Genomic DNA, 57,671 nt, shown 5'->3' with positions numbered 1-57,671 from the left:
TCCAGCCCCGAGGCCGCGAACCTCGCGGGCGTGTCGATCCGCCGCCGCATCCTCACCGCCTACCTCGTCAGCGGCGCGCTCGCCGGCCTCGCCGGGGTCCTGTGGCTGGCCCGGTTCGGCACCGTCGTCGCCGACGCCGCGCACGGCTGGGAGCTCAAGGTGGTCGCGGCCGTCGTCGTCGGCGGCGTCGCCATCACCGGCGGCGTCGGCACCGTGTACGGGGCGGCGCTCGGCGGGCTGCTGCTCACCACCATCGGCAGCGTGCTGGTGGTGCTCAAGGTCAACTCGTTCTGGCAGGACGCGATCACCGGTGTCCTGCTGCTGCTGGCCATCAGCGTCGACCGGCTGCTGGCGCTGCGCGTCACCCGGGCGCTCAGGCAGCGGTCCCTGGAGTCCACCGTGCACCGCGACGTGAACGGCGGCGGGACCGCCCCGGCATCGAACACGGCATCGAACACGGTTTCGAAGGAGGGCCGGTCATGAGCCGCCTCATGCGGTGGGAGACCGCGGTCACCGCGCTGCTGATCGTGGTGTTCGCCGGCGGCGCCGGGTTCTCGCCCGACTTCGCCAACAACGACAACCTGTCGTTCGCGCTGGACGACCTCAGCGAGATCGCGCTGATCGCGCTGCCGATGACGCTGCTGGTCGTGTGCGGGCAGGTGGACCTGTCGGTCGCCTCGATCCTCGGGCTCTGCAGCGCCCTCACCGGCAAGCTGTGGGACGGCGGCATGGCCATCGAGGCGATCATCCCGCTGGTGCTGGTCGTCGGGCTCGTCTGCGGCCTGGTCAACGGGCTGCTCGTCACCCGGCTCGGGCTGCCGTCCCTGGCCGTGACGATCGGCACGATGACCCTCTACCGGGGGCTGGCGTACGTGACGCTCGGCACCGGGGCGGTCTCGGAGTTCCCGTCCGCCTACACCGACCTCGCGACCTCGTCCATCCCGGGCACCCCGATCCCGTATCCGATCGCGCTGTTCGCCCTGCTCGCCGCCGCCACGGCCGTCGTCCTGCACGCCACCGGCATCGGACGGTCGCTGTTCGCGATCGGCGCGCAGGAGGACGCCGCCTACTTCGCCGGCATCCGGGTCAAGCGCCTCAAGCTGATCCTGTTCGTGGTGTCCGGCCTCGTCGCCGGGTTCGCCGGCGTCGTCTACACGCTCCGCTACGGCAGCGCGCGCGCCGACAACGGCCTCGGCCTGGAGCTCACCGTCATCGCGGGGGTGCTGCTCGGCGGCATCGACTTCGACGGCGGCAAGGGCACCCTCGGCGGTGTCATCGCGGCCGTGCTGCTCATCGGCCTGCTCCGCAACCTGCTGATGCTCAACGACGTCTCCACCGAGGTCCAGTCGATCGTCACGGGGCTGCTCCTCATCATCAGCGTCCTCACGCCGCGGCTGATCGCCGTGGTGCGCGAGGCACAAGGCCGGCGGCGGGGCGCGCGACCCGCGGTCCCCGCCGCCGCACCATGACCCCGCCATGGACCCCGCCATGACCGCCCGAGACCGTCCCCCCGCCGCGTCAACCCACCCCACAGCACGACCCGGATTCTCTGAAAGGCATCTGATGACCATTCGTCTGCGCGCCCCGCGCCGGCTGGCCGCCGTCGCCACGGCGAGCGCCCTGGCCCTCAGCCTGGCCGCCTGCGGCGGGACCACCAAGGACTCCTCGTCCGACTCCGGGGACGGCAAGGCCGCCGGGAACGCGTCCGCGAACCCGAACGCGCCGCTGAAGAAGGGCCTGAAGCTCGCGTTCCTGCCGAAGCAGGTCAACAACCCCTACGAGACGATCGTCGACAACGCCGGCATCGCGGCCACCAAGGAGTTCGGCGGCGCCGCCAAGGAGGTCGGCCCGTCCGACGCGTCGGCGTCCTCGCAGGTCTCCTACATCAACACGCTGATCCAGCAGCGGCACGACGCGATCCTCATCGCCGCCAACGACGAGAACGCGGTGTGCGGCCCGCTCAAGCAGGCGATGTCCAAGAACATCAAGATCGTCGCCTACGACTCCGACACCAACCCCGACTGCCGGGACGTGTTCATCAACCAGGCCAGCTCCGAGGAGATCGGCCGCAGCGAGGTCAAGCTGCTGTCGGAGCAGATCGGCGGCAAGGGCGAGATCGCGATCCTGTCGGCGACCGCGAACGCCACCAACCAGAACACCTGGATCAAGTTCATGCAGGACGAGCTGAAGAAGCCGGAGTACTCCGGCATGAAGCTCGTCAAGGTCGCCTACGGCGACGACGACGACCAGAAGTCGTTCCAGCAGACGCAGGGCCTGCTGCAGGCGTACCCGAACCTGAAGGGCATCATCTCGCCCACCACGGTCGGCATCGCCGCCGCGGCGCGCTACATCTCCGGCTCCAAGTACAAGGGCAAGGTCGCGCTGACCGGCCTCGGCACCCCGGACCAGATGCGCAAGTTCGTCAAGGACGGCACCGTCAAGCAGTTCGAGCTGTGGGACCCGAAGAACCTCGGCTACCTCGCGGCGTACGCGGCGGCGGCGCTGTCGTCCGGCCAGATCACCGGCGCGCAGGGCGAGAAGTTCAAGGCCGGCAAGCTCGGCGAGCGCACGATCGGCGCCAACGGCGAGGTGATCCTCGGCCCGCCGACGGTCTTCGACGCCAAGAACATCGACCAGTACCACTTCTAAGAATGAGCGAAGCGAACCGGGGGGCGTGGGGGGTCGCCCCCCCACAAGGAGACTGATCGCATGTCCGAAGGCAAGAAGCGCGTGTGCTTCCTGCTGAAGGTCAGGCAGGACCGCCTGGAGGAGTACAAGCTGCGCCACCAGGCGGTCTGGCCCGACATGCTGAGCGCTCTGCGCGAGACCGGCTGGCACAACTACTCGCTGTTCCTGCGGGAGGACGGCCTCCTCGTCGGCTACCTGGAGACCGACGACTTCGAGGCCGCCCAGGAGGCGATGGCCCGCACCGAGGTCAACGCCCGCTGGCAGGCCGAGATGGCGCAGTACTTCGAGGACCTCGACGGCCGCCCCGACGAGGGCATGCGACCGCTGACCGAGGTCTTCCATCTGGATTGAGAGAGGTAATCGTGACGGACACCAGCGCGGTGAAGGACGCCCTGCGCCGCCAGCAGATCGAGACTCCCTCGTGGGCGTACGGGAACTCGGGGACCCGGTTCAAGGTCTTCGCCCAGCGGGGCGTGCCGCGTACTCCGCAGGAGAAGATCGACGACGCCGCGCAGGTGCACCGGTTCACCGGCGTCGCGCCCAGCGTCGCCGTGCACATCCCCTGGGACAAGGTGGACGACTACGCCGCGCTCGCCGCGCACGCCAAGGAGAGGGGGGTGCGGATCGGGGCGGTGAACACCAACGTCTTCCAGGACGACGACTACATGCTCGGCAGCGTCACCAACCCCGATCCCGCCGTCCGCCGCAAGGCGCTCGACCACCTGCTCGAAGCGGTCGACATCATGGACCTGACGGGTTCCCGGGACCTGAAGCTGTGGTTCTCCGACGGGACGAACTACCCGGGCCAGGACGACATCCGGACCCGCCAGGACCGGATGGCCGAGGCCCTCGCCGCCGTGTACGAGCGGCTCGGCGACGACCAGCGGTTCCTGCTGGAGTACAAGCTGTTCGAGCCCGCGTTCTACGCGACCGACCTGCCGGACTGGGGCACCTCCTACGCGCACTGCCTGAAGCTCGGCCCGAAGGCGCAGGTCGTGGTGGACACCGGGCACCACGCGCCCGGCACCAACATCGAGTTCATCGTCGCCTTCCTGCTGCGCGAGGGGAAGCTCGGCGGGTTCGACTTCAACTCCCGCTTCTACGCCGACGACGACCTGATGGTGGGCGCGGCGGACCCGTTCCAGCTGTTCCGGATCATGTACGAGGTGGTGCGCGGCGGCGGCTACGACGCCGAGGCGGGCGTGGCGTTCATGCTCGACCAGTGCCACAACATCGAGCCGAAGATCCAGGGCCAGATCCGCTCGGTGATGAACGTCCAGGAGGCCACGGCCAAGGCGCTGCTGGTGGACGCCGGCGCGCTGCGGTCGGCGCAGGAGTCCGGTGAGGTCCTGGAGGCGAACGCGGTGTTCATGGACGCCTACAACACCGACGTCCGGCCGCTGCTCGCCGAGCTGCGCGAGGAGATGGGACTGCACCCGGACCCGGTCGCCGCCTACAAGGCGTCCGGCTACTACGAGCGGGTCGCCGAAGACCGCAAGGACGGCCAGGCCGCCGGCTGGGGCGCCTGACAGGTGAAGGAGACGAAACCGATGACTTCCACCCCACCCGAGGTGGAGCAGCTGCTGGAACGCGCCAACACTCTCGGCTCGGACCCGCGCAACACCAACTACGCGGGCGGCAACGCCTCCGCGAAGGGCACCGTCACCGACCCCGTGACGGCCCGCGACGTCGAGCTGATGTGGGTGAAGGGCTCCGGCGGCGACCTCGGCACCCTCACCGAGGCGGGCCTGGCCGTGCTGCGCCTGGACCGGATGCGCGCTCTCGCGGACGTCTACCCGGGCGTGGAGCGCGAGGACGAGATGGTCGCCGCGTTCGACTACTGCCTGCACGGCAAGGGCGGCGCCGCGCCGTCCATCGACACCGCGATGCACGGTCTCGTGGAGGCCGCGCACGTCGACCACCTGCACCCCGACTCCGGCATCGCGATCGCGACCGCCGCGGACGGCGAGGAGCTGACCCGGCGGATCTTCGGCGACCGGGTCGCGTGGGTGCCGTGGCGGCGCCCCGGCTTCCAGCTCGGCCTGGACATCGCCGAGATCAAGCGTGCGAACCCGCAGGCGATCGGCGTGATCCTCGGCGGGCACGGCATCACCGCGTGGGGCGACACGAGCGAGGAGTGCAAGGCCAACTCGCTCGACATCATCCGCACCGCGGAGTCCTACATCGCCGAGCACGGCAAGGCCGACCCGTTCGGCGAGGTGGTCCACCCGGCGCTGCCGGAGGACGAGCGGCACGCCCGCGCCGCCGCGCTCTTCCCGCTGATCCGGGGCCTGGCGTCCACGGACCGGCCGCAGGTCGGGCACTACACCGACGGCGAGGCCGTCCTCGACTTCGTCTCCCGCGCCGAGCACCCGCGCCTCGCCGCGCTCGGCACGTCCTGCCCGGACCACTTCCTGCGCACCAAGGTCGCGCCGATGGTCCTGGACCTGCCGCCGGACGCGCCGCTCGACGACGTCAAGGCCCGGCTGAAGGAGCTGCACGCCGCCTACCGCGAGGAGTACGCGGCCTACTACGACCGGCACGCCGTCCCCGGCTCGCCCGCCATGCGCGGCGCGGACCCGGCGATCGTGCTGGTCCCCGGCGTCGGCATGTTCTCCTTCGGCGCGAACAAGCAGACCGCGCGCGTCGCCGGCGAGTTCTACGTCAACGCGATCAACGTGATGCGGGGCGCGGAGGCGCTGTCCTCCTACGCGCCGATCGACGAGGCGGAGAAGTTCCGCATCGAGTACTGGGAGCTGGAGGAGGCCAAGCTCCGCCGGATGCCGAAGCCGAAGCCGCTCGCGACCCGCGTCGCGCTGGTCACCGGCGGCGGCTCGGGCATCGGCGCGGCCACCGCGCGCCGCCTGGCCGCCGAGGGCGCCTGCGTGGTCGTCGCCGACATGGACGTCGCGGCGGCGGAGAAGGTCGCCGCCGAGATCGGCGCCAAGGCGCTGCGCGAGGCGGACGTGGCGGTCGCGGTCGGCGCGGACGTGACGTCCGAGGAGGAGATCGCCGCGGCCGTCCGGGCGGCGGTCCTGGCGTTCGGCGGCGTCGACCTCGTCGTCAACAACGCCGGCCTGTCGATCTCCAAGCCGCTGCTGGAGACGACCTCGGCCGACTGGGACCTCCAGCACGACGTCATGGCGCGCGGCTCGTTCCTGGTGTCCAGGGAGACCGCCCGCGTGATGATCGAGCAGGAGATGGGCGGCGACATCGTCTACGTCTCCTCCAAGAACGGCGTGTTCGCCGGGCCGAACAACATCGCCTACGGCGCGACGAAGGCCGACCAGGCGCACCAGGTCCGGCTGCTGGCCGCCGAGCTCGGCGAGCACGGCGTCCGCGTCAACGGCATCAACCCCGACGGGGTGGTGCGCGGCTCCGGGATCTTCGCCGGCGGCTGGGGCGCCAAGCGCGCCGCCGTCTACGGCGTCGAGGAGGAGAGGCTCGGCGAGTACTACGCCCAGCGGACGCTACTGAAGCGCGAGGTGCTGCCCGAGCACGTCGCCGCCGCCGTCTTCGCCGTCACCGGAGGGGACCTGACCCACACCACCGGACTGCACATCCCCGTGGACGCCGGCGTCGCCGCCGCGTTCCTGCGCTGAGGAGGGACTTCCACCGGAAAGAGGGAAGAACGGCCGGCGGCCCGGACCGCGCGGCGCCGGCGCTCACATCGCCGTCGCCGCACCGTCCCCACCCGGGCCGCCGACCGTCCCTGTCGGGCCCGCTCGACCAAAGTGAACCCGAATAGGAGAACGATGCGCCCGGCCGGAAGGTTCGCGCGCTCCGACGTGTCGGTGATCACGTTTCCGGGCGCGCTCACGGCCCGTCCGCAGACAGGAGGAGAGGAATGGCAGACAACACGGCCCCGCCGACGGTGAAGGTCGGCCTCGTCGCCGGCGGTCTCGGCGCGTACTGGCCGCAGTTCCCGGACCTGCTGCCGCAGCTCAAGCGGTCCGCCGAGCGCGTCTCGGAGCGGATGCGCGGGCTCGGCGCCGAGGTCGTCGACGTCGGCTTCATCTCCGACGCGCAGGAGGGCGCGGCGGCCGCCGAGAAGCTGCGCGCCGCCGGCTGCGACATCATCGTCGGCTTCCTCACCACGTACATGACCGCGACGATGCTGGTCCCGGTCGCGCAGCGGGCGGACGCGCCGGTCCTGCTGATCAACCTGCAGCCGACCGAGTCGATGGACCACGCCACCTTCGACACCGGGCAGTGGCTCGCCTACTGCGGCGCCTGCCCGCTCCCGGAGATGGCCAACGCGTTCGCGCGCTGCGGCGTCCCGTTCCGGTCCGTCTCCGGGTACCTGGAGGACGAGCGGGCCTGGGCGAAGATCGGCCGCTGGGTGCGGGCCGCCGGGGTGCGGGCCGCGCTGCGCCGGGGCCGGCACGGGCTGATGGGCCACCTCTACCCGGGGATGCTGGACGTCTCCACCGACCTCACCCTCGTCAGCGCCAACTTCGGCGGGCACGTGGAGGTGCTGGAGTTCGACGACCTGCGCGTCCGGGTCGAGAAGGTCACCGACGCCGAGACGGCCGCGAAGAAGGCCGAGGCGGAGAAGATCTTCGAGCTGGACGCGTCCGTCGTCGTCGACGACCTCACCTGGGCGGCCCGGGTGGCGGTCGGCCTCGACCGCCTCGCCGAGGACTTCGAGCTCGACAGCCTCGCCTACTACCACCGGGGCCTGGACGGCGAGGTGCACGAGCGGCTCGGCGCCGGGATGATCCTCGGCGCGTCGCTGCTCACCGCGCGCGGGATCCCGGCGGCGGGCGAGTACGAGCTGCGCACGTCGCTGGCCATGCTGATCGCCGACCGGCTCGGCGCGGGCGGCTCGTTCACCGAGCTGCAGGCCCTGGACTTCCACCGCGGCCACGTCGAGATGGGCCACGACGGGCCCGCGCACCTGGCGATCAGCGCGCGCCGCCCGCTGCTGCGCGGCCTCGGCGTCTACCACGGCAAGCGCGGCTACGGCGTGTCCGTCGAGTTCGACGTCAAGCACGGCCCCGTCACCGCGTTCGGCGTCATCCAGCGCCGCGACGGCCGGTTCGCGTTCGCCGCCTCCGAGGGCGAGACCGTGGACGGCCCGCTGCTGCAGATCGGCAACACCACGTCCCGCGTCGACTTCGGCTGCGATCCGGGCGAATGGACCGACGCGTGGAGCTCCACCGGAATCTCCCACCACTGGGCCCTCGGCACCGGCCACCGCATCGCCGACCTGAAGGCCCTCGCCGACCTCTTGGAGATCGAACTGGTCGAAGTGAATCCCTGACGGAACAACTCTCTCTTGGCGTGATCGGGGGATCCGCTCCTAGGCGATGACGGGCGAAAGCCAACGGCCGACCCGCACGGCCGTGGGTTCTGCTCGGCATGCCCGGGAAACGGACGCCGTCCCACCCCACCCCGCACAGCTCCGAGAGGACGTCTCGTCCATGCGCAGAATCCCCCCGACCCGGGCCGTCGTACCGGTGCTCTCCTGCCTCTTGCTCACCGCCGTCACGGCCCTGCCCGCACGCGCGGACGCGGCGGGGCTCCGGGCCACCGGGCTGCGGACCGACGCGCTCGACGGCCCCGTCGGCGTCGGCGACGTCACGCCCACGCTGAGCTGGCGCCTGTCGGCGGCCGGGCGCGGCGCGGCCCAGACCGCCTACCAGGTGGTCGCGGCGACGTCCCGCGACGGGCTCGGCAACGCCGACCTGTGGGACTCGGGCAGGGTCGCCTCCGGCACGGCGAACGCCGTCTACCGGGGCACGGTGCTCACGTCCCGCCGCCAGGTGTGGTGGCGGGTCCGGGTCTGGGACGGCTCCGGGCGCGCGTCCGCCTGGAGCTCCCCGGCCCGGTTCGAGACGGGCCTGCTCGCCAAGGACGACTGGTCCGCCAAGTGGATCAGTGACGACCGGTGGCTGAACCGGGCGCCCACCCCGGTCACGGTCGCGCTGCCCGCCGACACCAAGACCCGTTACCTGCGGCTGGACGTCACGAAGCTGGGACTGCCGATCAAGGAGGGCAGCTCCCTGGTGTCCCGGCTCCAGCTCGCCGAGATCGAGGCGCTCGACCCGTCCGGGACGAACGTGGCGAAGGGCGCGGCCGTCACCGCCTCCGAGGTCCGCGAATACCCCGGCAAATGGATGCCGGAGTTCATCACCGACGGGTCGGTCACGACGCAGAAGGCGCCCTTCGGGTACACGGGGCCCACCTACGCCTCGCAGGACCCAGGGCATCACATCTGGCTCCAGCTCGACCTCGGCGCGGCCAAGGACATCTCGTCCGTCAAGCTGTACCCGCGCACGGACGTGATGACGAGCGACGGGAAGACACCGAACTTCCCCGTCGACTACGCGCTGCAGACGTCCGTATCGGCGGACGGCCCGTTCGCGACCGCCAAGACCGTCACCGGCCAGGAACCGCCGCCCGCCTACCAGACGGACCTGCCCCGGCTGCCGCTGCTCGCCCGCCAGTTCTCCCTGAAGAACACGGTGCGGTCGGCGCGGCTCTACATCACCGCGCTCGGCATCTACGACGCCACCATCAACGGCCGCCCGGTGAGCGACGCCGTCCTCGAACCGCCGAACACCGACTACCGCAAGCGCGCCGAGTACGCCGCCTACGACGTCACCGGGCTGCTGCGGCGCGGCGGCAACGCGATCGGTGTCCGGCTGGGCAACGGCACCTACAACGTCACCGCGACGAGCGACCGCTACACCAAGTACGTCGGCCAGCAGGGTTCACCGAAGCTGCTCGCCCAGCTTGAGGTCACGCTCGCCGACGGGACGACGACGCGGGTCGCGACCGACTCGTCCTGGCGGACCGACCTCGGCCCGACCACGTTCACCCACTGGTACGGCGGCGAGGACGAGGACGCCCGGCTCGCGCAGAAGGGCTGGGACGAGCCGTCCGCGAACCTGGACTCCTGGCGGCCGGCCGCCGAGGCGCCCGACCCCGGCATCGCGCTGACCTCGCGGATGTCGCCCGCGATCGTCCCCGTCGGACGCCGCGAGACGGTCAGGGTGACCCGGCCGAAGAAGGGCACCTACGTCTTCGACCTCGGCGAGAACGTCGCCGGGTGGCCGGAGATCCGCGTCCGCGGCTCGCGCGGCACGACGCTGACGCTCAAGCCGGGGGAGCGGCTCGGCGCGGACGGTCTCGTCGAGCAGGGCACCATGATCGCCGGTGGGGCGCAGAGCCCGCCGGTCGAGGACCACTACACGCTCGCCGGATCGGGCACCGAGACCTGGCATCCCCGGTTCGTCTACCACGGGTTCCGCTACCTCCAGGTGACCGGCCTGCCGTCCGAGCCGGGCAAGGACGCCGTGTCGGCCGTCATCCTGCGCGCGGGCAACGCCTCCGCCGGATCGTTCGAGAGCTCCGACCTGCTGCTGAACGGCATCCACCGCATCATCGACCGGTCGATCCAGGGCAACATGTTCAGCATCCTCACCGACTGCCCGGACCGGGAGAAGCTCGGCTGGCTGGAGGAGACCCAGCTGGTCCAGGGGTCGGTCACCCGCAACTACGACGTCGCGGCCTACTACCCGGCGCTGCTGCGGAACATGGCCGAGGCGCAGACCGCGGACGGGCTCGTCCCCGACATCGCGCCCGAGTACGTCCAGTTCTCCGGCGGCGTCCGCGACGACCCCAACTGGGGCAGCGCGATCATCATGGCCGCCTGGCAGCACTACCGAACCTACGGCGACACCGCCCCGCTGCGCGACTTCTACCCGAACATGCAGCGCTACCTGGACTACCTGACGTCCAAGGCGAAGGGGAACCTGCTCGACTACGGCCTCGGCGACTGGGCGGCCGTCGACAAGACCACGCCGCGCGGAGTGGCCGCCACCTACGGCTACCAGCGCAGCGCCGCCACGCTCGCCCAGATCGCGAAGCTGCTCGGCAAGGACGACGACGCCGCCCGCTACGGCAAGCTGGCGGGCGACATCGCCGGCGCCTTCAACGCCGAGTACCTGAACGAGGCAGGGCACACCTACGGGTCGGGCAGCCAGGCCGGGGACGCGTTCGCGCTGGACCTCGGCATCGTCCCGGACGACCAGGAGAAGGCCGTCCTCGACCACCTCGTCGCGTCCATCAAGGCCAAGGGGTACCACCTGACCGTCGGGGAGATCGCGCTCCCCGCCGTGTTCCGGACACTGTCGGCGGCCGGCCGCGACGACGTCATCCTCGCCGTCGCGCAGCAGGTCACCGACCCCAGCTACGGCTACCAGGTCGTGCACGGCGCGACCGCCCTCACCGAGTACTGGGACGGACCGACGGGCTACGGCTCGCAGAACCACTTCATGCTCGGCGCCATCGACGAATGGTTCGGCGCCGGCCTCGCCGGGATCGGGCAGTCGGGCGACTCGGTCGCCTTCGGGAAGCTCGTCGTCCGGCCCGCCGTCGTCGGCGACCTGACCCGCGCCTCGTCGGCGTACACGACGCCGCGCGGCACCGTGTCCAGCTCCTGGCGGCGGTCGGGGCACGACCTGCGGCTGGACGTCACCGTCCCGCCCGGCGCGCCCGCCCGTGTCGAGGTCCCGCTGCTCGGCGCGTCCGGCGCGACGGCCCCGGCCGGTGCCCGGTCGCTGGGCGTCCAGGACGGGCGGGCCGTGTACGAGGTCGGATCGGGTTCCTGGACGTTCACCGTCCACACGCCCGGCGCCGTGCAGCAGGACCGGACCCAGCTCGCCGTCGAGCCGCCGTTCGGCGTCGACATTCCGGTGCTCGACGGGAAGTCCGTGGCCGCCCGCTTCCGCGTCACCAACCTTGAGCGGCACGCCGTGACCGTCCCGGTGAAGGTCTCCGCGTCGGACGGCTTCACCGCCTCGGCAGGGGCGCGGGTCACGATCCCGGCCGGCGGCTCGACCGACGTCCCGGTCACGATCGGGCACACCGGCGGAGGGGCCGCCGGGACCGTCACGGTCACGGTCGACGACGAGACCGTCCAGGCCCCGCTGCACGTCACGTCCAACCTCGTCCGCACCGCGACGATGTCGGCGTCCAGCACCCACAGCGGCTCCTCGCCCGCCTGGACCAACGACGGCGGCACCGACTCGGGCGTCTGGCTGAACGGCGTCGGCGGCTGGAACGACGACACCGCCGGGGACTTCCCCGACACCCTCACCGCCACCTGGGCCGAACCGCAGCGCATCGGGCGCGTGAAGGTCTTCACACTGGACGACTCCGCCCACCCGGCCTCGAAGACCGGCATCCGGGACTTCGACGTCCAGGCCGAGGTGGACGGGAAGTGGACGACGGTCGCGATCGTCGCCGGCAGCACCGCCGGCACGGTCGAGAAGACCTTCGCGCCCGTCTCCGCGTCCGCGCTCCGGCTGGTCGTCAACGACTCCAACGACCACAACTACAGCCGCGTCATCGAGCTGGAGGGCTACTCCTCATGATCCGCTTCAGGGCTCTGCCGCCCGCGGCCGCGCGCCGGGCGTCAGCCCGGCTGCTCGCCGTGCCGGCGGCCGCGCTCGTGGCCCTGTCCGGGCTCGCGGTCGCCGGTGCCGGCGTGACCCCCGCCGAGGCCGCTCCGTCGTTCGGGCCGGTCGTCCCGGCCCTGACGAGCGGAACCTTCGCCGACCCCCCGGCCTCCGTGCGGCCCAAGTACCGCTGGTGGCAGCCGCTGGCCTACACCGACGACAAGGAACTGGCCGCCGAGCTCGAACAAATCAAGAATGCGGGAGGCGGCGGAGCGGAGGTCGCCCCGTTCAACGTGGAGGGCACCGGCAACAACACCCCGGAGTTCCTGAAGACCTACGGATGGGGCACCCCGCTGTGGGCGCAGAAGACCCGGACGATGCTGGCCGCGGCCAAGGCCACGGGGCTCGGCCTGGACTTCACCATCGGCCCGCGCTGGCCCGCGACCGTTCCCACGGTCGACGACGTCAACGATCCGAGCGCCCAGCAGCAGATCGTCTTCTCCTACGAGTTCCACAAGGGCGGCACCGGCAGGTCCGGTGAACTGCCCACCAACTTCAACGTCGCGCCGCCCGCCGGGGCGAAGAAGACGCTCATCGCCGCGCTCGTCGCCAAGTGCTCCGACGCGGGCTGCGCGTCCTCCAGCGCGCCGCGGATGCTGGACCGCGCGAGCGTCACCGACGTCACCCCGAAAGTCGACGCGCAGGGCGGCCTGACGGTCGACTTCCCCGGCGACGACGCGAGCACCTACGCGCTGATCGCCTTCTACCGGACGCCCAGCGGGCAGTCCCTGTCCGGCTACACCGCGACCGGCACCAACTACGCCCTCGACCCGTTCGGCAAGGCCGGGGCGAAGGCGACCACGGACTTCTACGACGAGCACTTCCTCACCCCCGACGTGCGGAAGCTGCTCGCCCGGATGGGCGAGAGCGACCTGTTCGAGGACTCCCTCGAACTGGGCTCCACCCAGAAATGGACGTCCGAGCTCGTCGGCCAGTGGACGAAGCTCCGCGGCTACTCCCCGGTCGAGGTGCTCCCCGCCCTCGCCGGCGCCGGCGACCAGGGAATCACCGACCGGCCGTTCTTCGACTTCGGCGGCGGCGTCGGCGCCCGGGTCCGCACCGACTACCGGCAGACCCTCAGCGACCTCTACATCCGCAACCGGCTCGACGTGCTGCGCGAGTGGGCCCACAAGCACCACATCAGCACCCGCGTCCAGCCCTACGGCATCCCGGTGGACGTTTCGGAGGCCGCCTCGCACATCGACGTGCCCGAGGGCGAGTCGCTGGCGTTCGGGCAGTCGGTCGGGGCGTACAGCAACGTGCAGGACTACCGGGTCGTCGCCACGGGCGCGCACGTGTCCGGGCGGCCGGTGGTGTCCGACGAGTGCTGTGCCTTCTCCGGCTCGGTGTGGGGCTCGACGGCCGGCGCCGGATCGGACGCCTCGAACCTGCAGGCGGTCTACCGGGGCTTCGCCGGCGGGGTGAACCAGGTCGTCTGGCACGGCTTCCCGTATCTGAGCAGAGGGCCCGCGGGCGCCGGCCCGCAGTCGGCCTGGCCCGGCATGACCTACGGCGGCAACACCTCCTACTCGGAGGCGTGGGGCGACAAGGGCGGCCCGAACTGGGCCGACTACCGCGCGGTCAACGACGACCTGGCCCGGATGCAGCTCGTGCTGCGGCAGGGCAAGCCCCGGTTCGACCTCGCCGTGTACTGGCAGGACTTCGGCATGAACGGCACCGGCACCACCGGGAGCGGGTCGAACAAGCTGATCCAGAGCTCCTCGGAGCTGGCGTCGGCCGGATACACCTATGAGTACCTCAGCCCTGCGCAGCTCCAGCGCAAGGACGCCTCCTACTCCCGCGGCGCCCTGTTCGGCGACGGCTCCGCCTACCACGCGGTACTGCTGAACGACCAGAAGACGATGCCGGTGGACGCCGCGGAGAAGCTTCTGCGGCTGGCGCGGCAGGGGCTGCCCGTCGTCATCGCCGGGAACGTACCGAGCACGGTGCCCGGAAACGGCGACGCCGCGCGTCAGGACGCACGGCTGAAGTCGGTGGTCTCCGAGCTGCTCCGGCAGCGCGGCGTGGTGCGGGTCGCGAGCGAGGCGGACGCACCGGACGCGCTGCGGCGCCTGCACGTCACGCCGGCCGCCACGCCGCACGACGGCTCGGGCGCGATCCTCGACGTGCGCCGTCAGGCGGGCTCCACCGACTACTACTACCTGTACAACCAGACGAACACCGCGACCGCGCAGTCGGTCACCCTTACCGGCGACGGCGTTCCCTACCGGCTGGACACCTGGACCGGCAAGATCACCCCGATCACGGACTACACGTCCGGCCATGGCACCGTCACCGTCCCCGTCCGGCTGGCCGGGAACGACGCCACGGTCATCGCGGTCACGCCGCGGCACGACGCCACCTTCACCGGCCACCCGCAAGGCCCCCGCGAACCGGCCGGGCAGGGGACGGCGGCCGTCCCGCAGCCGGTGAAGATCGACGAGTGGTCGCTTTCGGTGGACTCCTGGGGCCCCGGGGCCTCTGGCCGGCCCGGCGATACCGCGCACAAGACGCTCGGCCCGGTCTCGGTGAAGGCCGGCGCGGACGGCGCGCTGCCCGCCTGGTCGGGGATCACCACCGCCAACGGCCACCCCGTGGATCTCAAGGACGTCTCGGGTGCGGGCACCTACACGGCGCACGTCACCCTTGCCCCCGGCTGGAAGGGCATCGACACGGCCGAACTCGACCTCGGGACACCGGTGGACACCGTGCGTGTGAACGTCAACGGGCATGACCTCCCGGCACTGAACCAGGCTGACCTGCGGCACGTCCAGGTGGGCCGGTACCTGCGGCCGGGCGACAACGAGATCACGGTGCGGGTCGCCTCCACGCTGCTCAACGCGGTGCGCGTCGCGCCCGGCACCGGCGCCTCGTCGCGGACGCCGATGGACTACGGGCTGTTCGGGCCCGTCACCCTCACCCCGGCCGGCGGCGACCGGCCGGTGCTGACCGCCGGGGCCCTCGAACCGGAGCTGCCGCTGGCGGACGGCGGGTACAACCGGGCGAACGTACTGGTCACCAACGCCTCCGGCCGCGCGGCGAACGTGACGCTCACCGCGTCCGCCGCCGAGGGAATCGGCGCCGAGCCGGAGCGGGGCCGCGTCACGGTGCCCGCCGGCGGCTCGGTGACGGTGCCCGTCGGACTGCGCGACAAGGGCGTCTCGTCCGGCACGAGCACCCTGAAGGTGACGGCGCGCAGCGACGCCGGGCCGTCCGCCACGACGGCGGTGACCCTGCGGCACTCCGGTGACCTGGCCCTCAATCCGGGCGGGACGCCGTTCCCGCGCGTGGTCGCCGACGCCGGCCAGGACCGGTACCCGGCCAAGCTGGCCGTGGACGGATCGCCGAGCACGTTCTGGGTGTCGTGGGGACGCGCCGCCGGCCAGGGACCCGCACCCGCCGGCCCGGTGCGCTTCGGGCTCGACTTCGGCGCGCCCGTCGAGTTCGGCTCGGTCGTCGTGGGCGGGCGCTCCAGCTACGGGCCGCGCGACTACGGGGTCCAGGTCTCCTCGGACGGCCGGACCTGGCGCACCGTGGCCACCGCCTCCGACACGCCCAAGGAGGGCGGGACGACGACCTTTGCCAAGGTCAGCGCTCGCTACGTGCGCCTCGACATCACCAGGAGCTGGGACGGCATCAACGCCAACGTGCAGATGAGCGGGTTCTCGGTACGGCCGTAGGCCGGGAGGGCCGGGGCGGCGGTGCCCCCGCGGGCGCCGCCCGCCCCGGCCCTCCCGGCAGGTGACCGCAAGCCGCATCAACGAACTGGAGGTCGACCCTCGTGATTCGCCGTGACATGACACGTTCCGCCGGATTCCTCGCCGTCGCCGCACTGACCGCGGCGGCCGTCGCCGGGCCGCCGGGGACCGCCCAGGCCGCGCTGCGCGCCGGGCACGCACCGCAGTCCCCGGCCAGGCTGACCGTCGGGGATCAGGCTCGCCCGCTGAGCGTGGAGGGGGCGCCGTTGTTCGGCTGGACGCCCCGCGACCGCGACCCCGGCGAGGTGCAGAGCGCCTACGAGATCGTCGTGCGCGAGGCGTCCGGCAAGGCGGTCTGGGACAGCGGACGAGTCCGGTCGGGGAGCCAGGAGTACGTGAAGTACGCCGGGCCGTCGCTGTCGCCGGAGACGTCCTACACCTGGACGGTCCGGACCTGGGACGGCTCCGGAAAGCGCTCTCTGTGGGCGCGGCCCGCCGCGTTCGACACCGGGCTCGCCGACAAGGACTGGCAGGCCACCTGGATCCGGCGCACCACCGCGGAGGCCGACGACTACACGCTGGCCCGCAAGGACTTCACGGTCGGGGACTCGAAGGTCGTTCGTGCCCGCGTGCACATCGCGGCCGGTCAGCAGTACGCGCTGCACCTGAACGGGGAGACCGTCGACCACGGGCCCGCGTTCGAGTACGCCGACGACGGCTTCTACAAGACCGTCGATGTCACCTCCAGGCTGAAGGCCGGGCAGCCCGCCACGATCGGCGCGCTGTACCACTGGTACGGGTCGGGGCAGGGCCGGCCGAAGGGCGAGCCCGGGCTGCTGGTCCGGCTGGTGATCGACCACGCCGACGGGACGCGGCAGGTCGTGGTGACCGACGGATCGTGGAAGGTGACGCGCGGGCCTTGGAAGAAGGCACCGAAGCGCAACGGCGACGCCGGCGACTACGTCGAGGACATCGACGGGACCGCCGCGCAACTCGGGTGGGACAAGCCGGGCTTCGACGCCTCCTCCTGGCAGGACCCGCAGGTCGTCGGCGTCCATCCCGCGTCCGGGTTCAAGCACCTGCACGGGCAGGAGACCGCGCTCACGTACCGGACCGTCCGGCCGGTGAAGGTCACGCGGCTGGACTCCGGCGCGCTGGTCGCCGACTTCGGGAAGGTGATCCCGGCCGTACCGGTGGTGCGCTTCCGGGACGGCGTCGCCGGACGGCATGTCGACATGCACGCCTCCTACGTCCTCAACGACGACGGGACGGTCTCCCGCTCCAAGGACGACAACCAGGACACCGACCTCAGCTACGGCTACACCCAGCGCGACGGCGACCAGACCTTCCGGCCCCTCACCTATGTCGGGTTCCGCTACCTGGAGATCGCCCCGGGCTCCGGCGCCGAGGCGGACGACATCTCCGCCGTCCTCCAGCACAACGAGGTGACGCGCGAGGGCGCTCTCCGCACGTCGAACGCGGGGGTGAACGCGGCCTACGACCTGATGGCGCGGTCGGCGCTGTACGGGTCGCAGTCCCAGTTCCTCGACACGCCCACCCGCGAGAAGGGGCAGTTCCTCGGCGACTCGGTCGACACGTCGCTCGCGATGATGGGCGCCTACGGGGAGCGGCGCCTGACCCGGCAGGCGATCCGCGAGTTCATCGCCTCGCAGGCGCGGTACTGGCCGGACGGCCGCCTCAACGCCGTCTACCCGAACGGAGACGGCAAGCGCGACATCCCCGATTACACCGAGATGTTCCCCGGCTGGGTCTGGGACTACTACGAGCAGTCCGGCGACGCGTCCACGCTCGCGGAGGCGTACCCGGTGATGAGCGCGGTCGCCGGGTACGTCCGCCGCTACATCGTGTCCGGGACGGGCCTGGTCACCGACCTTGAGGGCGGCTCCGGGCAGTACAAGTACGGCATCATCGACTGGCCCGCGACCATGCGTTACGGGCACGACATGGACACCGCCGCCCGCACCGTCATCAACGTCCTCGGCGTGGACGTCCTGAACGCCACCGCCCGCGCCGCCGAGACCCTCGGCAAGACCGGTGACGCGGCGGCGCTGCGCGCGGACGCCGGGACGCTCACCGGCAACATCAACGCCAGGCTCCGGCGGCCGGACGGCGTCTACACCGACGGCCTGAAGAGCGACGGCGGCCAGAGCGCGCACGCTTCGCAGATCGCCAACGCCTACGCGCTCGCCTACGGCGTCGCCCCGGCCGGCACCCGCGCCACGGTCGAGTCCTACATCGCCGGGCTCGGCATGCAGATGGGGCCGATGACCGCGCACCGGCTCCTTGAGGCGCTTTCCAGCCGCCCCGAGGACGTCGTCACCCGCCTCACCGACACCAAGGGGCCGGGCTGGGGCAACATCCTCGCCCGCGGAGGCACGTTCACGTGGGAGTCGTGGGATGCGCCCGAGACCGGGCAAAGCTTCTCCCACCCGTGGGGCGCGACGTCGCTCGTGGACGTGCAGCGGACCCTCCTCGGTGTCACCGTGACCGCCCCGGCCTCGGCCGCCGTCCGGATCAGGCCACCGCTGACCGGCCTGGACCGCGCCTCCGGGAGGGTGCCGCTCCAGCGCGGCGACATCGGGGTCTCCTGGAACCGGGCCGGCCACGGCTTCTCCCTTTCCGTGGACGTCCCGGTGAACGTCCACGCCGAGATCCACGTCCCCGCCCGCTCGGCCGGCGACGTGCGCGTCTCCGGGTCCGCCCGCTTGACCGGCATGAGGGACGGCTACGCCGTGTTCGAAGCCGGCTCCGGGCACCTCACGTTCCGCTCGGACCACTGAGGTGGCTGCGATGAGCGAGGGAATGAGCCGCCGCCGCTTCCTCGGGGCGTCGGCGGCGGGGGTGACGGGCGCGGTCGTCCTCGGTTCGGCCGGGGGCCCGGTGTCCGCGGCGCCTCCGGCCGCGCGGACACCGTCCGGGCTGCTGACCTCCCTGATGCCGGACGGGCTCGGAGTCACCGCCAGGCCAAGGCTGAGCTGGCAGGTCGCGGACCTCGGTCCGGGGACGCGGCAGACGCACTACCAGGTGCGGTTCGCCACGACCCCGGCCCGTCTGGAGAGCGGCCCATACGTCTGGGACAGCGGGAAGGTCGCGTCGGCCGCATCCGTCGCCGTGCCGTACGGCGGTCCGGCGCTGTCGCCGCAGAAGGCGTACTGGTGGGACCGCGTCACCTTCACCGGCCCAGACGGCAAGGCGGTCATCGACGAGGACTTCGCCCGTGACCGTGGCACGTTCAGCGCGGGCACGGTCGCCGACGGCACCCTGACGCTCGGCAAGGGCCAGTCGACGCTGTCCTCGGCGGGCTCGGCCGACGACGACTGGGCGCTGCTACGCACCGAGTTCACCCCGGAGCGCAAGCGGGTCGCCGCGGCCGTGCTCCACGTCGCCGCCCAATCCCCGATGCCCGTCCGCCTACCCGGCGAAGATCTGGTTGACATCCTCCCTCTCGTGAATGAGGGGGATTCCAACAGCGACCGTCTACCCCGTGAGGGGCAGGTCGTGTTGAGGTTCACGGTTCGCGGGCCTGCCCAACGGCGGGCCTCCCCGTGCAGCAACCGCATGCCCTGCGGCCCCATCACGAATATTCATCGCCGCATTCACGTCGGCGTTGACCCGGAATCCGCAGGCCACGCACGAGAAGACCGCTTGGCTCTCACGGTTCTCCCCGGCGACATGCCCGCAGGCGTTACAGGTCCGCGACGTGTTACGCGGATCGATCTTCACGACCCGTCCGGGCGCCTTGTGCTCCAACCGGGTCACCAGAGCACCCCAGCTCGCGGCCAGGATGCCCCGGTTAAGTGCCGCCTTTTGCCTCACGCAGCGGCCCGGCGCCTCCACTGTGCCCCGCGCCGACCGTGTCATACCCCCGATATTGAGATCCTCAACGGCGATCACATCGAATCGGCGGGCCAGATCGGTGGAGGTCTTCTCGACCCAGTCCTTGCGCCGGTCGGTCTCGCGGGCCCGCAGCCGGGCGATCGCGGCCTTGACCCGGGCGCGCCGCTGGGAACCTGGCTGGGCGCGGGCGAGTTTACGCAGCAACCGCGCCAGCCGGGCCCGCTCCGTCTCCCGCAGCCCGGGGGCGTGAAGGAGGTCATCGGTCGACAGGGCCGCGCTGACAGCCACACCCCGGTCCACCCCCACGGGCTCGCCCGTGCCTGGCGCGGGAATGGGGTTGGGGATCGCGGCGAACGCGACATGCCAGCGTCCCGCCCGGTCCCGGGTGACGCGGTAGGACTTGGCGGCGTCGGGGAAGGGCCGGGACCAGCGGAACCGCACCCACCCCACCTTGGGGATCTTCACCTGCCCGACCCGGCGGGAGACGCGCCGCACGTCGCCGGGTTTGACCGCCACGATCCGGAACCCCTCGTGGCGTCCGGCCTTGCGCCAGGTCGGCCGGCGGTGGGTACCGGCGAAGAAGTGGCCCATGGCCTGGGTGAAGTCCTTGAGCGCCTGTTGCTGGACCGTCACCGACCCGGCGCGCAGCCAGGCGAACTCCGCCCGCGCCTGTGTCAACTGGCGGCAGTGCTCGGCGAAGCCCGGTGCCGACTCGCGCCCCGGCCGCCAGCAAGCATGCTGCTCGACCGCCAGGTTCCACACGAACCGGGCGTGCCCGCAATGCTCCAGCAGTGCTTGCTCCTGAGCGGGTGTCGGCTGCAGACGGTAGCGGGGCATGCTCAGCAAGCTACCGACACTCGCCGACAGAATCCGGAAAGCAGCGCGCAGCACGCGACCGCGTTCCCCGTCGCTCTCGGCGTCGCGGGGCCCGGCACGGTTCCCGATTCCGTCGTCCGCGCCCTGGGCAGGACCCTCGCGGACGGCGGTATGAAGGTCAGCGTCTATGGCGCGCAGTTCCTCCTGGACGCCCTGTTCGCCACCGGTCAGGCCGAGGCGGCGATCGGCCTGATGACGGCCACCGGCACGAACTCCTGGCTGCACATGCTGGACGATCTCGGCGCGACCATCGTCACCGAGGCGTGGGACCCGTCCCTCAAGCCGAACATGACGTTCTCGCACGCCTGGGGCTCGGCGCCCGCGAACGTCATCCCGCGCCATGTCCTCGGCGTACGGATCACCGCGCCGGGCGCCGCCGAGATCGAGATCCGGCCCCGTCCCGGGGACCTCGCCGAGATCTCCGGGCGCGTGCCCACCATCCGCGGCCGGGTCCTCGTCGCGCTGAACCGCGACGACGGTTACCGGCTGGACGTGGACGTGCCGCCCGGCACGTCCGCGCGCATCGTGGTCGAGCTCGGTGACGACGACCCGAGCGCCTTCCACGTCACCGGACCCCACGCCCGCGCCGCCCGCGCCACGGGCCAGGACGCCACCGGCCGGCTCCTCACCATCGGCCCGGTCGGCTCCGGCCGCACAGTGATCAGGAGAAGACAGTGAACGACGACCGTAACGGGCAGGGGTTCACGCGCAGGCGCGTGCTGCAGATCGGCACCGCCGCCGCCGCCGTGGCGGCCGCGGCCCCGGCTCTCGGGGGCGAGGCGGCCGCCCAGGCCGCACCCGGTCTCACGCCGGGGCCCGGGAGCGGCGGGTTCGCCCGCCCGGGCGCGGCGGTGCGGCCGCGGTTCCGCTGGTGGTGGCCGGACGGCCTGGTCGACCCCGCGGAGGTCCGGCGGGAGATCGACCAGATCGCCGCCGCCGGGTTCGGCGGCGCGGAGATCGTCGCCGTGCACCACAGCATCCGCGACAAGTCCGTCCTGGACCCGGAGGGGCACGGCTGGGGCACCCCCGCCTGGAACGCCGGCGTCGAGGCGGCGCTCGACCAGGCGGCCCGGCGCGGCGTCACCGTCGACCTGACGATCGGCCCGGCCTGGCCCGCCGCCGTCCCGACGATCACGCCGGACGACGAGGCCGCCGTCCAGGAGCTCGCGTACGGGACGGCGACCGTCGCGGGCGGGGCCACCCATGACGGCCCGGTGCCGGAGCCGGTCGCCGCGCCCGAGGACGGCGTGACGAAGCGGCAGCTCGTCGCCGTCCACGCCGTCAGGATCGACACCGCGAACGCGACCCGGAAGGAGACCGGCCTCGCCCCGGCGTCCTTCACCGACCTGACCGCGAAGGCCGCGGGGGAGCGGATCACCTGGACGGCGCCGGACGGCGGCGACTGGCTGCTGTTCGCCTACTGGCGGCGCGGCAGCGGGCAGCGGCCCGAGTCCGGCCCGCACTCGGCCCCGGACGGCTGCGTCGTCGACCACTTCAGCCGGGCCGGTACCCGTGCCGTCACCGCGTTCTGGGAGGCGCGCCTGCTCACCCGCGACATCCGCAGGCTGATCAGGCGGGCGGGCGCGACGCTGTTCGAGGACTCGATCGAGCTTGAGACGGACGCGCTCAACTGGACGCCGGACCTGCCCGCCGAGTTCAAACGGCGCCGCGGCTACGACCTGATGCCGTACCTGCCCGTGGTCGTCCGCTACAAGGAGAACACCAAGTTCGCCTACGACGCGGCGACGACGTCCCACGTCCGGCACGACTTCTGGCTGACGATCTCCGACCTGTTCAACGAGTACCACTTCGGGGCGATCGCCAAATGGGCACACTCGCTCGGGCTTGAGTACCGCGCGCAGCCGTACGGGCTGGAGACGGACGCCATCCACACCGCCGCCATCCTGGACGTCCCGGAGGGGGAGTCGCTCGGGTTCAAGAACCTGGACGACTACCGTGCGCTCGCCGGGGGGCGCGACATGGGCGGCCGGACGATCCTCTCCTGCGAGGCGGGGGCCTACCAGGGCGGCGCCTACAACACCACCTGGAGCAAGCTGCTCCGCACCATGGGCGGCGCCTATGCGGCCGGGCTCAACCAGACCGTCCTGCACGGCTTCTCCTACGCGACCGCACCGGGTGCGGCGTGGCCCGGGTTCGCGGCGTTCACCCCCTACAACGGCGGCATCGGATTCGCCGAGTCGTGGGGGCCGCGTCAACCGACCTGGCGGCACGCCCCCGACGTCGCCGGGTATCTGTCGCGGATCCACCAGGCGATGCGGGCGGGCAAGAGCCGCATCGACGTCGCCGTGTTCCGCCAGAAGGGCTACACCAAGACCGGTATCGGCGCCGGATGGTTCACCAAGAGCGGTGTCCCGCTCGGCTGGACGCACCAGCTCATCAGCGCGCCGCTGCTCGACCTCCCGTCCGCGACCGTGTCCGGCGGGCGGCTCGCCCCCGGTGGCCCCGCCTACAAGGTCATGTTCATCGAGGGCGACCGGTTCGCCGGCAACGAGTGCACGCTGCCGCTCGGCACGGCCCGCACCATGCTGAAGCTGACGAAGGCCGGCCTGCCGCTGGTGTTCCTCGGCGACTGGTCGGCCGCGACCGTTCCAGGGCTGGCGCGTGACGGCGAGAACGAGCAGCTGCGGGACGTCCTCAAGCAGGTGTTCGCACAGCCGCGCGTCCGCGTCGTGGCCCTGGAGGACGATGTTCCCGGCGCGCTGGCGGATCTCGGCCTGCGCCCGACGGTCGCCTACGCGCAGGCGTCCACGCTCCTCACCGCCCACCGTCAGGACGGCGCCGCCGACTACTACTACCTCTGCAACGGAAAGCACGCCGAGACGGTCAAACCGCCCGTCGCCGCCATTGATCACGACGTCACGTTCACCCGGTCCGACCGCAAGGCCGTCCCGTACCGGCTGGACCTGTGGACGGGCGAGACCGAGCGGATCGCCGTCTACCGCGAGGACGGCGACACGATCACGCTGCGGGTGGCGCTCCAGCCGTCCGAGGCCACCGTGATCGTGCTGGCGCGCGGCGGGCAGGCCCCCTCCGCGACCGCGTCCGACGCGGAACTCCGCGTCGACCGGCAGCGCCTCATCGCCCGCGCGACGGCCCCCGGCGGCTACTCCACCACGCTGCCGGACGGCCGGACCGTCGAAACCGTGATCGGTGCCGTGCCCGAGGCGCAGACCCTCACGTCCTGGCGGCTCCAGGTGGAGGACATGACGCCGGACGGCGTCCGGCGGCACGATCTGAAGCTCGACGCTCTGACGGCATGGCCGGACATCCCCGAACTCGCGGACGTCTCCGGCATCGGCACCTACACCACCACGGTGAACTGGGCCGGCGACGGCGGCGCGGTGCTGGACCTCGGCGAGGTCTTCGATACCTGCCGCGTGACCGTCAACGGCCACCGCCTCCCGGTCAGCGTGTTCGTCCCGGCCGTGGACGTCGGCCCCTACCTGCGGCGCGGCGCCAACACGATCGAGGTCGAGGTCGCCACGACGCTGAACAACCGGCTCCGCGTCTCCGACCCCACCGTCTACGGGGGCGCGTCCCGCCAGAAGTACGGGCTGATCGGCCCCGTCCGGCTGGTGCCCTATGGCGAGGCGGTGGTCCGCACCCGCTGAACCCGCGTGCGGGAGGGCGTTGGCCCGCCCTCCCGCACGGTGAACCCCTCATCCCACGTCCTGATCAAGACCGGAATCGCGAGGAATCCATGCAATCCAGCGTATCCAGGCGCCGCCGCGGCGCCGCCGCCGTCGCTCTCGGCCTGTCCGCCCTGATGGCCACTCAGGCCGCTCCGCTCGGCACCGCCTTCGCCAAGCCCGGCCACGACTCGGCCCCATGGGAGCGGTACAACCTCTCCCCGTCGTCTCGGACGCTCCACCCGGTCTCCGTGTACAAGACGAGCGGCACCGTGGACGGCGCCGACGCCGTGCTGAAGGGCGGCAAGACCGGCCTGAGCGGCACCGGATCGTCCATCACGCTCGACTTCGGCAAGGAGGTCAGCGGGCTCACCAAGCTGCACTTCGCCGGGTCGGACGGCCCGCAGAAGGTCGGCGTCGCGTTCTCCGAGTCGTCCACCTATGTGGACACGACGAGCGACGCGTCCACCGGCGGCCCCCGCAGCCGGGACGGCGCCCTGTCCGTGGACGTCGACGGCCCCACGTCCTACACCACGCCCGCCGAGCAGCTCCGCGGCGGCTTCCGCTACCTGACGATCTTCCTGCAGTCGGGCGGCCGGGTCGACCTGGACAAGGTGTCGCTGCACTACACGCCCGCGCCGACGATGAAGGACCCATCCAGGTACGCCAACTACTTCTATTCGAGCGACGACCTGCTCAACCGCATCTGGTACGCGGGCGCCTACACCGTCCAGCTCAACACCATCTCCCCGAAGACGGGCCGGGTCTGGGAGCCGCCGGCGGCGCTGTGGGACAACACCGGAGACATCGGCGTCGGCGACACGATCCTCGTGGACGGCGCCAAGCGCGACCGGACGGTCTGGCCCGGCGACCTCGGCATCGAGATCCCGAGCGCGTACGCGGCGTTCGACGACACCGAGTCCGCCCGCAACGCGCTCACCACCGTGTACCAGCATCAGCGCGACACCGGAGAGCTGCCCTACGCCGGGCCCGAGCTGAACAAGTACGGCTCGGACACCTACCACCTGTGGACGCTGGCCGCGAGCTGGGACTACTACCGCTACACCGGCGACACCGGCTGGCTGTCGAGCGTCTGGGACCGGTACAAGAAGAGCGTCGGCTTCACCACCGGGAAGATGGACGGCAAGGGCCTGGTGTCCATCACCGGCACGTCCGACTCCGTCCGGATCCTGGCCAAGGGCGAGAACCTCATCGCGAACGTGCTGATGTGGCGCGTCCTCGACACCGGCGCGCAGCTCGCCAAGACGCAGGGCGACGACGCTCTCGCCGCGTCCTACGCCGAGCGCGCCGGCGCGCTCCGCACCGCCATCAACACGAACTTCTGGGACGACACCGCCGGCGCGTACAAGTTCTACCCGGATTCGGCGATCCACCCGCAGGACGGCAACTCCCTCGCCGCCTGGTACGGCCTTGCCGACCAGGAGCAGGCGCGCCGGATCAGCGCGTCCCTCAAGGGGAACTGGAACGCGGTCACCTCGACCGCGCCCGAGAACAAGGGCAATCCCGGCGTCTTCTCCGGATCGATGGAGGTGAACGCCCACTTCACCGCCGGCGGCCAGGCCGCCGACCAGGCCGGGGTGGACATCATCCGGCGCCAGTGGGGCTACATGCTCAACCACCCGGAGGGGACCGGCAGCACATTCTGGGAGTCGTTCCGTAACCCCGGGGACGGATGCGTCTTCTGCAGCACCTACGTGAGCCTTGCCCACGCCTGGGCCACAGGTCCGACGCCTGCGCTCACGTTCTCCGTGCTCGGGCTGAACCCCACCGGGACGGGCGGACGGTCGTTCGACTTCGTCCCGCACCCGGCCGACCTCACGTTCGCGCAGGGGAGGATCACCACGCCGGTCGGCGCGGTCAACGCGTCCTGGAAGGTCTCCGACGGGACCTACACCGCGCATCTGAAGGCCCCTGGCGGGACCGTGGGACGCGCCGGAGTGCCCACGTTCGGCGCCCGTATCAAGGTCCTTGTCGACGGCCGTCTCGTGTGGGACGGTGCCCACGCGCGCGCCAAGGGCGTCCACACCGACGGTGAGTACGTGTACATCGAGGGCCTGCGCGGGGCCCACTCGCTGCGGAGCAGCCGCGCATGACGGCCCCTTTCACCCGCTCCGCATTCAGTCGGCGGGCCTTCATCGGTACGGCGGGCGTCACCGCGACCGCACTCGCCCTCCCGGGCACCGCACCGGCCCACGCCGCCGCGAAGACGCCGAAGGCGGCCCTATCGCCGTTCCCGCTGTCGGACGTCACGCTCCTGGACAGCCCGTTCCGGGCCAACATGACGCGGACGTGCGCCTACCTCAAGTTCGTCGACCCCGACCGCCTGCTGCACACGTTCCGCCTCAACGTGGGGCTGCCGTCGTCTGTCGAGCCGTGCGGAGGCTGGGAGGCCCCGAACGTCCAGCTGCGCGGCCACTCGACCGGGCACCTGCTGTCGGCGCTCGCCCAGGCCCACGCGAACACCGGCGACGACGCCTACGCGGCCAAGGGCCGGTACATCGTCGGTGAACTCGCCGAATGCCAGGCCGCAGCCCCGGCGGCCGGGTTCGGCGAGGGGTACCTGTCGGCGTTCGAGGAGGCGGTCTTCGACCAGATGGAGGCGGGCGGCCATCCCTGGGCGCCCTACTACACCCTCCACAAGATCATGGCGGGGCTGCTCGACCAGTACCGGCTGAGCGGCGACGCGCAGGCGCTGACCGTGCTCAAGGGCATGGCTGCCTGGGCCGGGACGCGCACGGGCAAGCTGTCCCGCGAGCGGATGCAGGCGGTGCTGCGCGTCGAGTTCGGCGGCATGAACGACGTCCTCGCCGAGCTGTACCAGGTCACCCGCGACCCGCGGCACCTGGAGACGGCCCGCCGGTTCGACCACGAGGAGATCTACGGCCCGCTGGCCGAACGCCGCGACGCCCTGGACGGCTACCACGCCAACACCCAGATCCCGAAGATCGTCGGCGCGGTGCGCGAGTACGAGGCGACCGGCGACACCCGGTACCGGGCCATCGCCGCGTTCTTCTGGGACACGGTCGTCCACGACCACTCGTACGTGATCGGCGGGAACAGCAACAACGAACTGTTCGGCCCGCCCGGCGAGATCGTCAGCCGGCTCGGGTCGGACACCTGCGAGAACTGCAACTCCTACAACATGCTCAAGCTGTCGCGGCTGCTGTTCATGCACGATCCGGGCGAGTCCGCGTACATGGACCACTACGAGTGGACGCTGCTCAACCAGATGCTCGGCGAGCAGGACCCCGGCTCCGAGCACGGCTTCGTCACCTACTACACCGGCCTGTTCCCCGGCTCGCAGCGTGAAGGGAAGGGCGGCCTCGGTGCGGCGCCCGGCAGCTACAGCTCCGACTACGACAACTTCTCGTGCGACCACGGCACGGGGATGGAGACGCACACCAAGTTCGCCGACAGCATCTACTTCCGCTCGGGGAACGCGCTGTACGTCAACCTGTTCATCCCGTCCGAGGTGACCTGGGCGGAGCGCGGTGTCCGGCTCCGGCAGGAGACCGGCTATCCGCACTCCGACACGACGCGGCTCACCGTGACGGACGGGTCGTCCCGCTTCGCGCTCAAGATCCGGATACCCGGCTGGCTGGACGCCCGCGGCCGCCGTCCGCGCATCCGGGTGAACGGCGCGGCGGTGCCGGTGCAGGCGCGTCCCGGCGGGTACGCGACGATCGAGCGGCGGTGGCGGCGGGGCGACGCCATCGAAGTCTCGATGCCGATGGCCCCCGTCTGGCGGAAGGCCCCGGACAACCCGTGCGTCCAGGCCGTCACGGTCGGACCGGTCGTCCTGGCGGGACAGTACGGCGACCGGGACCTCAACGCGTTCCCGGAGATCGACCCGCGCTCGCTGCGTCCTGCCGGGCCCCTGCGCTACGCGGCGAAGGCGGACGGCGCCGATGTGTCGCTGAAACCCTTCGCCGAAGTCCAGCACGAGCACTACACCGTCTACTGGGCGACCCCGGCACCGAAGCGGAAACCGCAACTCCTGGCGCACTTCCCCCTGCGCGACGGCGGCCTCGCCGACGCGACGGGACACTGGCCGGACGCGACCCTCGCCACAGGCGCGTCGTGGACGGAGGGCGCCGTCACGCTCGACGGCGCGACCGGCCACGTCGTGCTGCCGCCCGGCCTGCTCAGCGGCCTGGACACGCTGACCGCCGCGCTCTGGGTGCGCCTGGAGACCCTCACCAACAACGTCCGCGTCTTCGACCTGGGCTTCAACCGGCAGACCTACTTCGCCGTCATCGCCCGGACCGGCGCGGCGAAGGCCCGGTTCACCATGAAGATCACCGGGATGGACGGCGAGGACATCGCCGACGCCGGGTCCGCGCTCCCCACCGGCGCCTGGGCACACGTCGCCGTCACCGCCGGGAACGGGACCGCCGCCCTCTACATCGACGGCGTTCCGGCCGGACGCAACGACGCCCTGGTCATGAACCCGGTCGTCCTCGGCGCGACCACGCACAACTACCTCGGCCGCTCGCAGGACACCCGCAACCCGAACCTGCACGGCCGTGTCGCCGGCTTCCGCCTCTACAACCACGTGCTGACGGCCGCCGAGATCGCCGAGCTGCACGCTCAGCGCCCCTTCTAGGAGCCCCCATGCGTACGCCACTGCGCGGCCTCGCCGCCGCGTCCATCACCGTTGCGCTGCCGCTGACGTTCCTCTCCGCCCCCGCGTACGCGGACGCGGCGGCACCTCCCGCCCACCTGAAGGCCGCCGACCTGAAGGCGGCCCTCGGCATCGACGACACGACACCGCCGCTGTCCTGGCAGCTACAGGGCGGGCGGAACGTCACCCAGACCGCATACCAGATACAGGCCGCGACCAGCGAGAAGGCCCTGGAAAAGGGCCGTCCCGACCTCTGGGACTCCGGCCGGGTCGCGTCCGCCGACCAGCGCGCCGGCTACGCCGGCAAGCAGATCGGCAGCCGCACCCGGGTGTACTGGCGCGTCCGAGTCTGGACGGGGTCGCGGCACTCGGGCTGGTCGTCGCCGTCCTGGTTCGAGACCGGCCTGACGTCCCAGAACGACTGGCAGGGACACTGGATCGGCCGGCAGGACTGGCAGACCAAGGACAAGAAGCCCGCACCCATCGTGGTGAAGCTGCCCAAGACCACTGCCCGCTACGTCCGGCTGGACGTGACGAAGCTGGGCCTGCCCAGAATCGAGCAACTGCCAGGCAAGACCTGGCGGCTCCAACTCGCCGAGCTGGAAGTGCGCGACTCCGGCGACCCGGACACCGACCTCGCCAAGGGCAGGACCGTCACGGCGTCGGACAACGGCGGGAACGTCAACCGCAAGTGGGGCACCCGCTACCTGACCGACGGCACGCAGACCACCAACCAGGAGTTCGCCGGCTGGTCCAGCTCCGCCTACGGCAAGGCCGACGTCTCGGATGCGCCGCTCACCCTCACCGTCGACCTGAAAGAGGCGGAGGACTTCGACGAGGTCCTGCTCTACCCGCGCACCGACCAGGGCGTCGAGGGCGGCAAGGTTCCGTACGCGCCCGTCGACTTCTCGGTCGGCACCTCCGACTCCGCCGACGGGCCCTACGCGACGCGGCAGACGGTCACCGGCCAGGAACCGCCCGAATCGCCCGTCCCCGAGGCACTGCCGATCTTCGCGAAGGACTTCGGGCTGCCGCGTGGTGTCCGCCAGGCCCGCCTCTACATCGCCGGCCTCGGCGTCTACGAGGCGACCCTGAACGGACGCCGCGTCGGCGACGCCGAACTGGAACCCGCCAACACCGGGTTCGCGAAACGCGTCCAGTACGCCACCTACGACGTCACCAAGATGCTCCGCTCCGGAGCGAACACGCTCGGCGTCGAGCTGGGCAACGGCGCCGCCAACGTGATCTCGACACCCGACCGCTACCGCAAGTTCGCCGGGACGATCAGCGACCCCAAGCTGATGGCGCAACTGGAGGTCACCCTGGCGAACGGGCAGGTCGTGCGGGTCGCCAGCGACGGGACGTGGAAGACCGTCCTCGGGCCGGTCACGTTCTCCAACTGGTACGGCGGCGAGGACCACGACGCACGCCGCGAGCGTCCCGGCTGGGACAGGCCGGGCGCGTCCCGCTCCGGCTGGGAGGCCGCCGCGCCCGTCCCGGCGCCCGGGGCGCTGAGCGGACGCACGGCGGAGCCGGTCCGCGTCATCGAGACGCTCGCGGGCCGCCAGGCGGGATCGGGCGACGGCTACCGGGTCTTCGACGTGGGCCGCAACATCGCGGGCCGTCCCGAGATCACCGTCCAGGCCCCGGCCGGCACGTCCGTGCGGATCTACCCGTCCGAGAGCCTGAAGGACGGGCGCGCCTACCAGTCGATCAGCAACGTCGGCGGGCCCCTCTGGGACGAGTACACGACCCGCTCCGCAGGCCCGGAGACCTGGCATCCCCAGTTCTCGTACCACGGCTTCCGCTACCTGGAGGTGCGCGGGCTGCCCGAAGGCGCGACGATCACCGTTCGGGGGCAGGTGCTGCGCGCCGACAACGACTCCGCCGGCTCGTTCACCTCGTCCGACCCGCTCATCAACGGCGTCCACGGGCTCGTCCGCCGCGCGATCGAGGGCAACATGATGAGCATCCTCACCGACTGCCCGAGCCGGGAGAAGCTCGGCTGGCTGGAGCAGGACCACCTCGTCGGAGACGCGCTCGCCGCCAACTACGACGTGCACGCCCAGCTCCGCAAGATGGTCCAGGACATGGCGGACGCGCAGACCGACACCGGGCTCATCCCGTCCACGGTCCCCGACTACACCGTCCTCGCCGGCGCGTACCGGGACGACCCCAACTGGGGCGGCGCGTTCGTCGTCGTCCCGTGGCAGCTGTACCTGAACTACGGCGACATCGAGACCCTGCGGACGTACTACGACGCGATGAAGCGGTACGCGGCGTACATCGAGGGCCGCGTCTCCGGCGGCCTGACCGACTACAGCCTGGGCGACTGGTTCACCCCTGACCGGACGTTCCCCAAGGTCGTCTCCGGCACGTACGGCTGGTGGCGGATCACCGACACCCTCTCCAGGATCGCCGGTGCTCTCGGCGACGAGACGGGCGCCGCCGCCTACCGCAGCAAGGCCGATGAGAGCGCCAAGGCGCTGTCGGACAAGCTCTATGACCCGGCGACCGGCACGTTCGGCGGCGGCGGCCAAGGCGCCGAGGCCATCGCGCTCGACATGGGCGCCGTGCCCGCCGACCAGCGCTCCAGGCTGCTCGACCACCTGGTCTCCAGCGTCAAGAACGCCGGATACCACCTGCTGCTCGGCGAGATCTCGCTGCCGTCGGCGTTCCGCGTCCTGCCCGACGACGTCATCTACGAGATCGCGACACGGACGGACAGCCCGAGCTACGGGTACCAGGTCGTCCACGGCAACACCGCGCTCGGCGAGTCGTGGGACGGCGGCAGCGGCCAGTCGCAGAACCACTTCATGCTCGGCTCGATCGACTCGTGGTTCTCCGGCCGCCTCGCCGGCATCCGGCAGGCGCCCGGGTCCACCGGCTACCGGAGGCTGGTCGTCGACCCGGCCGTGGTCGGCGGCCTGACCAGCGCCTCCGCCACCCGGCGGACGCCCTTCGGCGAGGTCCGCTCGTCCTGGACGCTGGAGGACGGCGTGGTCACCCTGAGGGTCACCGTCCCGCCGGGCAGCAGCGCCGAGGTGCACGTCCCCGGTGTGGCCAAGCCCGTCACCGTCGGCTCCGGAACCCACACCTTCCACGGCACCGCGTCCTGACGCACGGCCCGGCCCCCGCAACCATCCGCCGGGACTTAGCGGACGCGGTAGTAGAGGTGGGTGACTCCGGTTCCCTGGATGACGCGGTAGGGGTCGTCCAGGCGGACGGGTGCGGTGGACGGGCCCGCAAAGAACGGGATGCCCTCGCCCAGCAGCACGGGTACGAGGTTGATGCGGATCTCGTCCAGGAGGCCGGCGTCCAGGCAGGACTGGGCGGTGAGCCCGCCGCCGACGCCGACGACCCCGTCGCCCGCCGCGGCGGCGGCCTCGCCGACGGCCTTCTCGATGCCGTCGGTGACGACGGTCAGGCCGGGCGGCGGGTCGGCCGGGGCCTCGTGCGTGACGAGCCAGACCGGGGCGTCGAACGGATGGCGGCCCTCCCAGCCGTGCGTGATGTCGTACAGGCGGCGTCCGGTGACCATGGCGCCCACGGCGTCCATCGTCTCGCGGATGTGGGCGGCGCTCGCCTCGGAGACGCGGAACGGCGGCATGCCGCCGACCGTCGGGATCTCCACAGAGCCGTTGCCGTACCAGCCGAACAGCTCCTCCACCCCGTCGGACGGATCGGCCACATAGCCGTCCAGTGACATGGTCATCTCAGTGATGACGGTCGCCATGGTGTCACCCCTCTTAGATCGCCCATCACCCGTGAAGACCACCAACACCCCCGGAATTCATCGGCTTAACCCAGCCTGACTTCCATTACTCTCGGTAATGGAGCGTAACGTTTCGTGTATGGGGGATGATCGGGGGATCTGGACGGGGCCGGGTGGGTTGCGGGTGGCGGCGGTGCGGTTGACCGGGGCGCATCGGATCTGGGCGGAGCGGGCCGGTGTGCGCGGGGCGAGCGCCTTTCTGGTGACGCGGAACGGGATGATCGTCGGCCGCGGCTACTATCCGTCGGTCGAAGAGCTCGCCGAGGTCGTCGACCTCGCGGATCTGCGCGCCGGGTGACGGTTGCGCGGGGCACGCCCGCGCATGTAATCGTTTACACGTGGAAAAGCGCATGCGGGACGTTGTCGTGGTGGGGTCGGTCAACGCGGACCTGGTGGTGGGGGTCGAGCGGCGGCCCGCGCCGGGGGAGACCGTGCTCGGGTCCGACCTCGCCACCCATCCGGGTGGGAAGGGCGCGAACCAGGCGGTCGCGGCGGCGCGGCTCGGTGGTCGCGTCGGGCTCGTCGGGCGGGTCGGCGACGACGGGCACGGCGAGCTGCTGCGCGGCGCCCTGACCGCGGACGGCGTCGACCTCGCCCACCTGGCGACCACGCCCGGCGTCCCGACCGGCGTCGCGCTGATCACGGTCGGGCCGGACGGCGACAACAGCATCATCGTCTCGGCCGGCGCCAACGCCCGGCTCGGCCCGGACGACGTCGAGGGCGCCCGCGCGATGATCGAGGGCGCGTCCGCCGTGTCGTTCCAGCTGGAGGTGCCGCTGCCCGCCGTGGAGGCCGCCGCCGGGATCGCCGTGCGGGCGGGCGGACGGGTCGTCCTCAACCTCTCGCCGCCCGCCCCCGTACCGGACGATCTGCTCGCCCTCTGCGACCCCCTCGTCGTCAACGAGCACGAGGCCGCCTTCCTGCTGGGCGGGGAGGGTGACGCCGGGCGGATGGCCGCGGCGCTCATCGGGGCGGGGCCGCGCTCGGCCGTCGTCACGCTCGGCGCCGACGGCGTCGTCGTCGCGGACGGGCAGGGCACGACGGCCGTTCCGTCCCCGAAGGCGGAGGCGGTCGACACCACGGGCGCCGGCGACGCCTTCACCGCCGCGCTCTGCCTGCGGCTCGCGCGCGGCGACTCGCTGCGGGACGGGGCCCGGTACGCCACCCGCGTGGGCGCCGCCGCCGTCCGCAGGCCGGGCGCGCAGAGTTCCTACCCGGCACCGGACGAGCTCCCCGAGGCGTAGCTCAGCGGCTGGTACGGGCCCGGAGCCGGTACAGCTCGTCGGCGACGTCGTGGACGTCGCCGCCGAGGTCGAACGCGCTGAGCAGGTGCAGGTCGTCCGCGGTCTCGATCTCCAGTATCCGCGTGTGCAGCAGGAGCCGGCGCCGCTCGTCGACCCGGATGGCGGTCACCTCGTCCCACCGCAGGCGGCGGCGCCGCGCGTAGCCGGTCACGAGGGTGAGGCCGTCGCCGTCGGCGGCGAGCCGGACCGGCGCGACCAGGTCGCGCAGGGCGAGCGCGTTCAGCCCGATCGCGGCCGTGGCCGCCAGGAACAGGAACTGGGGATCGTGGGAGTACAGGACGACGAGCGCCGTGACGGCCGCCGCGGCGGCGCACTTCACCGCCATGTGACCTGGGGGTACGCGCCACCGGCGCTCCGGACTCGCCTCCATGCCCGAGACCATAGCCGTACGGGAGACTGCCCGGTCCGCCGATTCGTCCGATAGCGTCATGAGCATGCGACTCGGCGTGTTGGATGTGGGTTCGAACACCGTGCATCTCCTGGTGGTGGACGCCCATCAGGGGGCGCGACCCCTCCCCGCGTACTCCCACAAGGCGGATCTGCGGCTCGCTGCCCACCTTGAGGACGGGGACCGGCTCTCCGAGGAGGGCGAGGGCATGCTGCGCGACTTCGTCGACGACGCGCTGCAGATCGCCGAGGACAAAGGAGTCGAGGACCTGGTCGCGTTCGCCACCTCCGCCGTCCGTGACGCCGCCAACGGCGACGAGGTGCTGGAGCGGATCCGCGACGACAAACAGATCGACATCCGCGCGCTGTCCGGTGAGGAGGAGGCGCGGCTGACGTTCCTCGCCGTCCGGCGCTGGTTCGGCTGGTCGTCGGGGCGGCTGCTGGTGGTGGACATCGGCGGCGGCTCGCTGGAGATCGCGTCCGGCATCGACGAGGAGCCGGACGCGGCGTTCTCGCTGCCGCTCGGCGCGGGCCGGCTCACCCGCGACTGGTTCACCGCCGACCCGCCGTCCCTGGACGAGGTCCGCAACCTGCGCCGGCACGTCCGGGCGGAGATCGCGCGCCGGGTCGGGGACGTCGCCCGGTACGGCGCCGCCGACCACGCGGTCGCCACCTCCAAGACGTTCAAGCAGCTCGCCCGGATCGGCGGCGCCGCGCCCAGCGACGAAGGGCCCTACCAGCGGCGGGTCCTGGCCGGCGACGCGCTGACCGAGTGGACCGAGAAGCTGGCGAAGATGCCGTCCGCCGAGCGCGCCGACCTGCCCGGCGTGTCCGAGCGGCGCGCCCCGCAGCTGCTCGCGGGCGCGATCGTCGCGGACGCGGCGATGGACCTGTTCGAGCTCCCGGACCTCGAGATCTGCCCGTGGGCGCTGCGCGAGGGCGTCATCCTCCGCCGCCTCGACATGATCACCGGCTGATCGCGCGGTCGGACACAACATTTCCCAGCGCGAAAACTGTCCGGAAATGGCCTGCCATTAACCATATCTAAACGCGTTATGTCTTGACCGTCCCGCGAGTATCGACGTAGGGAGGAAAATGCGGGCGGCTTTGTTCCTGGGGGTTCTTTCATGACGGGTGCGAACAGGTTCTCCTCCCTGCCCTGCGGACGGCGGGGCAAATGGGTCGTACTGGCCGTCTGGATCGTCATCCTCGCCATCGCGATGCCGCTGGCCGGCAAGCTCACCGGCGCGCAGACCAACGAGGCGTCGGCGTGGCTGCCGAGCAACGCCGAGTCCACCCGGGTCGTCGAGGAGTCCAAGCGGTTCACGCCCGCCGACACCTTCCCAGCGGTGATCGTCTACCACCGGGACGGCGGCCGGCTCACCGCCGCCGACCGGGCGAAGGCCGCGGCGGACGTGCCACGGCTGCGGGCCGTCACCGGGGACCCGGAGGGCTCCGATCCACCCCGGCGGCTCGCCGTGGACGTCCAGGGGCCGATCCCGTCCAAGGACGGGACGGCGCTGGAGACGATCGTCTCCGTCCAGGTGGGCAACGGGGGCTGGGACCTGCTCGGCCCCGCCGTGGACGACTACCGCGACATCGTCCAGCACGGCGCCCCCGGGCTGCAGGCGCACGTGACCGGCCAGGCCGGGTACGCCGGCGACTTCAGCAACGTCTTCGCCGGCTTCGACTCGACCCTGCTGTTCATCACCGCCGCCATCGTCATCTCGATCCTGCTGATCACCTATCGCAGCCCGATCCTGTGGCTCGCGCCGCTGCTGTGCGTGGGTTTCGCGCTGACGGCCGCCCAGGCGGTCATCTACCTGCTGGCCGAGCACGCCGGGCTCACCGTCAACGGGCAGGCCGCGTTCATCCTCACCGTCCTGGTCTTCGGCGCCGGCACCGACTACGCGCTGCTGCTGGTGGCCCGCTACCGGGAGGAACTGCGGCGGCACCGCGACCGGCACGAGGCGATGGCGATCGCGCTGCACCGCGCCGGTCCCGCGATCATCGCGAGCGGCTCGACCGTCGCGCTGGGCATGCTGTGCCTGCTCGTCGCCGTCCTCAACTCGACCAAGAGCATGGGGCCGGTGATGGCGATCGGCGTCGTCGTCGCGCTCGCTGCGATGGTCACGCTGCTGCCTGCGCTACTGGTGATCGGGGGCCGCTGGATGTTCTGGCCACGGCGTCCGGCATACGGCACGGCCGAGCCGTCCGAACGGGGCCTTTGGGCGCGGATCGGATCGGCCATCGCCGTCCGCCCCCGCGTCACCTGGATCGTCACGGCCGTGGTGCTCGGCGCACTTGCCACCGGACTGTTCGGCCTGCGCACCGGTTCGCTGCCCAGCAAGGACGCGTTCAGTACCGGCAAGCCCGACTCGGTCACCGGCGAAGAGGTGCTCGCCCGGCACTTCCCGGCCGGCAGCGGCTCACCCGTTCAGATCGTCACGAACGCGGGGACGCAGGACGAGGTCCGCGCCGCCCTCGCCTCCGTCCCGGACCTGTCCGCCGTCGCACCGGCAGGGAACGACCCCGGGCAGCCGTCCGGCGGCCGGGTCTACCTGGAGGGCACCCTCAACGCCGCGCCCGACAGCGAACGGGCGTTCACCGCCGTCGACCGCGCCCGCGCCGCCGCGCACGCCGTGCCCGGCGCGGACGCCGAGGTCGGCGGCACGTCGGCGGTGACGCTCGACATCAACGACGCCTCCCACCGCGACCAGAACGCCGTCATCCCGATCGTGCTCGTCGTCGTGCTCGCGATCCTGGCGCTGCTGCTGCGCGCCGTTGTCGCGCCGCTGATACTCGTCGCCACGGTCGTGCTGTCGTACGCGGCCGCGCTCGGTGTCAGCGCGCTGATGTTCAACCACGTCTTCGGGTTCGCGTCGGCCGACCCGTCCTTCCCGCTCTGGGCGTTCGTGTTCCTCGTGGCCCTCGGCACCGACTACAACATCTTCCTGATGACCCGTGTCCACGAGGAGGCCAAACGGTACGGCACCCGGCGCGGCGCGCTGATCGGGCTCGCCGCGACCGGCGGGGTGATCACCTCGGCGGGCGCGGTGCTCGCGGGGACGTTCGCCGCCCTCGGCTCGCTGCCGCTGGTGTTCGTCGCCGAACTCGGCTTCACGGTCGCCTTCGGAGTGCTGCTCGACACGCTCGTCGTCCGGTCGGTCCTGGTCACGGCGCTGAACCTGGACATCGGCCGGCACATGTGGTGGCCGAGCGCCCTGTCCCGCGCCCGAGCGCCGGTCGCCGCGCCGGAGGAGCCGGCCCCGGCCGCCCGCGACTAGCCCGGGCCGGTCGCTACCAGTTGGGGTGACCGAACACGCGGCCGGCGGGGGTGACGACACGGTCGCCGGCGCCGTTCGCGCGGACGGCGTGGATCACCGGGTCGGCGACCGGGCCGCGCACGTAGGCGAGCCAGCGGCCGTCGGGGGACCACGCCGGGTCCATGTCGCGCCCGCCGCCGGACGTCACGGCGTGCGCGCCGGACCCGTCGGCGTTCATCACCCAGATGGCGCTGCCGGTGGCCGGTCCCCGGACGAAGGCGATCTTGGACCCGTCCGGGGACCATTCCGGGTCCACGGCGCGCACGCCGTCCTTGGTCAGCCGCGTCCAGGTGCCCCCGGGACGGTCCGGATCCATCGTGTAGAGCTGCTCGTCGCCGCCGTCGCGCTTGCTCCAGAACACGAGCTTGCCCGTGGACGACCACATCGGGTCGTCCTTGACCGAGTCGTCGTTGGTCAGCTGGGTGACCGCGTGCCCTTGCAGGGTGATGGCGAAGAGTTGCCGGACACCCTGCTTCTCGTCCATGTAGGCCAGCCGCGTGCCGTCGGGCGACCAGGTCACCCGCGTGCCCCGCAGGATGCCGGTCACCTTCTCGGCGCCGGACCCGTCGGCGTTCATCACCCACGCCTGACCGGTCGTGTCGCCCCGCCTGCTGAACGCGATGCGCTTACCGTCCGGGGACCGCTCGGGCAGGATGTCGCAGGACGGCCCGCTCACCAGCGTCTTCACGGACTTGTCAGCCGGCTTGAAGAGGCCGATGTCGGCGCTGCAGGACGTCGGCCAGCCGCCCGCCGTGTCGATCCGGACGAGCATCGGCGCGGTCGGGAACGCGGCGCTCTCCGCGCCGGTGTTCCGCGCGTCGCCGGACGGCCGGTTGGCGAGGTAGACGGCCCCCGCGACGATCCCGGCGACCAGGAGCCCGGCCGCGGCGGAGGCGAGGAACGTGGTGCGCCGGGACGTGCCGCCGCCCCGGGCGGGCGGCAGCGGCGGGAGGACCTCGCGTTCGGTGGGCGGTACGGTGTGCCGCTCGACCGCCGGCCGGGTCCGCGGCTCCGGCGGCAGCTCCGGGACGGGCCGGGGCGGCTCCGGGGCGGGGCGGGTCGGCTCCGGCGGAGGCGGCGCGGGGGCGGCGCCGGAGACGTCGCGGGAGGTGACGCCGGGGTCGCCGCCCGGCGGGGACGTCCACGTCTCGCCCAGCTCGTTCGTCACCGTCGCCTCACCGGTCCCGCCGACCAGGGCGAGCAGCAGGTCGCGGGCGCTCGGCCGCTGTGCCGGGTCCTTGCGCAGCGCCGCCTGGACGAGCCCGGACAGCGACGGCGGCAGATCGCCGATCTCGGGGTCGGCGTGCACGGCGCGGGCCGCCATGATCTGGAACGAGCCCTGCCCGAACGGGTTGCGCCCGCTCGCGGCGAACGCGACGAGGCAGCCCCAGGCGAACACGTCCACGGCCGGGGTGACCTGCTGCGTCGTGATCTGCTCGGGCGCGATCCAGCCGGGAGTGCCGACGACCTGGCCGGTCCGGGTGTGCGCGGAGGCCATGTCCAGCGCACGGGCGATCCCGAAGTCGATCACGCGGGGCCCGGAAATGGACAGCAGCACGTTGCTCGGCTTCAGGTCGCGGTGCACCAGGCCGGAGCTGTGGATGGCGACGAGCGCCGCGGCGACGCCGACCGCGACGCCGTGCAGCATCCCGGGGGACAGCGCGCCCTTGTCGCTCACGTGCTTCAGCAGTGACGGCCCGTCGATGTACTCGGTGACCATGTAGGCGAGACCGAGGTCCTCGCCGTGCTCGAGGACCTGCGCGGTGCAGAACGACGCGACCCGCTGGGCGTTCGCGGCCTCGTCGTGGAAGCGGGCGAGGAACGTCTTGTCCCCGGCGAGCTCGGCCCGCACCACCTTGACCGCGACCGGACGTTCCTCCGGGTCGCGGCCGAGGTAGACGGCGCCCATCCCACCCTCGCCGATCTTGGCCTCGATCCGGTACCGGCCGATCTGGTGGGGGTCGTCCGGGCGCAACTCACCCAGGGAGGTCGCGTCCATGCAGATCCACCTTCCGCCCCCACGAAGCCGCGTCTTGGCGGCCGCTCACGCGGCGGCACGCGGCCCCAACTCTTCTTACGATGTCAGAGGACGCGCAAAGGTTCTAGCGGCCACAGCCGGCCGCCCTGTCGCCGGTGATCTGAGGCGCTGCCGGCTGAAGGAGGGCCTTCAGGGCCCGACGCCGAGGGCGGCTCAATGGAAATTGCGCGCTTTGACGCGGCCGGGGACGGGGAGGCGGCGGAGGCGGGTGGCGCGGATGTTGGTGACGCCGTCGGCGCGCTCCAGGCGGCCGCCGACCAGCAGCGCCTGCGAGTCGACGGCGAGGCCGCGGTGCCGCTGGAACACCTGCGGCGGGCACACCACGTTGATGATGCCGGTCTCGTCCTCCAGCGTCATGAACACGATGCCGCCGGCGGTCGGCGGGCGCTGCCGGTGGGTGACGAGCCCGGCGACGAGGACGTTGGTCTCGCCGGGCGTCCCGGCGAGCCGTGCGGACGGCAGTGCGCCCAGTTCGTCCAGCGCCTCCCGGACGTGCGCGACCGGGTGGGTGTGGGAGACGCCGGTCGCCCACAGGTCGGCGAGCGTCTCCTCGATCGGTGTCATCGCGGGCAGGGCAGGGGCGGACGCGCCCGGCGTGACGCCTTCGAGCTGCCCTGGGCCGGAACCCGCCAGCGCACCCGCCGCCCACAGCGCCTCACGCCGCGACAGGCCGAACCGGTCGAACGCGCCCGCGGTGGCGAGCGCCTCCAGGGCGCCGGCCGACAGGGGCACGCGGCGGGCGAGGTCCTCCATGCCGGTGTAGGGGCGTCCTGCCGCGATCGCCTCCGCGGTGTCGTCGCCAAGATTGCGGATGCCGGAGAATCCCAGCCGTATCGCGGGCTGAGGCGCGGCGGGCGCGTGCGGGTGATCGGACTGCACCTCGACGGGCTCCTCCAGAGTCGGGTGGACGTCGCTGGCGTTGATGTCCACGCCCCTGACCACGACGCCGTGCCGGCGGGCATCGTTCAGGAGGCTCTGCGGGCTGTAGAACCCCATCGGCTGGTTGCGCACCAGAGCGGCGGTGAAGGCGGCGGGGAAATGACGTTTCAGCCAGGCACTGGCGTACACCAGGTGGGCGAAGCTCTGCGCGTGCGACTCGGGGAACCCGAACCCGGTGAAGCCCAGGATCTTCTCGTACACGCTCTCCGCGATGTCGGACGGGATGCCGCGCTCGGCCATCCCGTCCAGCAGCCGCCGCTTCAGCCGCTCGACGCGCTCCGGTGCGCGCTTGGCGCCCATCGCCTGCCGCAGCTGGTCGGACTCCGCCGGGGTGAAGCCCGCGCAGTCCACGGCCAGCTGCATCATCTGTTCCTGGAACAGCGGCACGCCGAGGGTCCGCGACAGGGCCGGCTCCATCAGCGGATGCGGGCAGACGGCGGGCTCCATGCCCTTCCTCCGCCGCAGATACGGGTGGACGGACCCGCCCTGGATCGGCCCCGGCCGGATCAGCGCCACCTCCACCACAAGGTCGTAGAACTCGCGCGGCTTGAGCCGCGGCAGCGTCGCCATCTGCGCCCGCGACTCCACCTGGAACACCCCGACGGTGTCGGCGTCGCACAGCATGTCGTACACCTCCGGGTCCTCCGGAGGGACCGACTGCAGGTCGTACCGGTGCCCGTGGTGCTCGTCCACCAGGTCGAAGCAGTCGTGCAGCGCCGCGAGCATGCCGAGGCCGAGCAGATCGAACTTGACCAGCCCGGCCGCCGCGCAGTCGTCCTTGTCCCATTGCAGGACGCTGCGGTTCGGCATCGTCGCCCACTCGATCGGGCAGATCTCCCCGACGGGCCGGTCCGCGATGACCATTCCGCCGGAGTGGATTCCGAGGTGGCGGGGGAGTTTCAGCATCCGGTTCGCCAGCTCCATGACCGGGCCCGGGATGTCGGTCTCCGACCCCACCGGGTCACGCGGATCGATGCCCTTCGACCACGCGTCCTGCTGCCCGGGGGAGAAGCCCAGCGCGCGCGCCGCGTCCCGGACGGCCATGCGCGGGCGGTAGCTGATGACGTTCGCGACCTGCGCGGTGCACTCCCGCCCGTACTTGTCGTAGACGTACTGGATGGCCTCCTCGCGGCGCCGGTGCTCGATGTCCAGGTCGATGTCGGGCGGGCCGTCCCGCCCGGGTGACAGGAAGCGCTCGAAGAGCAGCCCGTGCCGGACGGCGTCCACACCGGTGATGCCGAGCGCGTAGCAGACCGCCGAGTTGGCCGCCGACCCCCGTCCCTGGCACAGGATCCCCCTGCTCCGGCAGAACTCCACGATGTCGTGGACGATCAGGAAGTAGCCGGGGAAGCGGAGCTGCTCGATGACGTCCAGCTCCTTGGCGATCTGCTCGTAGGCGCCGGAGATCCGCTCCCGCTCGGGCGGCCCGTAGCGCGCGAGCGCGCCCTCCTTCACCAGGTGCCGCAGCAGGCTCGCCTCGGTGTGTCCCTCGGGGACGGGCCAGTCCGGCAGCCGGGGCGCGACGACGTCGAAGCCGAACAGGCACTCCCTCGCGAGCGCGACCGTCCTGTCCTGGACGCCGGGGAAGCGCGCCAGCCGTTTCGCCATCTCCGCGCCGGAGCGGATGTGCGCGGTGCCGCCCGCCGGGAGCCAGCCCACCATGTCGTCCAGGCTGCGCCGCGCCCGGACCGCGGCCATCGCCTGCGCCAGCCGCGCGTCGGCGCCGGGCGCCGCGAAGTGCACGTTGTTGGACGCCACCACGTCCACCCCGGCCCGGTGCGCGAGCTCGAACAGCGCGTCGTTGCGGAGGTCGTCGTCGGGCTGGTCGTGGTCGATCAGCTCGACGAACACGTTCCCGCGGCCGAACCTGCCGATCAGGCCGCGCAGCTCCCGCTCCGCCGCGTCCGGCCCGCCCGCCTCCAGCGCCGCGGGGACCGGGCCCTTCCGGCATCCGGTCAGCACCGCCCAGTGGCCGTCGTGGGCGCCGGCCAGCGCCTCCAGGTCGTACACGGGACGGCCCTTCCGCCCGCCCGCGAGCTGCGCCGACGTGATCGCCGAGCAGAGCCGCGCGTATCCGGGTGCGCCGCGCGCGAGGACGAGCAGGTGCCGGCCCGCCGGATCGGGTTCGCCGGTCTGCGGTCCCGGCAGGCCGAGGCTCAGCTCGGCGCCGAACACCGTCCCGATCCCGGCCTCGTTCGCGGCCTGCGCGAACTGCACCGCCCCGTACATGCCGTCGTGGTCGGTGATCGCCATCGCCTCCACGCCGAGCCGCGCCGCCTCCCGGGCGAGCGAGGCCGGGTCGCTCGCCCCGTCCAGGAAGCTGAACGACGAGTGCGTGTGCAACTCCGCCCACGGCACCTCCGCGGCGGCGCGAGGCGGCGGGGCGGCCGCCTCCGGCGCCTGCTCCGGAGCCCGCTCGGCGGGCCGCCACGACAGCCGCTCCTCGAACTCCCGCCAGGAGATCGGCGGGTTGTGCCACCCCATCAGCGCCCCCTAGTCATAGACGGCCTCGACGTGCCAGCGTCCGCCCTCGACGGCGAGCAGGTAGGCGGCGCCGTCGTCGGTGGTGACCTGGAACCGGGCGCGGCGGCGCGCGGCGCCGGTGTCCCACCAGCGCTCGTCGGCCGGCCACGGGCCCGTCCAGCCGGTCACGGCGGCGTGACGTCCGCGGACCGCGAGCGTGGCGGGCGGCGCGGACACCTCGCACCGCGCCGACACCACCACCGCCGCACCGGCCGCGTCGACCAGCTCGGCCGGTGCAGGCGCCGCCGGAACGACCGCCGGCGCGGGCCCGGAGACCCGCCCGGGCCACGGCCCTTCCGGCAGGCCGGCGGGGGCCAGATCGCCGACCGGCACGCGCATGACCCGCTCGCCCGGCCCGCGCCCGCCCACCAGGACCGGCCGGGTGACCCCCTGATGGCCGAGCAGCGCCTGGACGCGGTCGGCGGCCCGTGCGATCCGGTCGGTGACGGTGGTCCGGCCCCAGAGCCCCTCCTGCCGCCCCTGGTCCGGGACGATCTGGTCCGGCGCCAGCTCCACCCAGGTGACACCGCCCCAGACGTCCTCGGCGTCCCCTCCCTGCCAGGAGGAGAGCTGCCAGCGGACCCGTTCGGCCACCGCCAGCGCCGACAGGCCGTCGTGCCGCCACAGCCGCCGCAGGACGTGCCCGTCGGCGAAGCCGACCGCGACCTCCAGCCGGACGCACGCCAGCCCGCCCGCCGCGAGCCCCTCGTGCAGCTCGCCGGCGAGCCGCTTCGCCGCGAACACGACCCGCTCGGCCTGCTCGGCGGGCGGATCGAAGTCGCCGCGCACCGACAGGTCGGCGGCGCCCCGGACCGGTGCGAGCGGGCGCGGCTCCTCGCCCCGCGCCAGCCGGTGCGCGAGCGCCCCGTCCGTCCCGAACCGCCCGGCGACGTGCCCGGCCGGCAGCGCCGCGAAGTCCCCCAGCGTCCTGATCCCGAGCCGCCGCAGCAGGTCGGCCAGCTCTGGCCGGTCGAGCACGGCGAGCGGATACGGCGCGAGGAACGCCGCCGCGCCGCCCTCCGGCACGACCGCGCCGCCCTGCCCGGCCCGCGCCGCCAGCTCCGCCGCGAACAGCCCGTCCGCGACGCCCGAGCCGCAGTCGTGGCCCGCCTCCACGACCGTGTCCTGCACCAGGACGCGCAGCGCCTCCTCGCCGCCGTAGAACCGGGCGGGGCCGCGCGCCGGGATCGCGCACAGCCCCGGCCGCACCGCCTCCACGCGCGGCGTCAGCTCCGCCACCGCCTCCACGACGGTCTCGAACAGCCGCCCCTCGGCATCGGTGTCCCGTTCCCGCACCTGCAGCTCGGGGCACCGCCGCTGCGCGTCCCGGACCCGTTGCCCGCGCCGCACCCCTTCGGCCCGCGCCGCCGCCGAGCACGCCGCCACCTGCCCCTGCACGACCACCGCCCCCGCCGTGGCCGCGTCGACCCCGACGGCGGTGACCGGCCAGTCCGGGCACCACACCACCAGCACCCGCGTCACGCGACCCCCTCCCGTACCGCTACCTGCACCTGTGGCGGGACGCCGGCCGGCCGCGGATGGACGGGCGCGCCCGCGGCCACGGCGCCGGGGACGAGCTCCAGCGGCGGCCGTGCCGTCTCGTCCGGCCTGACGGTGCCGTCCGGAGCGGGGAGCCAGAGGCGGGCGCGGCGGCCGGAGCCGGGGGCGTCGCGGCCTTCGGCGACGATCTCGGCGCGGCGGCCGGTCAGCCGGCCGTGGCCGCCGGCGAGGCCCTCCCAGGCCACGCCGTCCAGGCGCAGCCGGAGCCGGACCCCGGGCCAGTCGCGGGCGAACGCGCCGGTCAGCGTGAGGACGCAGCCGTGCTTGCGGGCCAGCGCCGACAGGCGGCGGACGGCCGCGGCGCCCGGACGCTCCGGCGGGCACAGCAGGATCAGGTCCACGGCCTCGGCCAGGGCGGCGACGACGTCCGGCCAGCGGTCGCCGGGCTCGTCGACGAGCAGGAGGCGCTCGGGGGCCGCCCCCATCCCGGCCGCGGCGGCCACGCCGAAACCGGGGACGCCGACGACGCCGCACCAGCCGCCGGTGCCGTCCTCGCCGCCGTGCCGGGAGACGCCCGCGACGAGGGCGAGGCCGAGGGAGGCGGCACCGGTGCCGTCCAGTCCGACGACGGAGCCGGGACGCAGGCCGCCGCCCGGGACGACGGTGCGCAGCGCGGGCAGCACGGGTACCGTCGTGTCGCGGGGCGCCGTGTCCAGCCCGGTGCCTTCCAGCGCTGCCGCCAGATCCCGCAGGGCCGCCTCCGGCACGGTCGTCCCTCCTCTCGCCCCCTCCTGCACAATTTCGAACATGAGTTCGACATCTGTCAAGTTGTCGCAGGTCACGCAGCGGAGTCGGGTGAAGCGGAAAGCCCGATGGCGTCGGGCTTCGCGGCAATTTGGGCATGATGGGCGGTATGACGAACGACGCGCGGACCGTCGAGTGGACGGGCGACGGGCTGCGGCTGCTGGACCAGACCCTGCTGCCCGGCCGGGTGGAGTACATCGTCGTCCGGGACGTCGACACGCTCGTGGACGCGATCCGGCGCCTGGTGGTCCGGGGAGCTCCCGCGCTGGGCGTGGCGGGCGCGTTCGGCGTCGCCATCGCCGTCCGCCAGGCCGCCCGCGAGGGGTGGGACGATGCGGAGCGCGCCGCCGCGATCGCCCGCGTCCGGGAGGCCCGCCCGACGGCGGTGAACCTCGCCGCCGGCGTCGACCGGGTGCTGCCGTTCGCCGCGAAGGGCGCCGACGCGGTCGCGGCCGAGGCCCAGGCGCTCCTGGACGAGGACGTACGCGGCAACCGCGCCATCGGCGCCCACGGCGCCGACTGGATCCTGCGGCGATCGGGCGACCGGCCTCTCCGCGTCCTGACGCACTGCAACGCCGGTGCTCTCGCCACGGCCGGGTGGGGGACGGCGCTCGGCGTCGTCCGGGAACTGCACGAAAGGGGGCGCGTCGAGATCGTCTACGCCGACGAGACGCGCCCGCTCCTGCAGGGCGCGCGGCTCACCGCGTGGGAACTCGACCAGGCCGGCATCCCGTGCGTCGTCCAGGCGGACGGGGCGGCGCCGAGCACGATCCTGCGCGGCCTCGCCGACGTGGCGGTCATCGGGGCCGACCGGATCGCCGCCAACGGCGACACCGCCAACAAGATCGGTTCGGTCGGCGTGGCGCTGGCCTGCCACGCCGCCGGGATCCCGATGGTCGTCGCCGCGCCGTGGAGCACGATCGACCTCGCGATCCCGGACGGCGACGGCATCCCGATCGAGGAACGCCCGGCCGAGGAGATCGTGACCTGGGGCGGAACCAGGACCGCCCCCGATCGCGTGGGCGCGTTCAATCCCGCGTTCGACGTCACGCCCGCCCGCCTCGTGAACGCGCTGGTCACCGAGACGGGCGTGCTGGAGGTCTCAGCCGGCGCGACGCCCGCTCGGCGGATGGCCGAGAACGCCTAGACGGTGGGGTCGAGGGTGCGGGTCGCGGCGCGGAGGCTGCCGTAGAGCCTGGCCTCATACGCCTTGGCGGTGCGGACGTCGTGGTCGACGAAAAGCGCGTCGTTCAGCGCGGGGAGCCGCTGCGTGGCATAGCCGGTGTCGATCCCCGGAGCGTAGATCTGATGCCGGTACCAGGGACGGCCGGGGAGGCCCGCCTGCGTGAGCAGATCCCGCTCGGTTTGCATGATCTTGTCGTTGAGGCTGTGGAACGCTGCCGTATCGCCCCTGCGGAGCGCCTCGTCCGCGCGCGCTTGCAGCGCCCCTGCCGCACGCTGCCACGCCTTGGCCTGCTCGATGTCGCGTGAGACGTCCACAACGACGGACCCCAGCCGCTTACGCTGCTCGTCGGTGAAGTCCGTGAGGTACTGGGCGGTCTCCGCCGCGTAGGGCCGGTAGCCGATCGCGACCACGTCGGCGTTCGCGAGCCGCAGCGTCGCGATGCCGACCAGCCGCGACATGGCCGCATGGTACTCCCAGGACGGGTCCCCGAAGTGCGACATCCAGTAGAAGTCGTCGCACGAGCAGTGGTAGTTCCCGGACGTCCCCGGCGACGCGGAACCGAGGTCCATCGCGGGCACACCGAACCGCTGGAAGAACGCCTGGAAGTCCGAGCCGCCGCCGATGCGGTCGATCGGGGTCTTCCCGTCGTTCTGCGCCTTCCACGCCTCGTACAGCGTCCCGCCTGTGCCGGGCCACTGCACTTCCTTGGACACGTCAATGACGGCCTGGTCCAGCGCGGGCGTCGCCGTCGCGCCGAACTCCGAGCCACCGGCACCGTCCATGTTCACGTAGGCGACCGCGTGGCGGAGCTCTTTCGCGCGCTGCTCGGCGTACTCGGTCGAGCCGAACAGGCCGTACTCCTCACCGTCCCATGTGGCCAGGACGACGGTTCTCTTTGGTCGCCACCCTTGCTTGAGGAGCTTTCCTACGGCGCGCCCTACCTGGATCACGTTCTCCGCACCGGACAGGTTGTCGCTGCTGCCATAGGCCCAGGCATCGTGGTGTGCGCCGAGGATGACCTCCTGCTCGGGGTGCTCGCTTCCAGGGATGCGCACGGTGACGTCCCACAGCGGACGCACCTGGAAGGTGTTCTCGAGATCCAGGTGGACCTTCGTCCCGCCCGGGCCGAACCGGTAGGTGAACGGCAGGCCGCCCTGCCATTCCTTCGGCACCTGGCCGCCCTTCAGCGCGCGCAGCAGCGGCTCGGCCGCGCCGTAGGAGATCGGCGTCGTCGGGATGAGGCCCTTCAGCATCGGGGCCTGCGACGGCGGGATCCGGTGCGCGCCCTTCACCGCCGGCCAGCCGGGCGTCTGCGGGTCTCCGGCCGCGAGCTGGATCTGCGCGATGCTGCCGCGCTGGATGCCGTCCGCGGCGCGCCACGGCCCGTCCGGGTACACCGGGCCCTTGGCGAACCCGTCGTCGGCGGGGTCGGAGTAGATGAGCACGCCCTTCGCGCCCCGCTTGGCGGCCTCGCGCGGCTTGATGCCGCGGAACACCGCCCCGTACCGGACGAGGACGATCTTCCCCTTGGCCGAGACGCCGTTCTTGGCGAGCAGTTCGAAATCTTCAGGCCGCCCGTAGTTGGCGTAGACGACCTCGCCCTGGACGTTCCCCGACGGCGACATGCCGTTGTGCCCCGGGATGACGTCCTCGTAGTGCTTCTGCCAGGGACGCTTCTTCTCCTTGACGGGCAGCGTCCGCCGTGCCGGCGCGGTCATCTCGACCTTCACGCGCTTCGGCAGGGACAGGTAGGCGTAGTACGTCTTGACCTCGGGTTTCAGGCCGTACGACGTGAGACGCTCGACGATGCGCCGGACCCGGTGCCGGTCACCGGTCGTGGTGGTCAGCCCTGGTTCACTGGCCAGTTCCGCGTCCAGGTCGCGGGCCGTCTTCGCGGACGGGATCTCCTGCAGCAGCTTCTCGTACTGCCGCTGCCACCTGGAGTTCTCCTTGGTGAAGCCCGGGATTGGATCGTTCCCGGACGGGGCGGGGGACGATGCCGCGGCCGGGGCCGCGGACAGCGTGAGGGCGATCGATACGGCGGGGGCGCTCAGCGCCGCCAGTGCCTGGAGTCGGGAGCGGAACACCAGCGATACCTCCCGGTACGGGTGTGCGTACGGGTGCGCCCGGAACGTACGTCGCGATCAACGGAAGATCCAGAACGTGTGCCGGATCCGGCCAACCCGCAGGGCGGATCGGCCATCATGGTGACCGTGCCGACCCCCCCGACCCCGCACGCCGCGCCGCGTCCGGCGGAGCTTGAGGCGGTCCTGGAACGGATCACCTACGCCAACGAGGAGACCGGTTACACGGTCGCGCGGGTGGCGACCGCCAAGACCGGAAGCGACCTGCTCACCGTGGTGGGGGCGCTGCTCGGCGCGCAGGTGGGGGAGAGCCTGAGCCTGGTCGGCCGGTGGCGCTCGCACCCGAAGTACGGGCGGCAGTTCGAGGTCGATTCGTACACGACCGTCCTGCCGGCGACGATCCAGGGCATCCGCCGTTACCTCGGCTCCGGCATGATCAAGGGGATCGGCCCGGTGACGGCCGACCGGATGGTCGGGCATTTCGGCACCGACATCCTGCGGATCATCGAGGAGGAGCCGGAGCGCCTCGTCGAGGTCCCCGGCCTCGGCCCCAAGCGCACCAAGCGGATCGGCGACGCGTGGGAGGAGCAGAAGGCCATCAAGGAGGTGATGGTCTTCCTGCAGGGCGTCGGCGTGTCCACGTCGCTCGCCGTCCGCATCTACAAGCGGTACGGCGACAAGTCGATCGACACCGTCCGCAGGACGCCGTACCAGCTGGCGTCGGACGTGTGGGGCATCGGTTTCAAGACGGCCGACACGATCGCGCAGGCCGTCGGCATCCCGCACGACAGCCCCGAGCGGATCAAGGCCGGGCTCCAGTACACGCTGTCCGAGGCCGCCGACGACGGGCACTGCTTCCTGCCCGAGCCGAACCTCGTCACGGCCGCCGAGAAGATCCTCGGCGTCGAGCGGGGGCTGATCGTCCCGGCGCTGGACGAGCTGGCCCGTGACGAGGGCGTCGTCCGCGAGCCGATCCCGGGGGACGGGGAGGACGCGGCGACGATCCCGGCCGTGTACCTCGTCCCGTTCCACCGGGCCGAACGCTCCCTCGCCCGCGGCCTGCTGGACCTGCTGGACGCCCAGACCGACCGGCTCAAGGCGTTCGCCGACGTCGACTGGGACAGGGCGCTGCCGTGGCTCAGGCAGCGGACCGGCCAGGCCCTCGCGCCCGAGCAGGAGGAGGCCGTCAAGCTCGCGCTCACGTCCAGGGTCGCGGTGCTGACCGGCGGGCCGGGCTGCGGCAAGAGCTTCACCGTCCGCTCGGTGGTGGAGCTGGCCGCCGCCAAGAAGGCCAGGATCGTCTTGGTCGCGCCGACCGGCCGCGCGGCCAAACGCCTCGCCGAGCTCACCGGCCACGAGGCCGCGACCGTCCACCGGCTCCTCCAGCTCCAGCCCGGCGGCGACCCCAAGTTCGACCAGGACAACCCGCTCGACGCCGACCTGGTCGTCGTGGACGAGAGCTCCATGGTCGACCTGATCCTCGCCAACAAGCTGGTGAAGGCGATCCCGCGCGGCGCCCACCTCCTGCTCGTCGGGGACGTGGACCAGCTCCCGTCCGTCGGCGCGGGCGAGGTGCTGGCCGACCTGCTCGGCGCCGAGGTGATCCCGCGCGTCCGGCTCACGAAGATCTTCCGGCAGGCGCAGGAGTCGGGCATCGTCGTCAACGCGCACCGCGTCAACGCCGGCGACCACCCCCACACGCGCGGCTATGCCGACTTCTTCCTGTTCCCGTGCGAGGAACAGGAAGAAGCCGCCGAGACGACCGTCGACGTCGTCGCCAACCGCATCCCGCGCAAGTTCGGCCTGGACCCCCGCCGCGACGTCCAGGTGCTCGCGCCCATGCACCGGGGCACGGCCGGGGCGGGCACGCTCAACTCGCTGCTTCAGGAGGCGCTGACACCGCACGAGGACGGCCGCCCCGAGCGCCGCTACGGCGGGCGCGTGTTCCGCGTCGGCGACAAGGTCACCCAGCTCCGCAACAACTACGACAAGGGCGAGGCGGGCGTCTTCAACGGCACCGTCGGCGTCGTCATGTCCGTCTCCCTCGAAGAGCAGTCGCTGACCGTGCTGACCGACGAGGACGAGAGTATCGACTACGCCTTCGACGAGCTGGACGAACTCGCCCACGCGTACGCGATCACGATCCACCGGTCGCAGGGCAGCGAGTACCCGGCCGTCGTCGTCCCGCTCACCACCGGCGCGTGGATGATGCTGCGCCGCAACCTCCTCTACACGGGGATCACCCGCGCGAAGAAGCTCGTCGTCCTCGTCGGGTCACGCCGCGCGCTCGCCGCCGCCGTCCGCACCGCCGGCGCGGGCCGCCGCCACACGGCTCTGGCGCACCGCCTGTCTCAGCGGTAGCGGGCCAGCTCCCAGGGGTCGTGCGCGCTGAACACCTCGACCTCGCCGCCGAGCGCCAGCTCCCGCAGCCGCGCCACGTTGGCGAGCCGCAACTCCCGGTCGACTTCACCGCCGGCCTGGACGAGCTCCATCAGCGGGTGCGTGACCGGCTCGGGGCGGTCGACCTCCCCGTGGTACATGTACGCGTCGCCCGCGTGCAGGAGCCACCGGTCGCCGTCCCGGACGGCCACACCGGCATGGCCCGGCGTGTGCCCACCGAGGGGGACCAGCAGCACGTCCTCGGGCACGCCCTCCAGGGCCCGCACACCGTCGAAGCCGTGCCAGGTCTCGCCCTCCCCGTCCTCGTAGGCGATCCACTTCGGGCCGTGGGCGAGCTGCGCCGGGGTCTTGCCGCCGTCCGCCCGCTCCGCCTCGAACAGGTGCACCGCCGCGTCCGGGAAGTCGCTCAGCCCGCCCGCGTGGTCGCGATGCAGGTGCGTCGGGACGATGTGCCGGACGTCGCCGGGCGCGTAGCCGAGCCTCTCGACCTGCCGGACGGCGGTCGCGGCCGGGTCCAGCGTGGGCCCCGCCATCTCCACCCAGTCGTCCAGCAGCCGCTCGGACGGCCGTTCGATGTCACCAAGACCGATCCCGGCGTCCACGAGCAGCAGCCCGGCCGTTTCGGTCTCCACGAGGAGCACATGGCCGGCGGCCCGTGCCGGCCGCAACGGGCCGTCCGGCCCGTCGGCCGGTTCGATCTCCCGCATGGGAGCGCAGTCGAGATGATGAACGCGCAAGGGGACTCCTTAGAGCAGGTCGCCGAGCTGGCGGGTGACCTCGTGGATGACCGACACGTCCTGCCGGACGCGGGCGAGCATGATGGCGCCCTGCAGGGACGACAGGACCAGCGCGGCCAGCGGATCGGCCCGCTCGTCCGGCACGCCCCAGCCGCGCAGGGCCATCGCGATGCCGCGCTGCCACTCGGCGTAGGTGCCGTCGCAGGCGGCCCTGATGGTCTCGCTCTCGGCGGCCGTCTCCAGCGCCACCGTCGCCACCGGGCAGCCCTTGCTGAAGCCGGACTCCAGCAGGCTCCGCGCGAAGTGGTCGCCCAGCGCCGCGAGCCCGGCCCGTCCGTCCGGCGCGGCGAGGACGGCCTCGGTGAGGTCCTCGCCCACCGAGCGGCCGGACAGCGCCACCGACTCGGACGCGAGCTGCTCCTTCCCCTCCGGGAAGTGGAAGTACAGCGAGCCCTTCGGCGCCCCGCTCTCCGCGAGGACCTGGTTCAGCCCGGTGCCGTGGTAGCCCTGCCGCTGGAACAGCTCCGCCGCCGTCCGCAGGACGCGGTCTCTCGTCTCACCCCGGGGTGCCATGCCGACGAGACTAGACCGACTGGTCTAGAGATTTCAAGGCGACCTTGATGCAGCGAAAAGTTTCGAGACTATTTCACCACTTCAAGCGACGATCCCCAGAGATATCGATGATCGAGGCCACGAAAGTCCGTTTCGACGTATTGACACCTTTCGGGCTCGTTTTCAGAATGAGGTCTCGCAGAGGGACGGTCGCTCCCGTCCACGATCAGAGTTCCGCTGGAGGAACAGAGAATGGTCGCAAACGCTCCCCTGCGCGGGAGACCCCGCAGCGCGCCGCCCGCACCCCGCCGCGGGTTCGTCCTCGCCTTCGCCCTGATGCTCGGCGCCGGTGCCGCGGTCGTCCTGACCGCCACCGCCGGCCGCGCCGCCGCACCCGCCGGCAGATCGCCGCGAACCTGAGGAGCCGCGGCATGTGCGCCGGAATGATCTCTCCGGCCATGGGCCGGGCCGTCGCACCGGCGTGACCGTGCCCGGCCGTCACCCTTCGGCGGGCGGTGGTGCGGTGCTCTTGCGGACGACCAGGCTGGTCGACAGCTCCATGCGGGTGGCGACGGGCTCCCCAGCCCGGATGCCCAGGATGATCTGGGCGGCGGACTCCGCCATCTGCCGGAGCGGCTGGTGGACGGTGGTGAGGGCGGGGCTGGCCCAGGGGGCGACCGCGACGTCGTCGTACCCGACGACCGACAGGTCGTCCGGCACCCGCAGCCCGTGCACCCGCGCGGCCTCCAGCACCCCGAGCGCCTGCAGGTCGCTGCCCGCGAAGATCGCGGTCGGCCGGTCGGGCCGGTCGAGCAGCTCCGCCGCCCGCTCGTACCCGCCCCGGACGTGGAAGTCGCCGTAGGTGACGAAGGACGAGTCGACGTCCAGGCCCGCCATGCTCATCGCCGACCGGAACCCGTCCAGGCGCGCGACGGAGCACAGCATGTCCGCGGGCCCGGTGATGATCGCGACCCGCCGGTGGCCCTGGTCGATCAGGTGCCGGGTCGCCGCGAGCCCGCCGGACCAGTTGGCCGAGCCGACCGACGGGACGCCCGGGTCCGGGTCGCCGGCCGGGTCGATGATGACGAACGGGATCGACCGGGACAGCAGCCGCTTCTTGCACTCCGGCGGCAGGCTGGAGAACAGCAGGATGACGCCGAGCGGGCGGCGCCGCAGCACCCCGCTCATCCACTCCGGGCCGGGGGAGTGGCGGGTGCCGCTCTCGGTCAGCACCAGGCTCGCGCCGTTGGCCTTCGCGACGCTCTCCGCGCCCCGGATCAGCTCCATCGTCCAGAGGCATTCGATCTCGTGCAGGACGATCTCGATGAGCGGCGCCTCGGTGGCGGCCCGGGAGCCTCGCCGGTAGCCGTGGTGGTCCAGGAGCCGCTCCACCCGCAGCCGGGTCTTGCGCGCCACGTCCTCGCGTCCGTTGAGGACTTTCGAAACCGTCGAAATGGAGACGCCGGCCTGATCCGCCACCTGGGCCAGGGTCACCCGGCCGGATTGCTCGTCCTGCTGCATTCCCGAAGCATAAGGATTTCGGAGCATCGACCGAAAGTTCAACCGTCCGCGTAGCGTTCGATAGCGGCGATGAAGAGGTCCTCCGCCAGGTCGTAGATCCGGTCGACGTCCTCGGGGCCGCCGGTGAAGCGTCCGTTCGCCTCGGACGCGGCGAGTCCCATGCCGACCGTGTCCAGGAGCCGCTGCAGCGGCGGGACGATCTCTGCCGGCACCCCGGCCGCGCGCAGCATGGCCTGGACGGCGTTGCGCGGCCGCCGCGCCTCCTCGGTGACGGTCGGGCGCATGAACAGCAGCAGGAACACCTCCGGATGGCGGCGCGCGACCTCGCGGATCCCGGCGCCGAACGCGCGGAGCCGGTCCTGCCAGGGCAGATCGGGGTCGTCGTCCGGCAGTTCGCGGATGAGGCGCTCGACCAGCCCGTCCAGCAGCCCCTGCTTGTCGCCGACGTAGCGGTAGAGCGCCATCGGGGTGACGCCGAGCCGCTCGGCGACCCCGCGCATGCTGACCGCGTCCAGGCCGCGCTCTTCGGCGAGGTCGAGGGTCGCGTCCAGCACCTCGTCCCGGGTGAGCCCGCGGGTGCCGCGACCGCGCTGGGCCGGGGTGTTCATGACGGCAGTCTAGCCGTTAATATACGTCGTATATCTACACCGTATATTAACCAGGGAGAGCCGACATGCCCACCGGACACCGGCCCGCATGGACGCTCGCGGTCGCCTCGGCCGCCGGCTACCTGCTCGTCCTCGACCTGGTCGGGGTGAACATCGCACTGCCCGACATGCGCCGCGATCTCGGCGCGGGGCTCGCCGAGGTGCAGTGGGCGGTCGACGCCTACGCGCTCGTGCTCGCCGGGATGCTGCTGACCGCGGGTGCGCTGGCCGACCGGCTGGGACGACGCCGCATGCTGCTCGGCGGCCTCGCCGCGTTCACGGCCACGTCGCTCGCCTGCGGGCTCGCCCCCGCGGCCCCGGCGCTGGACGTGTTCCGCGCCGCGCAGGGCTGCGCGGCGGCCGCCCTGTACGGGACGGCTTCCCCGCTGCTGGCGGCGGCCTATCCGGCCGGGCGGGAACGTAACCGGGCGCTCGGCGTCTACGCCGCCGCGTCTGGGGCGGCCATCGCGACAGGTCCCATCGTGAGCGGCGCGCTGACCGGGGTGTTCGGCTGGCGGGCGATCTTCTTCCTGAACGTGCCGGTCGGCGCGGCCGCGTTCGCCGCCGCCGTGGCGACGGTGCGGGAGTCCCGCGATTCCCGCCCCCGCCCGCTCGACCCGGCGGCTGCGGCCCTGCTGACGGCGGGGCTCGGCGGGCTGCTGTGGGCGCTGATCGAGGTTCCGCGCCTGGGCTGGGCGGCGCCCGGCGTCCTGCTCCCGGTGGCGGCGGGCGGGGCCGCGCTCGCCGGGCTGCTACGGCGGCGCGTGCCCGAACCGATGATCGACCTGTCGCTGCTGCGGAACCGCCTGTACGCGGCCAACGCGGCGGCGGCGCTCTTCTCCCACGCGGCGGGGTCGGGGTCGCTCGCCTACTTCTCCCTCTACGTGCAGGGGCCGATGGGCACGGCACCGGTGCGGGCCGGCCTGTGGTTCCTCACCTACAGCGGTCCGGCCTTGGCCGCGCCACTGATTCTCGGACGGATCGCGCACCGCTTCCCGCCCGCCGCGCTGGTGGCCACCGGGCCGCTGCTGACCGCCGCGTCCACGCTGCTGCTCGCCGCCACCTACCGGACGGGGTCCTGGCCCGCGATGGTGCCGGGTTTCGCCGTCGGCGGGCTCGGGGCGATCGGGAACCTCGTGTCCAGCCAGGTCGCCCTGGCGGCGGCGCCCGCGGAACGGGCGGGCGTCGCCGCGGGCATCACGAACACGGCCAAGCAGATGGGGATCGCTGTGGGGGTCGCCGTTCTCGGCGTCCCCTACGGCCTGTACGGGCCGGGCGGGATGCTCGTCACCGCGGCGATGCTGGCCGTCCTCGGGGCGCTTCCGGCTCTGGGGCTCATGCGGGCGAAGGAGCCGGTCAGTCCTTGACGGCCAGGCGGTCGAGGCGAAGGCCGGTGAAGGCGTCGGCGGCGACGCCGCGGACGCGCTCGGACCAGACGAAGTGCTCGTGCGCGGACCACAGCGGCATGGCGGGCATGTCGCGGAGCATCGCGCTCTCCGCGAGACGGGCGGGGATCACGCCCTCGTCCGGTGTGGCCGCGCGTTCGGCCTCGGCGACGAGGCCGGTGGTGTATTCGTCGTCGAAGCCGGTGCCGGCGTCCAGCAGTGGCGCGAGGGCGGCGACCGGTGCGGGGTAGGCGGCCGTCGTGTGGACGACGAACGGGCCGTCCACCTCGTGCTCGTCCAGTGCCTTGCGCAGGTCCGCGACGGGGCGGGGGCGCGCGTCGAGCTTCAGTTCCCTGTGGAGCTGCCCGGCGACGGCCTTCACCCAGGCGTCGTCGCCGCGGTCCGCCTCGTACCAGAGGTTCAGCGGGCCCTTCAGCCCGCCCGCGTCGGCGAGCGCGGCGGCCGCGGCCTTGGAGTCGTGGACGCACAGCCGGCACTGCCCCTCGCGGTGACCGGGACGGATGCCCGGCGCGACGAGCGAGTCGGCGGGGGAGTACTGGTGGCCGAGCGCCCCCTCGGTCACTGCGGACCGGTCGATCGCCATGGACAGCGCCTGCCGGACGGTCGGGGACGACAGCCGCTCCTCCCGGCCGGGGAACGCCAGATAGGTCACGTCGCGCCCGGGGACGGCGCGGTGCCGGTCGCCGAAGTCGGCGTCCATCGACCCGTGCCGATCCGGCGGCACCTGCGTGGCGACGTCCAGGTCACCGGCCTCGGCGGCGGTGTACTGCGTCCTCGCCTCCGGCATCGCCCTGACGACCACGGAACGGCCGCCGCCCGACCGGCGCTGCAGGACGATCTCCCGCGGGCTCCGCGACTTCAGCCGGAACGGCCCGTTGCCGACGGGGGCGCGGCCGTAGGACGCCCAGTCCCCCGACGCCAGGACGTTCTGCGGCATCGGGAAGAACGCCGGGTCGCCGAGCAGGGCCGGAAACCCGTTCAGCGGGCGGTCGAGCGTCACCTCGAAGGTCCGGTCGTCCTTCACCTTCAGGCCGGGCATCCCGTCCTCGCCCTCACGGGCGCCCTTGACATGCGCGACCTCGGTGAACAACCGCGACCCGGCCCAGCCTTCGCGCACGACGGCCGTCCAGGCGCCGGTGAACGAGCGGGACGTGACGGGCGATCCGTCCTGGAACGTCGCGCCCGGGCGCAGCCGGACCGTCCAGACCCGCCGGTCCGGGCTGGTGATCGACTCGGCGGTGGCGTTCGCGGGCGCGCCGGTCCCGGGGTCGTAGGAGACGAGGCCCGTCCACAGCGCGTTCGCGATCATCCGTCCCGGCGCGTCGCGGACGTCGCCGGGCAGCAGCGTCGCGGGGGCCGGGGCGCCCACGGAGATCCGCGGGTCGGCCGGGGCGCTCCACGCCTTGAGGGCCGCGACCGGTGCCAGCAGCACCACCACGGCTCCGGTGATCAAGGACGCGGTACGGGTGGAGCTCTTCACCCGGGGAGGGTACGGCAGGTTGTCAGGTCTCACCAGTCCGCACGGTGCTGAGTCCATTTCGTGACCCGCGGGACTGTTGATCAAGTTCGCGGTCCCGGTCACACTGGCCGTTGCGAAGATCCTTTCCGTGGAGGCGCGATGCTCCCCCGCACATCCATCGACACCCGGCGCCTGCTG

The 57,671-nt window shown here is 72.4% G+C and carries 38 protein-coding genes (2 of these 38 running past the window's edge); 24 read left to right on the top strand and 14 right to left on the bottom strand.

Annotation, left to right across the window (positions count from 1 at the left end):
• The 10 genes from ACQPXG_RS29300 to ACQPXG_RS29255 all read left to right on the top strand — a co-directional run.
• Positions 1-483, top strand: the end of a protein-coding gene (locus ACQPXG_RS29300; protein ID WP_433462348.1) for an ABC transporter permease. The gene continues 645 nt to the left of window position 1, outside the view; only the last 483 of its 1,128 coding nucleotides appear in the window; its start codon lies off the left edge, out of view; it ends in the stop codon at positions 481-483.
• Positions 480-1,469, top strand: coding sequence for an ABC transporter permease (locus ACQPXG_RS29295; protein WP_433462347.1), 990 nt, complete (start codon positions 480-482; stop codon positions 1,467-1,469). The genes ACQPXG_RS29300 and ACQPXG_RS29295 overlap by 4 nt, the downstream gene beginning before the upstream one ends.
• Positions 1,470-1,563: 94 nt before the next feature.
• Positions 1,564-2,649 (top strand): rhamnose ABC transporter substrate-binding protein, encoded by a 1,086-nt coding sequence (rhaS, locus tag ACQPXG_RS29290; RefSeq protein WP_433462346.1) that lies wholly within the window; start codon positions 1,564-1,566, stop codon positions 2,647-2,649.
• Between the two features lie 60 nt (positions 2,650-2,709).
• The gene (locus tag ACQPXG_RS29285) at positions 2,710-3,039 is read left to right on the top strand and encodes an L-rhamnose mutarotase (protein ID WP_433462345.1); all 330 of its coding nucleotides are present in this window, start codon (positions 2,710-2,712) and stop codon (positions 3,037-3,039) included.
• Positions 3,040-3,050: 11 nt separating this feature from the next.
• On the top strand, positions 3,051-4,217 hold the full coding sequence (gene rhaI, locus ACQPXG_RS29280) for an L-rhamnose isomerase (RefSeq protein WP_433462344.1): 1,167 nt from the start codon (positions 3,051-3,053) through the stop codon (positions 4,215-4,217).
• 21 nt (positions 4,218-4,238) lie between these two features.
• On the top strand, positions 4,239-6,290 hold the full coding sequence (locus ACQPXG_RS29275) for a bifunctional aldolase/short-chain dehydrogenase (RefSeq protein ID WP_433462343.1): 2,052 nt from the start codon (positions 4,239-4,241) through the stop codon (positions 6,288-6,290).
• Positions 6,291-6,535: 245 nt separating this feature from the next.
• Complete coding sequence (locus ACQPXG_RS29270) at positions 6,536-7,954, top strand: arabinose isomerase (protein ID WP_433462342.1); 1,419 nt, start codon at positions 6,536-6,538, stop codon at positions 7,952-7,954.
• Positions 7,955-8,114: 160 nt separating this feature from the next.
• On the top strand, positions 8,115-12,074 hold the full coding sequence (locus ACQPXG_RS29265) for a family 78 glycoside hydrolase catalytic domain (protein WP_433462341.1): 3,960 nt from the start codon (positions 8,115-8,117) through the stop codon (positions 12,072-12,074).
• Entirely contained in the window at positions 12,071-15,838 is a 3,768-nt protein-coding gene (locus ACQPXG_RS29260) for a glycosyl hydrolase (RefSeq protein ID WP_433462340.1), read from the top strand. Before ACQPXG_RS29265 ends, ACQPXG_RS29260 begins: the two co-directional genes overlap by 4 nt.
• A 116-nt stretch (positions 15,839-15,954) precedes the next feature.
• The gene (locus tag ACQPXG_RS29255) at positions 15,955-18,657 is read left to right on the top strand and encodes a family 78 glycoside hydrolase catalytic domain (protein ID WP_433462339.1); all 2,703 of its coding nucleotides are present in this window, start codon (positions 15,955-15,957) and stop codon (positions 18,655-18,657) included.
• A 237-nt stretch (positions 18,658-18,894) separates the two neighbouring features.
• On the opposite strand, the gene ACQPXG_RS29250 is transcribed toward ACQPXG_RS29255, so the two are convergent.
• Positions 18,895-19,212, bottom strand: coding sequence for a hypothetical protein (locus ACQPXG_RS29250; protein ID WP_433462338.1), 318 nt, complete (start codon positions 19,210-19,212; stop codon positions 18,895-18,897).
• A gap of 142 nt (positions 19,213-19,354) precedes the next feature.
• Positions 19,355-20,551: an RNA-guided endonuclease InsQ/TnpB family protein gene (locus ACQPXG_RS29245; protein ID WP_433462337.1), complete on the bottom strand. Its 1,197-nt coding sequence runs from the start codon at positions 20,549-20,551 to the stop codon at positions 19,355-19,357.
• Here ACQPXG_RS29245 and ACQPXG_RS29240 point away from each other — a divergent pair.
• The 5 genes from ACQPXG_RS29240 (at position 20,450) to ACQPXG_RS29220 (ending at position 32,004) form a co-directional block, all read left to right on the top strand.
• Entirely contained in the window at positions 20,450-21,268 is an 819-nt protein-coding gene (locus ACQPXG_RS29240) for an alpha-L-rhamnosidase C-terminal domain-containing protein (protein WP_433462336.1), read from the top strand. The genes ACQPXG_RS29245 and ACQPXG_RS29240 overlap by 102 nt on opposite strands.
• Complete coding sequence (locus ACQPXG_RS29235) at positions 21,265-24,222, top strand: glycosyl hydrolase (protein ID WP_433462335.1); 2,958 nt, start codon at positions 21,265-21,267, stop codon at positions 24,220-24,222. Before ACQPXG_RS29240 ends, ACQPXG_RS29235 begins: the two co-directional genes overlap by 4 nt.
• Before the next feature lie 89 nt (positions 24,223-24,311).
• Positions 24,312-26,354 carry an MGH1-like glycoside hydrolase domain-containing protein gene (locus ACQPXG_RS29230; RefSeq protein ID WP_433462334.1) on the top strand — a complete coding sequence of 681 codons (2,043 nt, stop codon included), beginning with the start codon at positions 24,312-24,314 and terminating at the stop codon, positions 26,352-26,354.
• The gene (locus tag ACQPXG_RS29225; RefSeq protein WP_433462333.1) at positions 26,351-28,867 is read left to right on the top strand and encodes a beta-L-arabinofuranosidase domain-containing protein; all 2,517 of its coding nucleotides are present in this window, start codon (positions 26,351-26,353) and stop codon (positions 28,865-28,867) included. The genes ACQPXG_RS29230 and ACQPXG_RS29225 overlap by 4 nt, the downstream gene beginning before the upstream one ends.
• A gap of 8 nt (positions 28,868-28,875) precedes the next feature.
• On the top strand, positions 28,876-32,004 hold the full coding sequence (locus tag ACQPXG_RS29220; RefSeq protein WP_433462332.1) for a family 78 glycoside hydrolase catalytic domain: 3,129 nt from the start codon (positions 28,876-28,878) through the stop codon (positions 32,002-32,004).
• A gap of 35 nt (positions 32,005-32,039) precedes the next feature.
• Here the strand turns inward: ACQPXG_RS29220 and ACQPXG_RS29215 are convergent, their stop codons facing one another.
• The gene (locus ACQPXG_RS29215; RefSeq protein ID WP_433462331.1) at positions 32,040-32,621 is read right to left on the bottom strand and encodes a dihydrofolate reductase family protein; all 582 of its coding nucleotides are present in this window, start codon (positions 32,619-32,621) and stop codon (positions 32,040-32,042) included.
• A gap of 118 nt (positions 32,622-32,739) precedes the next feature.
• On the opposite strand from ACQPXG_RS29215, the gene ACQPXG_RS29210 reads away from it, so the two are divergent.
• Both ACQPXG_RS29210 and ACQPXG_RS29205 read left to right on the top strand, forming a co-directional pair.
• Positions 32,740-32,958 carry a hypothetical protein gene (locus ACQPXG_RS29210; protein WP_433462330.1) on the top strand — a complete coding sequence of 73 codons (219 nt, stop codon included), beginning with the start codon at positions 32,740-32,742 and terminating at the stop codon, positions 32,956-32,958.
• Between the two features lie 52 nt (positions 32,959-33,010).
• Positions 33,011-33,904, top strand: coding sequence for a ribokinase (locus ACQPXG_RS29205; protein ID WP_433462329.1), 894 nt, complete (start codon positions 33,011-33,013; stop codon positions 33,902-33,904).
• Position 33,905: 1 nt separating this feature from the next.
• On the opposite strand, the gene ACQPXG_RS29200 is transcribed toward ACQPXG_RS29205, so the two are convergent.
• On the bottom strand, positions 33,906-34,334 hold the full coding sequence (locus tag ACQPXG_RS29200; RefSeq protein WP_433462328.1) for a PH domain-containing protein: 429 nt from the start codon (positions 34,332-34,334) through the stop codon (positions 33,906-33,908).
• Positions 34,335-34,398: 64 nt separating this feature from the next.
• Between ACQPXG_RS29200 and ACQPXG_RS29195 the strand changes: the two genes are divergently transcribed.
• Both ACQPXG_RS29195 and ACQPXG_RS29190 read left to right on the top strand, forming a co-directional pair.
• On the top strand, positions 34,399-35,328 hold the full coding sequence (locus tag ACQPXG_RS29195) for a Ppx/GppA family phosphatase (protein ID WP_433462327.1): 930 nt from the start codon (positions 34,399-34,401) through the stop codon (positions 35,326-35,328).
• Positions 35,329-35,478: 150 nt separating this feature from the next.
• A complete protein-coding gene (locus tag ACQPXG_RS29190) occupies positions 35,479-37,638 on the top strand; it encodes an MMPL family transporter (protein WP_433462326.1) in 2,160 nt (719 codons plus the stop codon).
• 13 nt (positions 37,639-37,651) lie between these two features.
• On the opposite strand, the gene ACQPXG_RS29185 is transcribed toward ACQPXG_RS29190, so the two are convergent.
• The 4 genes from ACQPXG_RS29185 to ACQPXG_RS29170 form a co-directional block, all read right to left on the bottom strand.
• The gene (locus ACQPXG_RS29185) at positions 37,652-39,676 is read right to left on the bottom strand and encodes a protein kinase domain-containing protein (protein WP_433462325.1); all 2,025 of its coding nucleotides are present in this window, start codon (positions 39,674-39,676) and stop codon (positions 37,652-37,654) included.
• A 192-nt stretch (positions 39,677-39,868) separates the two neighbouring features.
• The gene (locus tag ACQPXG_RS29180; protein WP_433462324.1) at positions 39,869-43,138 is read right to left on the bottom strand and encodes an error-prone DNA polymerase; all 3,270 of its coding nucleotides are present in this window, start codon (positions 43,136-43,138) and stop codon (positions 39,869-39,871) included.
• A gap of 9 nt (positions 43,139-43,147) precedes the next feature.
• Positions 43,148-44,659 (bottom strand): DNA polymerase Y family protein, encoded by a 1,512-nt coding sequence (locus ACQPXG_RS29175; RefSeq protein ID WP_433462323.1) that lies wholly within the window; start codon positions 44,657-44,659, stop codon positions 43,148-43,150.
• Entirely contained in the window at positions 44,656-45,444 is a 789-nt protein-coding gene (locus ACQPXG_RS29170; RefSeq protein WP_433462322.1) for a hypothetical protein, read from the bottom strand. Before ACQPXG_RS29170 ends, ACQPXG_RS29175 begins: the two co-directional genes overlap by 4 nt.
• A 146-nt stretch (positions 45,445-45,590) precedes the next feature.
• Here ACQPXG_RS29170 and mtnA point away from each other — a divergent pair, with 146 nt between their 5' ends.
• A complete protein-coding gene (gene mtnA / locus ACQPXG_RS29165; protein ID WP_433462321.1) occupies positions 45,591-46,628 on the top strand; it encodes an S-methyl-5-thioribose-1-phosphate isomerase in 1,038 nt (345 codons plus the stop codon).
• Here the strand turns inward: mtnA and ACQPXG_RS29160 are convergent.
• Positions 46,625-48,754 (bottom strand): M28 family peptidase, encoded by a 2,130-nt coding sequence (locus tag ACQPXG_RS29160; protein WP_433462320.1) that lies wholly within the window; start codon positions 48,752-48,754, stop codon positions 46,625-46,627. The two genes, mtnA and ACQPXG_RS29160, sit on opposite strands and share 4 nt — an antisense overlap.
• A gap of 126 nt (positions 48,755-48,880) precedes the next feature.
• On the opposite strand from ACQPXG_RS29160, the gene recD2 reads away from it, so the two are divergent.
• Positions 48,881-51,112, top strand: coding sequence for an SF1B family DNA helicase RecD2 (gene recD2, locus ACQPXG_RS29155; RefSeq protein WP_433462319.1), 2,232 nt, complete (start codon positions 48,881-48,883; stop codon positions 51,110-51,112).
• On the opposite strand, the gene ACQPXG_RS29150 is transcribed toward recD2, so the two are convergent.
• Together ACQPXG_RS29150 and ACQPXG_RS29145 are read right to left on the bottom strand one after the other, a co-directional pair.
• Positions 51,103-51,888 carry an MBL fold metallo-hydrolase gene (locus tag ACQPXG_RS29150; protein ID WP_433462318.1) on the bottom strand — a complete coding sequence of 262 codons (786 nt, stop codon included), beginning with the start codon at positions 51,886-51,888 and terminating at the stop codon, positions 51,103-51,105. The two genes, recD2 and ACQPXG_RS29150, sit on opposite strands and share 10 nt — an antisense overlap.
• 9 nt (positions 51,889-51,897) lie before the next feature.
• Positions 51,898-52,461 (bottom strand): TetR/AcrR family transcriptional regulator, encoded by a 564-nt coding sequence (locus ACQPXG_RS29145; protein WP_433462317.1) that lies wholly within the window; start codon positions 52,459-52,461, stop codon positions 51,898-51,900.
• Positions 52,462-52,692: 231 nt separating this feature from the next.
• Here ACQPXG_RS29145 and ACQPXG_RS29140 point away from each other — a divergent pair, with 231 nt between their 5' ends.
• On the top strand, positions 52,693-52,860 hold the full coding sequence (locus ACQPXG_RS29140; protein WP_433462316.1) for a hypothetical protein: 168 nt from the start codon (positions 52,693-52,695) through the stop codon (positions 52,858-52,860).
• Between the two features lie 78 nt (positions 52,861-52,938).
• Here ACQPXG_RS29140 and ACQPXG_RS29135 read toward each other — a convergent pair whose 3' ends face one another.
• The gene (locus tag ACQPXG_RS29135; RefSeq protein ID WP_433462315.1) at positions 52,939-53,961 is read right to left on the bottom strand and encodes a LacI family DNA-binding transcriptional regulator; all 1,023 of its coding nucleotides are present in this window, start codon (positions 53,959-53,961) and stop codon (positions 52,939-52,941) included.
• A gap of 38 nt (positions 53,962-53,999) precedes the next feature.
• The gene (locus ACQPXG_RS29130) at positions 54,000-54,569 is read right to left on the bottom strand and encodes a TetR/AcrR family transcriptional regulator (protein ID WP_433462314.1); all 570 of its coding nucleotides are present in this window, start codon (positions 54,567-54,569) and stop codon (positions 54,000-54,002) included.
• A gap of 65 nt (positions 54,570-54,634) precedes the next feature.
• On the opposite strand from ACQPXG_RS29130, the gene ACQPXG_RS29125 reads away from it, so the two are divergent.
• Entirely contained in the window at positions 54,635-55,975 is a 1,341-nt protein-coding gene (locus tag ACQPXG_RS29125) for an MFS transporter (protein WP_433462313.1), read from the top strand.
• Here ACQPXG_RS29125 and ACQPXG_RS29120 read toward each other — a convergent pair.
• On the bottom strand, positions 55,965-57,494 hold the full coding sequence (locus ACQPXG_RS29120) for a peptide ABC transporter substrate-binding protein (RefSeq protein ID WP_433462312.1): 1,530 nt from the start codon (positions 57,492-57,494) through the stop codon (positions 55,965-55,967). The genes ACQPXG_RS29125 and ACQPXG_RS29120 overlap by 11 nt on opposite strands.
• A 138-nt stretch (positions 57,495-57,632) precedes the next feature.
• Between ACQPXG_RS29120 and ACQPXG_RS29115 the strand changes: the two genes are divergently transcribed.
• A protein-coding gene (locus ACQPXG_RS29115) for an LVIVD repeat-containing protein (protein ID WP_433462311.1) crosses the window boundary here: on the top strand, positions 57,633-57,671 show its 5' portion. Its footprint extends 1,404 nt past the window's final position; 39 of the gene's 1,443 nt are visible here — the first part of the coding sequence; it begins with the start codon at positions 57,633-57,635; the stop codon falls past the right edge of the window.

The organism is Spirillospora sp. CA-128828, from assembly GCF_050945415.1.
GTDB lineage: Bacteria > Actinomycetota > Actinomycetes > Streptosporangiales > Streptosporangiaceae > Spirillospora.
This window is presented reverse-complemented; position numbering and strand designations above follow the sequence as displayed.

Excerpts from the sequence above, each read along its gene's own strand:
- ACQPXG_RS29200 (WP_433462328.1), bottom strand. The coding sequence starts at position 34,334 with ATGGAGGCGAGTCCGGAGCGCCGGTGGCGCGTACCCCCAGGTCACATG.
- ACQPXG_RS29130 (WP_433462314.1), bottom strand. The coding sequence starts at position 54,569 with ATGAACACCCCGGCCCAGCGCGGTCGCGGCACCCGCGGGCTCACCCGG.
- mtnA (WP_433462321.1), top strand. The coding sequence starts at position 45,591 with ATGACGAACGACGCGCGGACCGTCGAGTGGACGGGCGACGGGCTGCGG.
- ACQPXG_RS29265 (WP_433462341.1), top strand. The coding sequence starts at position 8,115 with ATGCGCAGAATCCCCCCGACCCGGGCCGTCGTACCGGTGCTCTCCTGC.
- ACQPXG_RS29180 (WP_433462324.1), bottom strand. The coding sequence starts at position 43,138 with ATGGGGTGGCACAACCCGCCGATCTCCTGGCGGGAGTTCGAGGAGCGG.
- ACQPXG_RS29210 (WP_433462330.1), top strand. The coding sequence starts at position 32,740 with ATGGGGGATGATCGGGGGATCTGGACGGGGCCGGGTGGGTTGCGGGTG.
- ACQPXG_RS29140 (WP_433462316.1), top strand. The coding sequence starts at position 52,693 with ATGGTCGCAAACGCTCCCCTGCGCGGGAGACCCCGCAGCGCGCCGCCC.
- ACQPXG_RS29260 (WP_433462340.1), top strand. The coding sequence starts at position 12,071 with ATGATCCGCTTCAGGGCTCTGCCGCCCGCGGCCGCGCGCCGGGCGTCA.
- ACQPXG_RS29135 (WP_433462315.1), bottom strand. The coding sequence starts at position 53,961 with ATGCAGCAGGACGAGCAATCCGGCCGGGTGACCCTGGCCCAGGTGGCG.
- ACQPXG_RS29145 (WP_433462317.1), bottom strand. The coding sequence starts at position 52,461 with ATGGCACCCCGGGGTGAGACGAGAGACCGCGTCCTGCGGACGGCGGCG.
- ACQPXG_RS29205 (WP_433462329.1), top strand. The coding sequence starts at position 33,011 with ATGCGGGACGTTGTCGTGGTGGGGTCGGTCAACGCGGACCTGGTGGTG.
- ACQPXG_RS29285 (WP_433462345.1), top strand. The coding sequence starts at position 2,710 with ATGTCCGAAGGCAAGAAGCGCGTGTGCTTCCTGCTGAAGGTCAGGCAG.
- ACQPXG_RS29240 (WP_433462336.1), top strand. The coding sequence starts at position 20,450 with ATGCTGCTCGACCGCCAGGTTCCACACGAACCGGGCGTGCCCGCAATG.
- ACQPXG_RS29125 (WP_433462313.1), top strand. The coding sequence starts at position 54,635 with ATGCCCACCGGACACCGGCCCGCATGGACGCTCGCGGTCGCCTCGGCC.
- ACQPXG_RS29295 (WP_433462347.1), top strand. The coding sequence starts at position 480 with ATGAGCCGCCTCATGCGGTGGGAGACCGCGGTCACCGCGCTGCTGATC.
- rhaS (WP_433462346.1), top strand. The coding sequence starts at position 1,564 with ATGACCATTCGTCTGCGCGCCCCGCGCCGGCTGGCCGCCGTCGCCACG.
- ACQPXG_RS29190 (WP_433462326.1), top strand. The coding sequence starts at position 35,479 with ATGACGGGTGCGAACAGGTTCTCCTCCCTGCCCTGCGGACGGCGGGGC.
- ACQPXG_RS29275 (WP_433462343.1), top strand. The coding sequence starts at position 4,239 with ATGACTTCCACCCCACCCGAGGTGGAGCAGCTGCTGGAACGCGCCAAC.
- ACQPXG_RS29220 (WP_433462332.1), top strand. The coding sequence starts at position 28,876 with ATGCGTACGCCACTGCGCGGCCTCGCCGCCGCGTCCATCACCGTTGCG.
- ACQPXG_RS29185 (WP_433462325.1), bottom strand. The coding sequence starts at position 39,676 with ATGGACGCGACCTCCCTGGGTGAGTTGCGCCCGGACGACCCCCACCAG.
- ACQPXG_RS29215 (WP_433462331.1), bottom strand. The coding sequence starts at position 32,621 with ATGGCGACCGTCATCACTGAGATGACCATGTCACTGGACGGCTATGTG.
- ACQPXG_RS29225 (WP_433462333.1), top strand. The coding sequence starts at position 26,351 with ATGACGGCCCCTTTCACCCGCTCCGCATTCAGTCGGCGGGCCTTCATC.
- ACQPXG_RS29245 (WP_433462337.1), bottom strand. The coding sequence starts at position 20,551 with ATGCCCCGCTACCGTCTGCAGCCGACACCCGCTCAGGAGCAAGCACTG.
- ACQPXG_RS29230 (WP_433462334.1), top strand. The coding sequence starts at position 24,312 with ATGCAATCCAGCGTATCCAGGCGCCGCCGCGGCGCCGCCGCCGTCGCT.
- ACQPXG_RS29255 (WP_433462339.1), top strand. The coding sequence starts at position 15,955 with ATGACACGTTCCGCCGGATTCCTCGCCGTCGCCGCACTGACCGCGGCG.
- ACQPXG_RS29270 (WP_433462342.1), top strand. The coding sequence starts at position 6,536 with ATGGCAGACAACACGGCCCCGCCGACGGTGAAGGTCGGCCTCGTCGCC.
- ACQPXG_RS29195 (WP_433462327.1), top strand. The coding sequence starts at position 34,399 with ATGCGACTCGGCGTGTTGGATGTGGGTTCGAACACCGTGCATCTCCTG.